63 protein-coding genes and 2 pseudogenes (1 of these 65 only partly in view) are annotated in these 54,277 nt (G+C 60.5%); 27 read left to right on the top strand and 38 right to left on the bottom strand.

Translation table 11 applies throughout. The annotated features are described in order from the left end of the window. Positions 1-105: 105 nt before the first annotated feature. On the bottom strand, positions 106-603 hold the full coding sequence (locus tag NKI64_RS24565) for a metallophosphoesterase (protein WP_352670576.1): 498 nt from the start codon (positions 601-603) through the stop codon (positions 106-108). A gap of 39 nt (positions 604-642) precedes the next feature. After that, a complete protein-coding gene (locus tag NKI64_RS24570; protein WP_023688540.1) occupies positions 643-813 on the bottom strand; it encodes a hypothetical protein in 171 nt (56 codons plus the stop codon). 914 nt (positions 814-1,727) lie between these two features. Between NKI64_RS24570 and NKI64_RS24575 the strand changes: the two genes are divergently transcribed. Next, on the top strand, positions 1,728-2,552 hold the full coding sequence (locus NKI64_RS24575) for an SIR2 family NAD-dependent protein deacylase (protein WP_023745098.1): 825 nt from the start codon (positions 1,728-1,730) through the stop codon (positions 2,550-2,552). Between the two features lie 129 nt (positions 2,553-2,681). Here the strand turns inward: NKI64_RS24575 and NKI64_RS24580 are convergent, their stop codons facing one another. The 3 genes from NKI64_RS24580 to NKI64_RS24590 form a co-directional block, all read right to left on the bottom strand. Further along, positions 2,682-3,749, bottom strand: coding sequence for a M42 family metallopeptidase (locus tag NKI64_RS24580; RefSeq protein ID WP_023672671.1), 1,068 nt, complete (start codon positions 3,747-3,749; stop codon positions 2,682-2,684). 47 nt (positions 3,750-3,796) lie between these two features. After that, positions 3,797-4,225 carry a GFA family protein gene (locus NKI64_RS24585; RefSeq protein WP_050588073.1) on the bottom strand — a complete coding sequence of 143 codons (429 nt, stop codon included), beginning with the start codon at positions 4,223-4,225 and terminating at the stop codon, positions 3,797-3,799. A gap of 69 nt (positions 4,226-4,294) precedes the next feature. Beyond that, a complete protein-coding gene (locus tag NKI64_RS24590) occupies positions 4,295-4,906 on the bottom strand; it encodes an ATP-dependent Clp protease proteolytic subunit (protein ID WP_023672669.1) in 612 nt (203 codons plus the stop codon). A gap of 445 nt (positions 4,907-5,351) precedes the next feature. Between NKI64_RS24590 and NKI64_RS24595 the strand changes: the two genes are divergently transcribed. After that, positions 5,352-6,752, top strand: coding sequence for a Do family serine endopeptidase (locus tag NKI64_RS24595; protein WP_352670579.1), 1,401 nt, complete (start codon positions 5,352-5,354; stop codon positions 6,750-6,752). A 182-nt stretch (positions 6,753-6,934) separates the two neighbouring features. Here NKI64_RS24595 and NKI64_RS24600 read toward each other — a convergent pair whose 3' ends face one another. The 7 genes and pseudogenes from NKI64_RS24600 to NKI64_RS24630 form a co-directional block, all read right to left on the bottom strand. Beyond that, positions 6,935-7,900: an ABC transporter permease gene (locus NKI64_RS24600; protein ID WP_023672667.1), complete on the bottom strand. Its 966-nt coding sequence runs from the start codon at positions 7,898-7,900 to the stop codon at positions 6,935-6,937. Positions 7,901-7,903: 3 nt separating this feature from the next. Then, positions 7,904-8,908 carry an ABC transporter permease gene (locus NKI64_RS24605; RefSeq protein WP_023693472.1) on the bottom strand — a complete coding sequence of 335 codons (1,005 nt, stop codon included), beginning with the start codon at positions 8,906-8,908 and terminating at the stop codon, positions 7,904-7,906. Continuing rightward, positions 8,905-10,449, bottom strand: coding sequence for a sugar ABC transporter ATP-binding protein (locus NKI64_RS24610; protein ID WP_023707501.1), 1,545 nt, complete (start codon positions 10,447-10,449; stop codon positions 8,905-8,907). Before NKI64_RS24610 ends, NKI64_RS24605 begins: the two co-directional genes overlap by 4 nt. A 60-nt stretch (positions 10,450-10,509) precedes the next feature. Next, the gene (locus NKI64_RS24615) at positions 10,510-11,022 is read right to left on the bottom strand and encodes a substrate-binding domain-containing protein (protein ID WP_352670583.1); all 513 of its coding nucleotides are present in this window, start codon (positions 11,020-11,022) and stop codon (positions 10,510-10,512) included. Continuing rightward, positions 10,953-11,489 (bottom strand): annotated as a pseudogene (locus NKI64_RS24620) (substrate-binding domain-containing protein); the annotation flags it as partial. The gene NKI64_RS24615 and the pseudogene NKI64_RS24620, both read right to left, overlap by 70 nt. Positions 11,490-11,592: 103 nt before the next feature. Then, positions 11,593-13,212 carry a GMC family oxidoreductase gene (locus NKI64_RS24625; protein ID WP_023815751.1) on the bottom strand — a complete coding sequence of 540 codons (1,620 nt, stop codon included), beginning with the start codon at positions 13,210-13,212 and terminating at the stop codon, positions 11,593-11,595. Next, complete coding sequence (locus tag NKI64_RS24630; protein WP_023682469.1) at positions 13,209-13,958, bottom strand: FCD domain-containing protein; 750 nt, start codon at positions 13,956-13,958, stop codon at positions 13,209-13,211. Before NKI64_RS24630 ends, NKI64_RS24625 begins: the two co-directional genes overlap by 4 nt. 185 nt (positions 13,959-14,143) lie before the next feature. Between NKI64_RS24630 and NKI64_RS24635 the strand changes: the two genes are divergently transcribed. Continuing rightward, complete coding sequence (locus NKI64_RS24635) at positions 14,144-15,238, top strand: mandelate racemase/muconate lactonizing enzyme family protein (protein ID WP_352670586.1); 1,095 nt, start codon at positions 14,144-14,146, stop codon at positions 15,236-15,238. 1,323 nt (positions 15,239-16,561) lie between these two features. Here the strand turns inward: NKI64_RS24635 and NKI64_RS24640 are convergent. The 8 genes from NKI64_RS24640 to NKI64_RS24675 all read right to left on the bottom strand — a co-directional run bounded on the left by NKI64_RS24640 (position 16,562) and on the right by NKI64_RS24675 (position 22,157). Then, entirely contained in the window at positions 16,562-17,299 is a 738-nt protein-coding gene (locus NKI64_RS24640) for an SDR family oxidoreductase (RefSeq protein ID WP_352520023.1), read from the bottom strand. 70 nt (positions 17,300-17,369) lie between these two features. Continuing rightward, positions 17,370-17,867, bottom strand: coding sequence for a 2,4'-dihydroxyacetophenone dioxygenase family protein (locus NKI64_RS24645; RefSeq protein WP_023710477.1), 498 nt, complete (start codon positions 17,865-17,867; stop codon positions 17,370-17,372). A gap of 203 nt (positions 17,868-18,070) precedes the next feature. After that, the gene (locus NKI64_RS24650; RefSeq protein ID WP_352520024.1) at positions 18,071-18,838 is read right to left on the bottom strand and encodes an NADH dehydrogenase ubiquinone Fe-S protein 4; all 768 of its coding nucleotides are present in this window, start codon (positions 18,836-18,838) and stop codon (positions 18,071-18,073) included. A 70-nt stretch (positions 18,839-18,908) separates the two neighbouring features. Continuing rightward, positions 18,909-19,418 (bottom strand): Hsp20/alpha crystallin family protein, encoded by a 510-nt coding sequence (locus NKI64_RS24655; protein WP_023696160.1) that lies wholly within the window; start codon positions 19,416-19,418, stop codon positions 18,909-18,911. Between the two features lie 73 nt (positions 19,419-19,491). Then, positions 19,492-19,965 (bottom strand): Hsp20 family protein, encoded by a 474-nt coding sequence (locus tag NKI64_RS24660; protein ID WP_031243428.1) that lies wholly within the window; start codon positions 19,963-19,965, stop codon positions 19,492-19,494. Between the two features lie 241 nt (positions 19,966-20,206). Next, positions 20,207-20,491 (bottom strand): hypothetical protein, encoded by a 285-nt coding sequence (locus NKI64_RS24665; protein WP_348626206.1) that lies wholly within the window; start codon positions 20,489-20,491, stop codon positions 20,207-20,209. Positions 20,492-21,552: 1,061 nt separating this feature from the next. After that, positions 21,553-21,756 carry a hypothetical protein gene (locus NKI64_RS24670; protein WP_023706890.1) on the bottom strand — a complete coding sequence of 68 codons (204 nt, stop codon included), beginning with the start codon at positions 21,754-21,756 and terminating at the stop codon, positions 21,553-21,555. Between the two features lie 59 nt (positions 21,757-21,815). Continuing rightward, positions 21,816-22,157, bottom strand: a complete 342-nt coding sequence (locus tag NKI64_RS24675; RefSeq protein WP_023734669.1) for a hypothetical protein — start codon at positions 22,155-22,157, stop codon at positions 21,816-21,818. A gap of 86 nt (positions 22,158-22,243) precedes the next feature. On the opposite strand from NKI64_RS24675, the gene NKI64_RS24680 reads away from it, so the two are divergent. Beyond that, on the top strand, positions 22,244-22,441 hold the full coding sequence (locus NKI64_RS24680) for a hypothetical protein (protein ID WP_023707506.1): 198 nt from the start codon (positions 22,244-22,246) through the stop codon (positions 22,439-22,441). 189 nt (positions 22,442-22,630) lie between these two features. Here NKI64_RS24680 and NKI64_RS24685 read toward each other — a convergent pair whose 3' ends face one another. Beyond that, positions 22,631-23,035: a hypothetical protein gene (locus NKI64_RS24685; protein WP_352670593.1), complete on the bottom strand. Its 405-nt coding sequence runs from the start codon at positions 23,033-23,035 to the stop codon at positions 22,631-22,633. A 106-nt stretch (positions 23,036-23,141) separates the two neighbouring features. Between NKI64_RS24685 and NKI64_RS24690 the strand changes: the two genes are divergently transcribed. Together NKI64_RS24690 and NKI64_RS24695 are read left to right on the top strand one after the other, a co-directional pair. Then, a complete protein-coding gene (locus NKI64_RS24690; protein ID WP_352670596.1) occupies positions 23,142-23,375 on the top strand; it encodes a hypothetical protein in 234 nt (77 codons plus the stop codon). 490 nt (positions 23,376-23,865) lie between these two features. Continuing rightward, the gene (locus tag NKI64_RS24695; RefSeq protein WP_352670599.1) at positions 23,866-24,609 is read left to right on the top strand and encodes a hypothetical protein; all 744 of its coding nucleotides are present in this window, start codon (positions 23,866-23,868) and stop codon (positions 24,607-24,609) included. A gap of 271 nt (positions 24,610-24,880) precedes the next feature. Here NKI64_RS24695 and NKI64_RS24700 read toward each other — a convergent pair whose 3' ends face one another. Both NKI64_RS24700 and NKI64_RS24705 read right to left on the bottom strand, forming a co-directional pair. Further along, entirely contained in the window at positions 24,881-25,261 is a 381-nt protein-coding gene (locus NKI64_RS24700; RefSeq protein ID WP_352670601.1) for a hypothetical protein, read from the bottom strand. Positions 25,262-26,716: 1,455 nt separating this feature from the next. Further along, positions 26,717-26,902 (bottom strand): hypothetical protein, encoded by a 186-nt coding sequence (locus tag NKI64_RS24705; RefSeq protein ID WP_023833470.1) that lies wholly within the window; start codon positions 26,900-26,902, stop codon positions 26,717-26,719. A gap of 210 nt (positions 26,903-27,112) precedes the next feature. Here NKI64_RS24705 and NKI64_RS24710 point away from each other — a divergent pair, with 210 nt between their 5' ends. Beyond that, on the top strand, positions 27,113-27,436 hold the full coding sequence (locus tag NKI64_RS24710) for an exopolysaccharide production repressor protein (protein ID WP_352497379.1): 324 nt from the start codon (positions 27,113-27,115) through the stop codon (positions 27,434-27,436). Positions 27,437-27,529: 93 nt separating this feature from the next. Next, complete coding sequence (locus NKI64_RS24715; protein WP_352497380.1) at positions 27,530-27,835, top strand: hypothetical protein; 306 nt, start codon at positions 27,530-27,532, stop codon at positions 27,833-27,835. Positions 27,836-27,885: 50 nt separating this feature from the next. Here the strand turns inward: NKI64_RS24715 and NKI64_RS24720 are convergent, their stop codons facing one another. Then, a complete protein-coding gene (locus NKI64_RS24720) occupies positions 27,886-28,101 on the bottom strand; it encodes a hypothetical protein (protein ID WP_023741144.1) in 216 nt (71 codons plus the stop codon). An 853-nt stretch (positions 28,102-28,954) separates the two neighbouring features. Here NKI64_RS24720 and NKI64_RS24725 point away from each other — a divergent pair. After that, a pseudogene (locus NKI64_RS24725) lies at positions 28,955-29,173 on the top strand (winged helix-turn-helix domain-containing protein); the annotation flags it as partial. A gap of 18 nt (positions 29,174-29,191) precedes the next feature. Here the strand turns inward: NKI64_RS24725 and NKI64_RS24730 are convergent. From NKI64_RS24730 to NKI64_RS24750, 5 genes are read right to left on the bottom strand one after another with little or no spacing between them, the layout of a single operon-like run. After that, positions 29,192-29,722, bottom strand: coding sequence for a prepilin peptidase (locus NKI64_RS24730; protein WP_352670605.1), 531 nt, complete (start codon positions 29,720-29,722; stop codon positions 29,192-29,194). Positions 29,723-29,731: 9 nt separating this feature from the next. Continuing rightward, positions 29,732-30,280: a tetratricopeptide repeat protein gene (locus NKI64_RS24735; RefSeq protein ID WP_352670607.1), complete on the bottom strand. Its 549-nt coding sequence runs from the start codon at positions 30,278-30,280 to the stop codon at positions 29,732-29,734. 52 nt (positions 30,281-30,332) lie between these two features. Next, positions 30,333-31,274: a type II secretion system F family protein gene (locus NKI64_RS24740; RefSeq protein WP_023753010.1), complete on the bottom strand. Its 942-nt coding sequence runs from the start codon at positions 31,272-31,274 to the stop codon at positions 30,333-30,335. A 30-nt stretch (positions 31,275-31,304) separates the two neighbouring features. Beyond that, positions 31,305-32,276: a type II secretion system F family protein gene (locus NKI64_RS24745; protein WP_352670612.1), complete on the bottom strand. Its 972-nt coding sequence runs from the start codon at positions 32,274-32,276 to the stop codon at positions 31,305-31,307. Continuing rightward, on the bottom strand, positions 32,276-33,664 hold the full coding sequence (locus tag NKI64_RS24750; RefSeq protein WP_023726615.1) for a TadA family conjugal transfer-associated ATPase: 1,389 nt from the start codon (positions 33,662-33,664) through the stop codon (positions 32,276-32,278). The genes NKI64_RS24745 and NKI64_RS24750 overlap by 1 nt, the downstream gene beginning before the upstream one ends. Positions 33,665-34,191: 527 nt before the next feature. Here NKI64_RS24750 and NKI64_RS24755 point away from each other — a divergent pair. From NKI64_RS24755 to NKI64_RS24805, 11 genes are all read left to right on the top strand, one after another. Next, positions 34,192-34,410 carry a Flp family type IVb pilin gene (locus tag NKI64_RS24755; protein ID WP_352497385.1) on the top strand — a complete coding sequence of 73 codons (219 nt, stop codon included), beginning with the start codon at positions 34,192-34,194 and terminating at the stop codon, positions 34,408-34,410. A 29-nt stretch (positions 34,411-34,439) separates the two neighbouring features. Continuing rightward, positions 34,440-34,658 (top strand): Flp family type IVb pilin, encoded by a 219-nt coding sequence (locus NKI64_RS24760; protein WP_023726613.1) that lies wholly within the window; start codon positions 34,440-34,442, stop codon positions 34,656-34,658. A gap of 92 nt (positions 34,659-34,750) precedes the next feature. After that, positions 34,751-35,791: a Flp pilus assembly protein CpaB gene (gene cpaB / locus NKI64_RS24765; protein ID WP_352497386.1), complete on the top strand. Its 1,041-nt coding sequence runs from the start codon at positions 34,751-34,753 to the stop codon at positions 35,789-35,791. Between the two features lie 51 nt (positions 35,792-35,842). Next, positions 35,843-37,288, top strand: a complete 1,446-nt coding sequence (locus tag NKI64_RS24770; RefSeq protein WP_352670617.1) for a type II and III secretion system protein family protein — start codon at positions 35,843-35,845, stop codon at positions 37,286-37,288. A 4-nt stretch (positions 37,289-37,292) separates the two neighbouring features. Further along, entirely contained in the window at positions 37,293-37,574 is a 282-nt protein-coding gene (locus NKI64_RS24775; protein ID WP_023753016.1) for a hypothetical protein, read from the top strand. 69 nt (positions 37,575-37,643) lie between these two features. After that, positions 37,644-39,095, top strand: a complete 1,452-nt coding sequence (locus NKI64_RS24780) for a TadE/TadG family type IV pilus assembly protein (RefSeq protein ID WP_352670620.1) — start codon at positions 37,644-37,646, stop codon at positions 39,093-39,095. A gap of 5 nt (positions 39,096-39,100) precedes the next feature. Further along, positions 39,101-39,595, top strand: coding sequence for a TadE/TadG family type IV pilus assembly protein (locus NKI64_RS24785; RefSeq protein WP_023753018.1), 495 nt, complete (start codon positions 39,101-39,103; stop codon positions 39,593-39,595). After that, positions 39,589-40,224 carry a TadE/TadG family type IV pilus assembly protein gene (locus tag NKI64_RS24790; protein WP_023726607.1) on the top strand — a complete coding sequence of 212 codons (636 nt, stop codon included), beginning with the start codon at positions 39,589-39,591 and terminating at the stop codon, positions 40,222-40,224. Before NKI64_RS24785 ends, NKI64_RS24790 begins: the two co-directional genes overlap by 7 nt. Then, positions 40,221-41,384 carry a CpaE/TadZ family protein gene (locus NKI64_RS24795; RefSeq protein ID WP_023726606.1) on the top strand — a complete coding sequence of 388 codons (1,164 nt, stop codon included), beginning with the start codon at positions 40,221-40,223 and terminating at the stop codon, positions 41,382-41,384. Before NKI64_RS24790 ends, NKI64_RS24795 begins: the two co-directional genes overlap by 4 nt. Beyond that, positions 41,368-41,967, top strand: coding sequence for a L,D-transpeptidase (locus NKI64_RS24800; protein WP_352670625.1), 600 nt, complete (start codon positions 41,368-41,370; stop codon positions 41,965-41,967). Before NKI64_RS24795 ends, NKI64_RS24800 begins: the two co-directional genes overlap by 17 nt. After that, positions 41,964-42,557: a hypothetical protein gene (locus tag NKI64_RS24805; protein WP_352670628.1), complete on the top strand. Its 594-nt coding sequence runs from the start codon at positions 41,964-41,966 to the stop codon at positions 42,555-42,557. Before NKI64_RS24800 ends, NKI64_RS24805 begins: the two co-directional genes overlap by 4 nt. Before the next feature lie 23 nt (positions 42,558-42,580). Here NKI64_RS24805 and NKI64_RS24810 read toward each other — a convergent pair whose 3' ends face one another. The 3 genes from NKI64_RS24810 to NKI64_RS24820 all read right to left on the bottom strand — a co-directional run bounded on the left by NKI64_RS24810 (position 42,581) and on the right by NKI64_RS24820 (position 44,151). Beyond that, on the bottom strand, positions 42,581-43,120 hold the full coding sequence (locus NKI64_RS24810; protein ID WP_023714719.1) for a hypothetical protein: 540 nt from the start codon (positions 43,118-43,120) through the stop codon (positions 42,581-42,583). Positions 43,121-43,249: 129 nt separating this feature from the next. Continuing rightward, positions 43,250-43,438 carry a hypothetical protein gene (locus NKI64_RS24815; protein WP_156931615.1) on the bottom strand — a complete coding sequence of 63 codons (189 nt, stop codon included), beginning with the start codon at positions 43,436-43,438 and terminating at the stop codon, positions 43,250-43,252. A gap of 365 nt (positions 43,439-43,803) precedes the next feature. Continuing rightward, positions 43,804-44,151, bottom strand: coding sequence for a DUF1294 domain-containing protein (locus tag NKI64_RS24820; protein ID WP_352670632.1), 348 nt, complete (start codon positions 44,149-44,151; stop codon positions 43,804-43,806). Positions 44,152-44,399: 248 nt separating this feature from the next. On the opposite strand from NKI64_RS24820, the gene NKI64_RS24825 reads away from it, so the two are divergent. Both NKI64_RS24825 and dusA read left to right on the top strand, forming a co-directional pair. Further along, positions 44,400-44,696 carry a hypothetical protein gene (locus NKI64_RS24825; RefSeq protein WP_023726601.1) on the top strand — a complete coding sequence of 99 codons (297 nt, stop codon included), beginning with the start codon at positions 44,400-44,402 and terminating at the stop codon, positions 44,694-44,696. 228 nt (positions 44,697-44,924) lie between these two features. Next, positions 44,925-45,920: a tRNA dihydrouridine(20/20a) synthase DusA gene (gene dusA, locus NKI64_RS24830; protein WP_023726600.1), complete on the top strand. Its 996-nt coding sequence runs from the start codon at positions 44,925-44,927 to the stop codon at positions 45,918-45,920. Positions 45,921-45,925: 5 nt separating this feature from the next. On the opposite strand, the gene NKI64_RS24835 is transcribed toward dusA, so the two are convergent. Next, on the bottom strand, positions 45,926-46,630 hold the full coding sequence (locus NKI64_RS24835) for a TIGR02281 family clan AA aspartic protease (protein ID WP_023726599.1): 705 nt from the start codon (positions 46,628-46,630) through the stop codon (positions 45,926-45,928). A 13-nt stretch (positions 46,631-46,643) separates the two neighbouring features. Next, positions 46,644-46,877: a DUF1289 domain-containing protein gene (locus NKI64_RS24840; protein WP_023824914.1), complete on the bottom strand. Its 234-nt coding sequence runs from the start codon at positions 46,875-46,877 to the stop codon at positions 46,644-46,646. 187 nt (positions 46,878-47,064) lie between these two features. Here NKI64_RS24840 and NKI64_RS24845 point away from each other — a divergent pair, with 187 nt between their 5' ends. Next, entirely contained in the window at positions 47,065-48,063 is a 999-nt protein-coding gene (locus NKI64_RS24845; RefSeq protein ID WP_352670754.1) for a nicotinate-nucleotide--dimethylbenzimidazole phosphoribosyltransferase, read from the top strand. A 9-nt stretch (positions 48,064-48,072) separates the two neighbouring features. On the opposite strand, the gene NKI64_RS24850 is transcribed toward NKI64_RS24845, so the two are convergent. Next, positions 48,073-49,596 carry a sensor histidine kinase gene (locus tag NKI64_RS24850; RefSeq protein ID WP_023669017.1) on the bottom strand — a complete coding sequence of 508 codons (1,524 nt, stop codon included), beginning with the start codon at positions 49,594-49,596 and terminating at the stop codon, positions 48,073-48,075. 75 nt (positions 49,597-49,671) lie between these two features. Here NKI64_RS24850 and NKI64_RS24855 point away from each other — a divergent pair, with 75 nt between their 5' ends. The 4 genes from NKI64_RS24855 (at position 49,672) to NKI64_RS24870 (ending at position 52,198) form a co-directional block, all read left to right on the top strand. Further along, positions 49,672-50,295: a thermonuclease family protein gene (locus tag NKI64_RS24855; protein ID WP_023669016.1), complete on the top strand. Its 624-nt coding sequence runs from the start codon at positions 49,672-49,674 to the stop codon at positions 50,293-50,295. Between the two features lie 39 nt (positions 50,296-50,334). Beyond that, entirely contained in the window at positions 50,335-50,946 is a 612-nt protein-coding gene (locus NKI64_RS24860; RefSeq protein ID WP_023688515.1) for a glutathione S-transferase, read from the top strand. Beyond that, positions 50,946-51,563, top strand: a complete 618-nt coding sequence (locus NKI64_RS24865; RefSeq protein ID WP_023688514.1) for a uracil-DNA glycosylase family protein — start codon at positions 50,946-50,948, stop codon at positions 51,561-51,563. The genes NKI64_RS24860 and NKI64_RS24865 overlap by 1 nt, the downstream gene beginning before the upstream one ends. 143 nt (positions 51,564-51,706) lie before the next feature. Beyond that, positions 51,707-52,198 carry an Lrp/AsnC family transcriptional regulator gene (locus NKI64_RS24870; RefSeq protein ID WP_023669013.1) on the top strand — a complete coding sequence of 164 codons (492 nt, stop codon included), beginning with the start codon at positions 51,707-51,709 and terminating at the stop codon, positions 52,196-52,198. A gap of 48 nt (positions 52,199-52,246) precedes the next feature. Here the strand turns inward: NKI64_RS24870 and NKI64_RS24875 are convergent, their stop codons facing one another. From NKI64_RS24875 to NKI64_RS24885, 3 genes are all read right to left on the bottom strand, one after another. Next, complete coding sequence (locus tag NKI64_RS24875; protein WP_352670637.1) at positions 52,247-52,816, bottom strand: DUF3299 domain-containing protein; 570 nt, start codon at positions 52,814-52,816, stop codon at positions 52,247-52,249. Between the two features lie 102 nt (positions 52,817-52,918). Next, positions 52,919-53,623, bottom strand: coding sequence for a DNA alkylation repair protein (locus NKI64_RS24880; RefSeq protein ID WP_352670640.1), 705 nt, complete (start codon positions 53,621-53,623; stop codon positions 52,919-52,921). Between the two features lie 9 nt (positions 53,624-53,632). Beyond that, a protein-coding gene (locus tag NKI64_RS24885; protein WP_023669009.1) for an NAD(P)-dependent oxidoreductase crosses the window boundary here: on the bottom strand, positions 53,633-54,277 show its 3' portion. It continues 225 nt past the right edge of the window; only the last 645 of its 870 coding nucleotides appear in the window; its start codon lies off the right edge, out of view — the gene reads right to left on this strand; its stop codon occupies positions 53,633-53,635.

Raw genomic sequence — 54,277 nt, forward strand, 5'->3', positions numbered from 1 at the left:
ACCAGGATTGTCGCGTTGTTGCAGGCCCGGCAGGATTACAGACGGCCTCTCGTCGGCTCGAATCCCGCAAAGCTGAGACCTTCGCTCGCCCGGCGTTCTGCCGGGCTAACCCCGCCGGCGACTGGCCTGAATGGCAGCAAAGGTTACCGGACGATACCCCCATGCGTCGACGCCGACATCATGCTGGCGCGTCATCGGCTTCAGACGACCGTGCGAATGACCGTGCAGGTTTACCGCTCTCTTGCCGATCTGGTTCCAGGTGCGAAAAGGATAGTGACACAGAACCAGCAAGCTGCCCTCGACAAGAAGCTCCATATAGTGGTGCACGCTCGCCCAGGCCGGGTCGCCAATGGTGGCAGCGCCATCATTGTTGCCAATTATCAGGTGCTTGGACCCGTTAAGAGACGACAGCAGTGAAGACACGGTCTCGGCTGGACCCTTGGCGAAATCGCCGAGGTGCCAGACCTCGTCGTTCGGGCCAACCGTTTCGTTCCAAAACGCAACGAGCGCCTGGTCATGCTCGACCAACGAGGCGAAGGGACGCCGGTCGAGGCGCAGAATGCGCGGATCGTTGAAATGCGTATCGGAAGTGAAGAAGATCATGCGCCGCGGCCGGCTGCGACGCGCGACCGGCGATCGCGTCTAAATGCCGGAGCGCTCTTCGGCTTCATCATCGATCCCGATCGGGGCTTCCCTGAGCATCTTGAGTGCCTCTTCCTTCGTAAGGCCGCACTTGCGCGCGAAGTAGAGCGCCTCGATCGCCTTTTCGCGATCCGCCGTGGATTTTGCGTGCTGTTTGGGCTTTTTGCCCATCGTTCTCTGCCACCTTCCGAGGCCACCAAACCATCACAGTGCCGCGTTGTTCCCGTGCATCGGCTGACCTGCCGGACTGCGCGAATGCCGATGTCGCCGGCATCCCGCGAGCCCCGGACAGCGCGTATATCAGCCGGCTCGCGACAACGGCGGAGCGACTCCAACCCCGACAGCGTGAATTCAAACGAAAGCCCGCGCCGTGGGAGGGGCCGGCGCGGGCGATCGGGCTACCGATCTTGCAGCGCGGGGGTCGACCGCTGCATGGCTCGAACTGTGCAAGCGAGCATTTGTTCCGGGCCGCATGCAAAGCATCGGCGTTTCATTGCAATTCTGGGGGACACAACCAGCATTTCGCTTCAGTCCGCCGCCGATGTGGGAGGATGAATACCGCCTTGCGCTAATTCGTCCGCCCTGGACACGAAACCAACCGCGCATTGAGCGCGTAGCTTCGGCGATTTAAAAACACCTGCACTGGAATATTTCCGGGCGCATGGAACATCTCCGGCCGCTGATGTTTAGGCCGGAATGACGATGATCTCTGTTCTTACAATGATTTACTCTCTCGCCATCTTTATCGGCGCGAAGCGGCGCAACCTCTTGGTGAATGCGAAACTCGACAGAGTTTTGCGCAATATGGCTGGCGCAGAACTGAATCAACGTGGCCAGTAAACCGCAACACCGCCGGTTCCAGTTCACAGCCAGTGTCCTCGCGGCCGCTACCTCGGTTCGGGTGGCAAGCGGCTCGGCAGGACTGCAAGGGCCGCCCCCTCTGGGCTGGCTGGTGCGTGGTCGACCCGATTTCGTCGATGAGGGCGGAGCACGCTGGCTCGAATTGGGGAGCCGCGTCCACGATCCCCGCACCGGGGCACGCACCTTAGGTCCGGCCCACGCGAGTGGCTTCGGAGGACCTATCCATGAACGATGATGATCCTATAGATTCGCTCGCCAATGCAATTCGTCATCGCAGCGCAATTTTGTTTGTGGGGGCGGGGGTATCGATCAGCGTCGGACTTCCGTCTTGGGAGAAACTCATCGAGCGAATGGCAAAGGAGCTCGGCGTCGACGATGAATTTTCCACGCGACGCGATCGTTTTCAGACCTTGGCCGAATACTATCGGATCAAGCATGGCAGTATCGGACCACTTCGCAGTTGGATGGACAGAAACTGGTCTGTCGCCAAGGAACGGATTGAGAAATCGGAATTGCACCGACTCATCGTGACGCTCGATTTTCCCGTCATCTATACGACGAACTATGACCGGAACCTGGAACTCGCTTTTGAAATCCACGGTCTAGAGTACGTGAAAGTGGCCAACGCACGGCACGTTGCGCAGGCCCGTCGAGGCGTAACGCACATCGTGAAATTTCACGGCGACTTTGACGAGGACTCTTCCCTTGTCCTCACCGAAACCGACTATCTTGACCGCCTGTCCTTCAATTCTCCCCTTGATGTCCGCTTTCGCTCCGATGCTCTCGGCAGCACGATCCTGTTCATTGGCTATAGCCTCTCCGATCCAAACATCCGGCTGCTGTTGCACCGGCTTTGGCAGACCTGGCACCGGTCTGGATATGAGAAAGATCGTCCCCCTTCGTTCATCTTCATGCCCAGCCGCAACCCTGTGGAGGAGGCCGTGCTTGGGCGCTGGGGTATTTCGGTGCTCGTTGGCGCAGGTGATGATCCTGAAGCCGGTCTGACGGACTTCCTCAGGCGTTTGGTGGAAGCGGTGGGGGTGACCTGAGGCGCGCTCCCCAGTGGACTGCAGTTGGGTTTTCTCAGGTGCGCGGTGACCGACGCACCAGGCGGTGGCCGACAGGCACCAGATCAGCGACTGTTGGAGCTAGGACTTCCACAATCAATCCCGCCGCGATCATCTTGGCGTGAAGTCGATCTCCGGCGTCAATTGCCGGCAATATGCACAAACAAGGTCAATCGTCGTTTGCACATCATCCAGGCAAACAACTTCGGACGGGGTATGCATGTAACGCAAAGGCACGGAGAGCACTCCACTTGCGACGCCGCCTCGGTTCTGCTGCATGACACGCGCGTCGGTAGGGCTTGAGCTGCCCACCGCCTGAAGCTGATAAGGTAGGCCCTCTTTCTCGGCCACCGACTTCAGCAGATTGAACACCACCGGGTTGGTGTTCGCGCCTTGAGTGATTGCCGGCCCTTTCCCAAGGTCCAGTTTGCCCTGATCCTCGGCGCGAGCGCGCGGATAGTCCATCGCCACGCCCATATCGATTGCGAGGCCGGTTCGAGGTGCGATGTTGAACGCTGAGGTCATCGCGCCTCGGGACCCAATTTCCTCTTGAACCGTACCCAGGATATAGAGGCCCACGCCGGGGTGAACGCCTCCCTCCTCGGAGAGGCAGCGCAGGACCTCGGCGCCGATGAGGAGGCCAACCTTGTTGTCGAACGCTCGTCCGACAGCAAGGTTGCCCTGTAGCGCCGCAAACTCGCCGTGGATAGTGACCGCGCTGCCGACCTCTACGACCTTCAACGCTTCCTCTCGCGAACTCGCGCCGATATCGATCCATAGTTCCATCAGCGAGGGAGTTTGAGACGTGTCAGAGGCTTTGAAGGTCTGGATTGCTTTGCGACCTACGACGCCCAGGATCGGCTCCTTGCCGTGCACCCAGACACGCTGGCCGATTTCAGTGGCAACGTCCGTTCCACCTATGGTGCTGAAGAAAAGAAAGCCGTCATCGTCGATGTAATGGACGATGAAGCCGACCTCATCCATGTGCCCGGCATACATGAAGCGCATAGACGCCTCAGGATTGATGATCGCCGTGACATTGCCCATGACGTCCGTCGTCAACCTGTGGGCATACGGACGAACATACTCGCGGAAAAGCTCCGCTACGGGTTGCTCAAAGCCGCTCGGCGACGGGGTCGCCACAATTTCCTTCAAGAACTTGAGTGATTCATCGCGCATCAAGCTGACTTTCACGGTTCAAGGGGTGGAGGGCCATTCGAGCATGGTCATACTCGTCGGGCTTCGCGCCAATTTTGGCCTTCTTCGGTGCGATCGCCCGCGAATTGGTCAGCCCAAGGCAGGTTGTGGAGCCAGGCTTCGCGCCGGGGGGTCCAAAGCTCGTATGTCGGGAGAAGGTCGTTTGGCGCATCGTCGAGAGTGCCGATCATGATCTCGGCTTCGTCGTCGCGGAGATTCACCACGCGCGACCCGCATGCCGGACAAAAACCTCTGCCGTTGAACGCCGCAAGCTCGCCCTTGCACTGGTAAGCCGACCGTGGCCACACGGCAAAGGCACTGTAGGTGCTGCCGCTGGTTCGCTTGCAATCCTGGCAATGACACAAGCCAACGCGCAACGGCGCGCCGGCAACAACATACCTCACAGACCCGCAAAGACAGCCGCCGGTCCGCTCTATCTTGTCAACCTCGTCGTTCATGGTCGCCGCCGACATGAGTGAGGGGAAACGTGTTGGACTCCGCTCTGCCGTTTCCATCGAGGCATCAAGTTAATGGGCAATGTCTTCAACAAGGCCTAGCTCCAAAGCTCTTGCTGCCATCAGGTAGCAGCTGTTCAGGGCATGGTCGCGCAGCTCTTCCAGCGATGTTCGAGAACCTTGGACGAGATCGGCGAACCCTTCATTCTCGAGTCGCTCTGCCGTTTCCAACAGCGCAAGTTGTTCGCGAACGATCTGAAGACAGCTTCGAATTGGTCCATTCAGAACCAAGTCTTTCTCAAGCCTTCTTTCATGAATCAGCAGGACTGCTTGCGGGCAAAGGAACCTGCAGGCTTTCGGGAAAGCGGCAAGGACCGTTACCCCGGCAGAGTAAACCGTATTCTTGCCAATGATGTAGCCGTTGCGGCCCGAGTGTTTCAGAAAAAGTTTGAACTCTAGAGCTAGACGTCGCGCGCCGTCGGCGTCGCCTCCGGGCGTGTCGATTTCAACGTAGAGATCGTCTTCCCCGGAACGCACGGCTTTCAAATCGTCCAAGGCTTTGGTGACGACAGTGTCATCAATCAAGCCGTGTATACGCAAGTTTGGATCGAACAAAAGCCGGTGAAGGTCTGGAGCGGGCGGCGGGGAGACGGTGTGTTCGGCTGACTGGGGCAACAGGTCCATATAGGCATCCTCATTATGGGGCCGAACTTAGTTGGTACCCTTTTGTTCCCTTGAGGGAGTTCGAGCGGTGGTGATCACAGCCGCGTCTCTCAGCGGCTGTGGAGCTACCTCTTTCATTGCAGATCCTTTTCGCACCAGGCCCGGTAGAGGCACCTCAGCCGCTAGGTTGGCTCCATGGGCATATCGGGCATTTGCCGGAGCTGACGCAGTCGCTTTGCTGATTTCTGCTACGTCCGGGACCAGTCCTGTGGACGGTTGAACTCGACGGCCTCAATGGTTCCCGGCTGCTGCCTTCCGGACCCCCCGCGGTCGGGCTATTTTTCCTGGCCGTGCCATTTTTCCGGGGGGCTGAAACAAACAGCTTTGTTGGCAGTTCTAGCGTCCGGAGCACCGGCTCCGCGCGGCGCGGCCGAGCGGCCGGGGCTGTCCGGCAGGAGGTCCAGCAATGTCTCACGATATGCAAAGACGATTTGCAACGCGCTTGATCGCGGTTGCGCTGATGCTCTCGGCCAGTGGCGTGGCGCCTGTCCTGGCCCAGGATACCCCGACCGACTTCACAGCGATCATCCAGCAGAAATTGCCGGCCGTGGTCGCGATCACGACCCGGGAGGTTGTCCAGGACCAGACGACGGCGGGCGACTTTACAAGTCCGTTCGACGGCCAGGGCCTCGGACCCGTTCAGCCGCAGGTGAGGGAGGCGCTTGGCTCCGGATTTGTGATCAGTGCCGACGGCTACATCGTCACCAACAACCATGTCGTTGCCGATGCGACAGAGATCCATGTCGTATTTTCCGACAAGGAAACGGCGCCGGCGCAATTGGTCGGCCGTGACCCCGCCACCGATATAGCGGTGCTGAAGGTCGACCCGCGGCCCAACATGACCACGACCAAATGGGGTGACTCGGATGCAATGCAGCCGGGCGCATGGACAATCGCGATCGGCAGTCCCTTCGGGCTCGGAGGGACTGTCACTGTCGGCGTTCTTTCGGCCCGCTCGCGAGACATTCAAGCCGGGCCGTACGACGATTTTCTCCAGACGGACGCGTCGATCAACCGAGGCAACTCGGGCGGTCCGCTGTTCAACGCACGTGGCGAGGTGATCGGCGTCAACACCGCCATCGTCTCGCCGTCCGGCGGCAGCATCGGGATCGGGTTTGCGGTGCCATCGCGCACCGCCCAAAGCATCGCCGACCAGTTGATCAGAACCGGCCGGATCGAGCGTGGCTTCATCGGGGTCCGCCTGCAGGACATCACGCCGTCGCTGGCTGAGGCCCTCGAGATGAAGGATGACAAGGGCGCGCTGGTTGCTTCGGTCGAGCCCGGCAGCCCGGCGGAGAAAGCCGGCTTGAAGCCGGGTGACGTGATCACCCGGTTCAACGGCAAGGGCATTGAGGGTGTCCATGACCTCACGCTTGCGACGGCTAGCCAGAAGCCTGGCAGCAAGGCCACTCTGACACGGAGTAACGGCGGCAAGGACCAGGAGATCGCGCTTGTCATCGGTGAGCGCAAGGATGCGGAGGTGAAGACCGGCGCTGTTCCCGACAAGAAGTCGGCGGCCGAAGGCCTCGGCCTATCCCTCAGCCCGATTCCGGATCAGGCGCGTCAGCAGCTAGGCATCAAATCAGGAACAACCGGGGTCTTCGTCGTGGAAGTGGTTCCCGATGGCCTTGCCGCCCGGAGCGGATTGCAGCCCGGCGATGTCATCATATCGGCCAACAATCGCCGCGTGACGGAGCCTTCGGATATCGTCGAGGAGTGGGCGAACTCTCGCCGGCAGAGCAAGCCCATCCTGTTTCGGCTGGAAAGGCAGGGGCAGTCCGTGTTCGTGGCGGTCGCCGGGAGATGACCGTCTCCAGGACGGCCATGTGACTGCACCAGGATCCGCTTGCGGATCCCGCTCCAAGGGTGTCGGACCCCAGGTGCACCGGGGAAGCATCGCCGCAGAAAGTCTGCGGGATGCGCTCATCGGCCGGGTGCGCACGCGCACTGATTCTGCAGCGCCATCGTGCTCGAAGGCGCTCGCCATCCTCAGGCAGTTTCGCGCCTTGCCGTAAGCCGTGCCTGGAGAAGGACGACGACGAGCAAAAACAGCCCGCGGATCACCGACTGCCAGTAGGCTGACAGCGAAATCCAGCCCATGCCGTTTTCGAAGTTCAGGACGTTGAAAAGGATCCCGAGCAACAGCACGCCGGCCAGCGTGGTCAACACCGAGCCAGAGCCGCCGGTCAGCAGCGTCCCGCCCACGACGACCGCTGCGATGGCAAACAGTTCCCAGCCGACGCCCTCGATCGGCTGGCCTGCGCCGAACTGAGAAGCGAGGACGACGCCGGCGAGCCCGGCCAGGCACCCGCTTGCGACATAGACGAGAAATTTGACGCGGTCCGTGCGCAGCCCCATCAGCCGCGAGGCATCCTCGCCGCCGCCGATGGCCAGCACCGTCCGTCCCGTGCTGGTGTAGTTCAGGACCACTGAGCCGACGGCATAGGCAACCAGGGCGATGACTGCCGGAATCGGGAAAATCCAGAAATTCCCTTGGCCGATGGCGGTGAAACCCGAATCGTAAGACACCGAAACGGTCTGGTTGCCGGCCAGAAGCAGCGCCGAGCCGCTTGCGGCCAGCATGGTGGCAAGCGTGGCGATGAAAGGCATCAGGTTGCCGCGCGTAACCAGGAGCGCGTTGATCAGCCCGGCTGCTAGGCCGGCGCCAACGCCCGCTGCAAGGCCTGCCACGATGCCGTGCGGGCTCGCCAGGGCCGACGCGACGCTGCCCAAGGCGGCGACGGAGCCGACGGACAGGTCTATGCCGCCGGTCATGATCACGAAGCACATGCCGAGCGCGACGAGCGCGAACATCGAGTTGTAGCGCAGAACACTCATCACGTTGAAGAGGCCGAGGAAGCGGTCGTAGCGCAGGAATCCGAACAGGACGAGGGCTGCAAGCGCGATGACGACACCGTAAGTGCCGATGATGCGAACCAGTCTGGCGCTGTTCATGGATTACACCCGGTGTTGCTGCTGCAGCCAGACGGCGAATGCGATGATGCCGGCCTTGACGACGAGCGCAGCGGCGTCGGGTACGCCATTGGCGAGCAGCGTGTAGCGCACCAACTGGATGGTCAGTGCGCCCAGCAGGGTGCCGATGATTGTGGCCTTTCCGCCACTCAACAGCGTGCCGCCCACCGCGACCGCCGCGATGGCGTCGAGTTCCATGCCCAGCCCCACGAGATTGGCGTCGCTGGAGGAGTTGATCGCAATGACGACGAGACCGGCTAGCCCCGCGCACAGGCCGCTGATCGCATAGACAGCGAGCTTGATCCTCGATACGGCGATGCCGGCGAGTTCAGAGGCCTTTTCATTGCCGCCGACCGCCAGGATGCTTCGCCCGAACACCGTGCGGTGAAGGGCCCAAGCGGCCACCGCAACCAGCACGGCCATGATGATGACCTGCGCGGGAATGCCGAGCGGGCGGGCAAGTCCGATCCACTGGAATTGCGGCACGCGGAAGGTCTGCAGATTGCCGTTGGTCATGACCTGCGCGATCCCGCGCCCGGCGATGAACAGCACGAGCGTTGCAACAATAGGTTGGATGCGGAAACGCGAGACCAACCAGCCATTGAACAGCCCGAACAGGCCGGCGACGAGGATCGAGGCAATCATCGCGACGGCTACCGCCAGATAGATGTTTCCGACCGGGAAGATCGTGCCCATGAAGATCATCGGCGCCAATGCGCCGGAGATCGCCATCAGCGAACCAACCGACAGGTCGATGCCGCCGGTGGCGATCACCAGGGTCATCCCCACCGCGACGATCACAATCGTGCAGACCTGGGTTAGGTTGACGTTGAGTGTCTGCAGCGTCGCGAAATTGCGCGTATAGGCAAGGTTGAAGACCACCAGCAGCACAAGCGCGATCACCGTGCCGTAGCGCGCCAGGAAACCGAACACATCAAAGCGGCGGTTTCCAGCGTCGTTGGCTGCGGATGGTGTGGCCAGATCGCTCACGCTGCCTCTTTCGCCGCGCCGCCATGCGCCATCGCCGCGAGCACGTCCTCCTCGTCGGCTGCCTGGCCTTCCAGTTCGGCCACCCTCACTCCTTCGCGCAGCACGAATATGCGGTCGGCTCCTTCCATCACTTCCTCGAGTTCCGAGGAGATCATCAGCACGCCGAGCCCGTCATCGGCAAGCTTGCGGATGAGGCGCTGGATCTCGGCCTTGGCCCCGACATCGATGCCGCGCGTCGGCTCATCGAGAATGAGCAGCTTCGGGTTCATTGCCAGCCAGCGGGCAAGCAGCACCTTTTGCTGGTTGCCGCCCGACAACTCGCGGACCTTCTGGTTAGGCCCCGAGCATTTGATGTCGAGTTCACGAATGAAGCGCTCGACGATCTCCTTCTGCCGGGCCTCGTTCAGGATGCCATTGCGGCTGATTTTCGGCAGCAGTGCCAGTGTTATGTTCTCCGCGACGGTCATTTCCGGCACGATGCCCTCGGCCTTGCGGTCCTCAGTGCAGAAGCCCATCCCTGCGGCGATGGCATCAGCGGCACGTGCGGGATGGTAGGACGCGCCCTCCATCGTCATCTCGCCTGCGCTCCGGCGGTCGGCGCCGAATACGAGGCGGGCTGTTTCGGTGCGGCCGGCGCCGAGCAAGCCGGCAAAGCCGGCGATCTCGCCGCGGCGCAGGTCGAAGCTCACGTCACGCACCAACTGGCCGGCCGCCAGCCCTTGCGCGGTAAACAGCACATCACCGATCCTCGACCGATCGCGTTCACCGAACGCGGTCGCATGGCCTTCGACGGCTGCGACGTCGCGGCCGAGCATGGCCGCGACCAGCTCCAGCTTGCCGATGTCGCTCATCGCCGCGCTTCGTACCGTGCGGCCGTCACGCATGATCGTGACCCGGTCGCAGACCTCGTACAACTCGTCGAGCTTGTGGCTGACGAACAGAACGGAGACGCCGTCGGCCTTGAGCTGACGGATAACGCTGAACAAGACCGAGACTTCACGCTCGTCCAGCGAGGAGGTCGGCTCATCCATGATCACGAGGCGGGCGGAAAAGCCGATGGCGCGGGCGATCGCCACCATCTGCTGCGTGGCGGTGTTGAAATCGCTGAGCGGGCGGCGCACGTCGATGCCGATCGAGAAGCGGCTGAGCAGGCGCTCGGCTTCCGCATGCATCGCGCTCCAGTCGAGCAGGCCGCGGCGGCGCTTCTCGCGTCCAAGGCAGATGTTCTCGGTCACCGAGCGCAGCGGTACGAGATTGATCTCCTGGTAGATGGTGCTGATGCCGCTGACCTGCGCCTGATGCGGAGACCCAACTTCGAACGGCTTCCGTTCGAACAGCACCTGCCCCGCATCCCGGCGGTAATAGCCGGTGAGCACCTTGATAAGTGTCGATTTGCCCGCACCGTTCTGGCCGATGAGTGCGTGGATCTCGCCCGGAAGAACCTGGAGCGAGGCATCGGCCAGGGCAGGGATGCCGGCAAAACGCTTCTGGATGTCACGCATGTCCAGGAGCAGCGCGGCTTGGTCCGGCTGAGCGGTCATCGTCAAACTCCCAAACCCTACCCGCCGAAGCGGGTAGGGCAACTGGAAAGAAAGTGGATATCAGAACGCAATATCGAAGTCTTTCTTCGCGTTCGTGGCGTCGAAGAAGGCATCCTCGTTCTTGATGAACGGCGGGATCTTCTTGCCGGCCGCATAGTCGGCCATCGTAGCGAAGGCCTTCGGCCCGAACAGCGGACTACAAGCGCAGATAGCGCCGATCTTGCCGTCAATGATCGCCTGGACGCCTTCCTTCTCGCCGTCGATCGACAAGATCAGCACATCCTTGCCCGGGGTCTTGCCGGCTGCTTCCAAAGCGGCGATGGCGCCCAGCGCCATCTCATCATTGTGCGCGTAGATGATATCCGCATCAGGGTGCGCCTGAAGCAGCGTCTCGGCGACCTGCCGGCCCTTGTCACGAGCGAAGTCGCCGGACTGCGACGCCGGATGGTGAACTGCGAGTGCTTGGCGATGAAATCGTCGAAGCCTTTCTTGCGGTCGGTAGCGGCCGAGGCTCCGGTCGTGCCTTCCAGCTCGATGATTTTCGACTTGCCATTGGCGTTCTTGACCAGCCATTCGCCGACGCGGGTCGCCTCCTCGATGAAATCCGAACCGATGAAGCAGACATAATCCTCGCCCGGCTTGGCCATGGTGTGATCAACGTCGCGGTCGACCAGAAACACCGGTATGCCGGCATCGCGCGCGGCAAGAATGACCGGCACCAGGGGCTTGTCTTCGCGGGGCGGCAGGAAGATTGCGTCGACGCCCTGCGCGATCATCGAGTTCACGTCGGAGGCCTGCTTGGCCGACGAACCGGCGGCATCCGTGTAGACCAGCTGATGGCCGAGCTTGGCGGCTTCGTCCTGCATGCTCTTGGTCTCGGCAAGGCGCCACGGATTGTTGCTTTCCGTCTGGGCGAAACCGACCTTGTACTTGTCCTTCTTGGCGAGTGGCGGGAGCGCCGCGAAGGCGCGTGAGCCGAGTGTCAGCGCGACCGCGCCGGCGGCGGAGCCAACCAGTAGTTTTCGACGGGTAATGATCATGCTCTTTCCTCCTTTATTGTCGCTTTCAGCGACTGTGTAATTTCCTCACGATATCGGCCCAGACGGCTTCGGCGATGACGCCGTCGGCAAGCTGGATCCGGCGCTATGCCGCCTCCAAAATAAAGTCGGCGCAGCGGTCGCCCAGCATCATGGCGGGCGCCGCCGTATTGCCGGCATTGATGTTGGGGCAGGCCGACATGTCGGCAACCCGCAGATTGTCTATTCCGCGCACGCGCAGCGCCGCGTCCAGCACCGCCATCCGGTCGCTGTCCGAGCCCATCCGGCATGTCCCGGCCGGATGGTAGTTGGTCTTCACAAAGCGCTTGCAATGCTTTGTCATGGCTTCGTCGCTGAGATCATCCTGGCTTGGCACGGCAATGGCCTTGACCCGATCGGCGAGCGGCTTGGTCTGAAAAGCCTGCAGGAAATAACGCTGGCCGGAGATCATTTCCCTCATGTCGTCGGGATGTTTAAGCAGGTTCGGCGAAACGATCGGCATGTCCTTCGGATCCGCCGAACGCAGCCTTACGAAACCGCGCGACTTTGGCTTCACCACCACTGTCGTCACGGTAAGCCCATAGGTGTTCTCGACCAAGGTCAGGATATCGCGGTCCAGATAGACGTGCGGCACGCAGAAGGCCTGGATCGTCGGTTCGCCCTCCGGATCGGCCGGATTGACGAAGGCTCCGGCCTCCACCCCCGCTGACAGGATCGTGCCGGTGCCGAAGAGCTTGAAATGCAGGCCGTTCCTGATCATCCTCCAGCCTTGGCCCTGCCTGAAATAGCCGTATGGGCCGTTTGCGGTGGCGATGATCGGCACCTCCGGATGGTCGATCAGGTTTTCGCCGACCCCGGGCAGGTCGGCGACGCAGGAAATGCCGTGCCCGGCAAGCGCCTCGGCGGGGCCGATGCCGGACAGCATGAGCAGTTTCGGCGAGACGAGGGCACCGGACGAGACGATCACGTCGGCATCTGCATGGACGGTATGCTCGGCGCCCGACGCATCCGAATAGACGACGCCGGTGACCCGACCGTTCTCGATCAGCAGCCGGCTGACTGTGCAATTGAGTTTCAGCGTCAGCTTGGGATCATTCGTCAGCGGCTCGATGAAGGCATAGGCGGCGCTGCTTCGCTTTCCCCGCCGGTTCATGAACTGGTAGAAGCCGACCCCGCGCTGCGACGGTCCGTTGAAGTCATGGTTGTACGGCAATCCAAGGCCTTGGACGGCCTGGACGAACCAACGGGAAACATCATCGATGTGGCCTGGATCCGAGACCAGCAGCGGACCTTCGCTGCCATGCAGTTCGCCGCCGAGGCGGTTGTTTCCCTCCATGCCGGTGAAATGCGGCAGCACCGCCTGCCAGTTCCAGCGCACGCCGGCATTGTTGCCGCGCAGCAGTTCGTCCCACTCCTCATAATCGGCCGAGCGGCCTCGCATGTAGACCTGGGCGTTGACCGAGGTGCCGCCGCCCAGCACGTTGCCTTGCGAGATTTCATGGACGCGGCCGTCGAGATGGGCCTGCGGCTCGGTGCGGTGATAGCGCATGAATTTCGAGCCGTTGATCATCTTGAAGATGCCGGGCGGCATGTCGAGCAAGGGGTGATGATGGGAATGGCCGGCCTCCAGCAGCAGGGTTCGCCGTCCCGCTTTGACAAGCCTTGCCGCCGCGACGCAGCCGGCTGCTCCGCCGCCCACCACGATATGGTCGTAGGACTGCGTCATGCTTCCGGCGCCTCACGGCTTTCGAATGTTCCGCGGACATACTCCCAGGCCGCCGAGAGGTGGTTGAGCAGCGCCCGCTCGGCGCCGTCAGGATCTCGCTCAATGATGGCCGTGCAGATTTCACGATGGCTGAGGAAATTCACGCGGTTGCGCTCGGGCGACCGTGGCATGCGCATCCAATGCGGCGACAGCCAGGCGGTAAATGCCTTGTGCACGACAGGCAGCACCGGGTTGCGCGCGATGTCATAGAGCGCTGCGTGGAACGCCACGTCCGTCGCATAGAATTTCTCGGAATCCGGGATGGCCGCCTCGTTCATCGCCAGCGCCGCCCTCAGGGCTGTGACGTCATCCTTGCGGGCATGGATGGCGGCGTTGCGCGCCAGCGACGCCTCGAGGAAGACGCGCATGTCGTAGAGGTTCTTCACGCCCGCCTGGTCGCTCAGCAGATGTCCTACAATGCCGTCGAGGGCGCCGAGCGCGGCATCCAGGCCAGGCCGGCGCGCCACGGGCCGGAACCGCGGACGCGCTTCCACCAGGCCGCGGCTGGCCAGGCGCGCAATCGCCTCACGCACAACGCCCCGGCCCACACCATACTCGATCATCAGTTCGCGCTCGGCCGGCAGGTAGCTGCCGTCGCCAAGCCTTCCGGACGTGATGTCGGCCTCTATGCCGGCCACCATCGCGTCGGCCGCGCGGGCGGCGAGAATAGCCGCGGGCATCTCAGGACGCTCTTCCGTATCCAGCAAGCCTTTTCCTCCCAGATGGTCTGTACTAGAAGGTAAATCGGACCAAAGCACAAGCGGATTGATGCTTTTGTAGGACCAAAAATGACAGATTGGCTTCAGAACCGCTGAAAGATAAGCCACATTGTTGCCAGTCAGCGCTGTCGGTGCAATTATGGTCCGATGAAAAAACCTGAATGGAGCGCAGCATGAGCCGCACCGAAATCAAGGAAGTCGAGACCCGGCTGTTCCGGGTCCCACTGCGTGAGGTGATGACCGATGCCAAGCACGGCGCGCACACGCATTTCGAGCTGGTCACCGTCACGCTGAGGCTTGCCGACGGCACCGAGGGCACAGGCTACACCTACACCGGCGGCAGGGGCGGCTATGCGATCAAGGCAATGATCGATCACGACCTCGCGCCGTTCCTCAAGGCTCGCGACACGACGCAGATCGACACGATTTACGACGGCATGCTCTGGCACATCCACTATGTTGGGCGCGGCGGCATCGCTTCTTTCGCGATATCGGCGATCGACATCGCGTTGTGGGACCTCAAGGGCCGGCGTAGCGGCCTGCCGCTTTGGCAGATGGCGGGCGGGGCCGGGAAGAGCGCCAAGGCCTATCGCGGCGGCATCGACCTAAACTTTACCCTCGATCAGCTTTTGGCCAGCATCGGTTCCTATCTCAATGCCGGCTTCACCGGGGTGAAGATCAAGGTCGGCAAGGACGACCTGGCCGAGGATGTGGCCCGGGTGAAGGCAGTTCGCGAGCGCATAGGACCTCATGTCACCTTTATGGTTGACGCGAACTACGCGCTCGACGTCCCGCGAGCGATCGAGGCAGCGAGAGCATTCGCCGCCTACGATCTGCTGTGGTTCGAGGAGCCCATCATACCCGACGACTATGAGGGTTACGCCAGCATTGCCAAGGCGACCGGAATGCCCTTGGCAATGGGAGAAAACCTGCATGTCATCGAGGAGTTCGAGCATGCCTTCGCTTGGTCGAATCTCAGCTACATCCAACCCGACGCCTCCAACTGCGGCGGGGTCACGGGCTGGCTGCGCGTGGCAGCGCTCTCACGCAAGGCTGGCATTCCGGTCTGCAGTCACGGGATGCAGGAACTTCATGTCAGCCTCGTTGCAGGTCAGACAAATGCCGGCTGGGTGGAGGCGCATAGTTTTGATGTTGACCATTATACCACTGAGCCGCTTAGGCTTCAGGATGGTTTGGCGATAGCCCCCGACGAGCCTGGAGTGGGCGTTGTCTTCGACTGGCAGAAATTGGCGGATTTTCGCCAATAGCGCCCCCTGAACGGCGGCACGGCCGCATGCATTTTGTCCAGATCCTGCTTCCTCGTCCCGGCAACGCGGAGAGCGCTTCGCCGAGGAAGACTTCGACCGTCTGAAGAACGAACTCGCCGCCGCCGCAGCCAGCGGGCATACCACTTATCGGATGCCACACTTACATTTGTAATTGCAGCGACGCTTCACCGGCTTTAACTCACGCGATCATAGCAGCGACACGACAAATGCAGGCGGCCGCCCGAACACCGGCAGAAGCTGCAAGCATTGGGTGCGCCTGCAGGGAGGCGGCGATGGTTGCAACGCGTACGGACACTGCGCATGCGGTTAAGGAGGACTTCATTCTATCACGGCACCGCTCACCGGTCCGCGAAGTTGGATTTTACGAGGCTATGAGTCAAACCCGACAAGCGATCGCCGCATCGCGCGAGGTGCTGAGGCGCTTTCGCGAACGTCAGGGCGACGATACTCCTCGAGCAAAGAATACAGACCGTGGTCCTGTCGCCGTGTCAGCCTTCGATGCCGACATCATACGCGCTGCATGCCGAGATCTGATCGCGGAGATGAACGTGCCCGAGTGTCAATGGCGCGAGCTGGCGCGAAGTCTGGTGCGCGAATTCGTGGCCTGCGAGGAGACCGAAGCCGGTTTGGTGGATTGGATCGTCCGCCGGCCAGCGATGACGAAGACGGACGAAGCCGGCCGACCGGAGCCAGCCGGCGAGGCGGCGAATGAGCCAGGAGTCAGTCGACCGCAATCAACGCGAGCAAACAGGTCTCCCGGCGACTTGTTGCGCGGAACTGCGGTGGTCCGAGGATCGGAAACTTTGGCGAGCGGCTTGGACACATCTGATCCTCCTCGTTTTTAGGCGTCCGGCCCCGTGTCCGCATTCGGAGACGAATGCGTCCAGCCGACTGTCTAAGGCAGACGGCGACGGCCATGTCGCGTTGCTCCCGGCCTTCGCTCACAAAGGAGCCCAAGCCGGATGCCAACCAGGCTGCATTAGGCCAATGGGAACAATTTGCGCGGGCCGAGCTTGGGCTAGCGTCGTACAGAGGTGCAAGTATGCAAGATAATTTTGACCGAGCTTCATCCGTCGCGGAGGTTGCGGAATCATTCGTGAGATCCCGGAGGCCGTTCTCTGTCGTATCGACCCGGGATGCGGTCACGATTGTCAGGAAACAGGCAGCTTTTTGCGAGCATACGGATGGCGAACTTGCGGAGTTGGTGGCGGCAATTGCGGTCAGGCATGGTCGATTGGTCGCGTTCGATCTTGATCTCGACGACACAGGCTTGGAGATCGGTCGCGCAGCATAGCCAACGCCTCACGCAATGAGATAGCCACCGTCAACCGGCAAAATTGCCCCAGTGATGAACCCCGCGAGCGGCGAACACAAGAACAAGGCGGGGCCAGTCAGGTCGCCCGGCGTACCCCAGCGACCCATCGGAGTGCGTTTCATCAATTCCGCGTTGCGAGCTGGATCGGCCCGTGGCGCGGCGGTCATGGCGGTCTCGATCCAGCCAGGCGCCAATGCGTTTACGCGAATGCCATCCCCGGCATAGGCGATGGCGAGCGACTTGGTAAGTTGCACGATGGCGCCCTTGGACGCGGCGTAAGCCGGCGCATGAGCCGCGCCGAAAAACGCGAACATCGAGGCGATGTTGACGATGGCGCCCCCGTTCGAGAGTGCCCCCCGGAACGCGCTCGCACTCCGCATGGAGCCGGTGAGATTGATATCGACCACCGTTTCGAAACCCTGGACAGTGAATTCGGCGGCGCGCAGGTTTACCCCTGCGCAATTTACGAGCGCTGCAACGGATGTGAACTGACCGGAATATCCTTCGACCGCAGTCATGTCCCGGACGTCGAGTACTGAATAGGAGACGGGGGTGCCGTATGCACGAGCGGCCGCCACCTCGGCGGCCGTGGCCCCCGTCGCGTGGACGATTGCCCCGGCCCCGGCGAACGCCATGGCGATGCCGTTTCCGATGCCTGTCGTGCCTCCGGTAATGACGACGGTCTTGCCCGCGAAGAAGGGCATGGCCCATATGGAATCGGTCACCAAGATCTCCTCGTTTCGCCTCTGTGGCGGACCGCGAACTCACCGCAGCGGAAGGCAAACGGGCGGATGTCTACCGTACGAATTGATCGACGAAATCGTCACCGAGACCCACGCTCGCATAGTGATTTCTGCACATGTCGATCTTGGTGAAAACGTCCTCGAAACCAATCTGCTTGTTATCCTTGTCCAGGTAAACCATGCAGCCGGAAATGTTGAAGAAGGTGATCATCTCGGGCACGTCGCTTGGAACCGTGAGCGTGTGGATTTCACCGGGCGGCTCGAAAACGTAAGATCCCGTCTCTGCCACCCAGTCGTGTTCAAGATAGTGCCAACGCCCCTTGATCACATAGCCATGCACGGGGGCCGGATGCAGATGACGGCTTAATATCCCGGCCCGGCGTACGCGGAGCAGATTGCACCACTGCCCTTGCATTGTGTTGAGCATAAGTGGTCGGAACCACACGCCCTCCGCCTGTGGGACCCAGACACGCTCGTCTTCGGGGACGGCAGCGATCGCGATCTCTTTCGGTGCCAGGGGATGGGCGGAGCCGTTGAAGGATTGATACATAGGAACCTCTGTCGCCAATTCATTGGAGTCCATATCAGCGCGATCCTAACAACTGGGCCGAGTTCTGCCGAGGCGCAATCGGGCGCCCACGCATTGGGAAAGTTGTCGGCGCGCGCCCGCCCGCTGCCGCGACCGCAAGCGGGAAGGGTTTCGGGATGGTCCGTTGGGCGTCGAAGACGATCAGTGGGTTCCTTCTTGCCTTATCATGCGGCTATCCGGGAGTGCACCGGGCTGGTCCTGGTCTGGAAGCCCCGGTTTCGGACTTCCAAGGCCAGCAAGGCGAGTTCGACCTCGTCCAATCGCGACGGGCGTGCATTTTCCGGCATGCCTTCGGCGGTGGCCAGGTCGATCAGGTACTCGTTCCAGGCCCAGTTCTTGAGCACAGCGCGTTTCTCGTCGGGTGCGAGCACCGGGTCATCCACAACCTCCATCGGAGAGGCGTAGAATGTCTCCGGCTCGGAAAGCGCCGTCTGTATGTGCGCTGCCTGTGCGCCGGCGCCATAGCCGTGGCTTGCCTGGAGCCAAGCCAACTGCAGCCGCTGCCAAACCAGGTCGGAAAAGGCCTGTTTCTCCTCCGATGCATGCTGGCGCGTGACCTTGGCCTGGGAAGCAGGAGGTGCAGCCTGCACGACATAGTTGAGGCCTTGACGCTCGGCATAACGGATCGCCGCTTCCAGCGTCGGAAAGTTCAGTTCAACCTGGGTCAGGGTGTCCCGGCCACCGGTATAGCCCATCAGCGGCTCGATGAACGGGGCTGTGCGGCGTTCGAAGACCAATCGCCAGGCCTTGCGGGGCTTTGCCGAGGTCATGGCCGGGCGGCATGGCTGGTAGATCCGCGCCGTTGCGCCGTCCGGAAACACTGACCGTCCCATTGACAAAGCCGGCCCGTCTAGACGAGGCCGATTGTCATTGTCCGGCCGGACGGACGTCTTGGTTAGGTTTCTGTTGTCGCTGCTTTGAACTGTCTCCATTGCCTGTCCTTCCCGTTATGAAGGGTCGCACGGGCAGCGGCCGTAAGGGCCGCCACCCATACTGCATCCGTCAGTTCTTCCCGTTGATTGCGATCCGCTTAGCCTTCGCCTGCGCCCGCTCGGTCTTGGGCAACGTCACGGTCAGCACCCCGTTCTTGAAGGCGGCGTTGACCTTGTCTTCTTCAACCTCGTAGCCGAGCGGAATGAGGCGCTCGAAGCGACCGTAGAAGCGCTCGGAGAACTGCCGGTCCTTGTCCTCGGTCTCGGAACGCTTCTCGCCTTTAAGCTTGAGCGCCCCATTTTCCAGCAGGACTTCTATGTCGCTCTCGTCCAGGCCAGGTATTTCCGCCGTGACGCGGACTTCCTTGTCCGTGTCGGAGATTTCGACACTCGGCCAACTGGCGGCGAAAGAGGGACCAAAGGCCGGCAGTCTGGCGCCAAAGCTGCGGAAGGCGTCATCGAACAGCCGGTTTACCTCCCGGTGGAGGGAGACGAAGGGGTCTCGATCTCCATCAGGGAAGAGACTGGGCGCCGAGTTTCCGTTGCCCCGGCCCCATGGGATCAAGTCACGTACGCTCATTGTCTTTCTCCTTTCGTAGGTCTCTGAGCCGGGCGGGCCGCCCGGCTCAAGCGAAAGCCTCATGGTGGATTGCTCAGGCGGCCAGCTTGTCGGTCTCGACCTTGGGCGCCTCGATCTTCGGCATGGGAGCCCCGCTGGAGATTTCGATCTTGCGCGGTTTCATCTCCTCGGGAACCTCGCGCTTGAGATCGATGCTCAGCAGCCCGTTCTCTAGGCTGGCGCCCCCGACTTTGACATGATCGGCCAGTTCGAACCGACGCTCGAAAGCGCGCCCGTTGATGCCGCGGTAGAGATACTGGCCGTTCTCATCGCCGGATTGCGACCCGCTCACAACCAGCATGTTGGGCTGGTAGGTGACGGTCAACTGGTCCTGCGGGAAACCGGCGACCGCCATCGTGATGCGATACTGATCATCATCAACCTTGGCGACGTAGGGCGGCCAGTTGTCGAACGAGGCCACACGGCTCGCACTTTCAAGCATGTCGACCATGCGGTCGAAGCCGATGCTGGACCGGTATAGAGGGGTAAAATCGAGGTTTGTCTTCATAGCCACATCCTCCTTTGAGCAACATGGACAACAGAAGGCGCCCAAGAGCCTTGCCGCCTCCTGGTGTTGCCGGCCCCATTGGGCGGCCGGCGACCATCAATTTAGAATCGCGACTTGCACCTTCAAGAGCAAGAATAGGAAAATTTTCATCGGCAATCTGGGCGAACGCACCAATGCCACCCCTTCCGCCGGCGGGGTCACTCGCCGACGGGTCCATGGTGCAAGAACAACTACGTCGCCCTTAAATCCGATCGACGAATGGTACGAACGCGGCCACTGCCGCGCTGTCACTGCAGTCAGGACCGGCACGCTCATCCGATTGATCCAACTGTTGCAACGCATCCATGATCGTGTCGAAGCTGACCGGTTCACCCGCTCGCGGCAGCATGCGAAGCGCTGGCACGGATTCTACGGCGCAGGCATCCGATGCCCATGGCGAAAGAATGGCGCGCTTCTCCTGATCGTCCAGGGCAACATCGGCCAAAACGTCGTGGGGATGTTTGAAATGCCGCGCCGGATGCAGCAAGCGGTCCAGAAAACGTCAGGGCCCCACGGGTTCAATCGATGCAAAATAGCTCGAAATAGGTCCTTCCATGGACGGTCCTCCGCTTCAGACAATCTCATGCGTGTTTGGCGGCTCTCGCCAGCGGCTGTCGCGATCACGACCAGGCAGATCATCCAGGAACGACGCTCAACGACTTTCCCAGGTGATGTCGATACCGAGACTCATCGTCCGGCACCCTGGGCGGCTCGATCACGACCGATGCGAACGAGCCGTTCGCGATCGAGGGTGGCGATGCTGCACTTCCCCAGATGTTCGGAGCATAGCGAGGGCTGCGGCCTTGGAGCGGCGAGGGGACTTGCCTACATCGCACATGTCGTCGATATGGAGGTCGATGAGTTCGCCGAAGGCTTCAGGCGCGCTAACAGGGCTTTGTCGGCGTCTCACTGCGATCGACTTGGTGTCGGTGCCCCGGCGCCGCGCAACGTCGCGTTGCAGGAAGGTCTTGCTGACGCAGCGTGTGCGGCAGGTTCTAAGGTTCTGATGTTAAACAGATGCTGAAAATCAAATCAAATGTTATGAGGGTTCGTGTGCAAATACTGCACACGCAAGTTCCGCTTCTCTTCTTTTTTCGTTCCTACGAGGGAGCTGCCGAAAGGCCTTTTCGGACCCTCTTTTGCCGACGATACTATCCGCTCCAATGCGAATGCTCACCAGGATGTCCGTGAACCTGATTGTTGTCTGCGGCGTCCAGTTTGCGTCGTTTGCGTCGTCCAGTTTGTTGGGGGTCCTGGAAGCTTTTCGAACTTTCTGCGTCGCGGGTCAGCCCGAATTGCGCTTGCTTATGGACTCGTTAAGCCTGTGGTCGGGAGGCTCGGACCGCACCGGCCCACGATATCGCGTCGGCGGCGCCGCACCTATTAGATCGCTTATGGCTGGCTGCTGCTCAACAGGGCGAACGTCTACGACGCCCGCCTTCCGCATGAGCCAGGCAGGACACAGTTCCTTCAGTACCGATTTGAGATAGTCGACCATGCAAAGGCAACGCGCGTTGCCGCCTGCCGGTTCCGCCGCCGACTTGGCGCTCACATACCGAGCGTTTGAGTGCTTCCGACAGGTCGAGCCGCCTCAGCGAACAACTCAGCCGCTGCTTGCACCTTATCGGCAGCCTCTTCGACCCGATCGAAGCGCGTCAACACACGACATTGGAGCATCGACAACCGCGCCGCATGGTAAAGCTCGCTGCGCTTGTGACCGTCCAAGTCCAAGGATTGAAACAGCATCGTCATAGCGAAACCCCTCCCTCCGGTGCCCGGCTCTCGTCGAAGGCCGGGCCGTTAGACTGCGATCAATAGTCGGTGTCATAATCGTTGTTGTCGTCCTGCTGAATGACGACGTGACGGCGGTGATGCATCGGACGGTTGATCGATCCGGTGACCACAAAGTCGCTGGACCGGTGATGATGCCGGCGCCAGGCGCGCTCGCCATTGTCGTAAAACGCCTGCTCGCCATGATGGCGGCGATGGAGACGGTGTCCGTTCCGATAGATGACCACACGGTCGTTATTGTTGTCGTCCCAATAATGGCGGTGGTGATGTCGCTGGGTCTGGACGACGATGCCTTCTTCTGCGGACGCGACCGCAGGCGCAGCCAAGCAAAGCGCCAATGCGCCAAGGATGATGGTCTTCATTTCGAGTTCTCCAAAAACCTAAAACGCCCTTCGGTAAGGAAACTTTGCTCAACGACTTTGGTTCCGGCATCGATCGAGACGTGCCCATGAGCACCGTGCGCAAACTCGCAGCGATCAGACGCCAACTCGCGCAAATAGCGGCGCTCGTCGCTGAGATCGAAACGGAGTTCGAGGATCGGAGTTCTGGAGATTGGGTCGAGACGGCGGTTGCCGCCGAGGCTCTCGGCCAGAAGATCGGAAAGGTTTCGGCCGGCGCGTCGGCGGCAGATGGAAAGCCGAGGTAGCGGCTAGGCGGGAATATTTTCGGCAAACGTGACAAACGCGACGGGACGCATCGCGTTTGCGATGGACATAATGGCAATGAACATCGCTGCCAAGATATCTCGCTCTTCGAAAACGGCCAGCGCCGCTTACTTCAGATCAGCACTGAAGCTCCCGAGACCGACCTCGGAATTCGTCGCGGCGGAAAATGCCTACCGCAAAGAACCGACGCTCGGCGGAGTCTGAGCGGCAGGCTCGAAGCACTGAAGATCGAAGCCAACATCGACAACCCTTCCACGGCGAAGATTCCGACGCCCGGCACCGATTCCTTCAAGGACCAGACCGGCGGCGGCCGGCACTTCGAGAAGATTGGGGTCACCAGTGCGCAGCCGGCCGTTACAACTGCAGGTCCAATCAGCCGGACATGCGCCGATTTCAACGGCATCACCAGCCAACTGATAGGCGCGAGCATCTCCAATTTCGTGAGGCTGTCGTCCGGCTTTGTGATCTGTTCGGGCTACATCGATGCCATCAACACCAACAACACCAACAACACTGGCGCAGGCAACGCCGCTAACAATGACATCCTGTGGGGTGACGACGCTGGTTACTTGCAAATGGCACTTCTATCCCGGGGCCCATTGGCCAAGGATCGAATTTCGTGTCGTACCCTTGGCAGGTTCCCAGTACTGCCATTTCGACCGGCGTGCCTGTGGTGACGACATGGCGCCACGAAGGCGGGAGCCTCTATTCTCCGTCAATGGCGGCATCGAGGCGTCCGTTGCGTCGGGTAATACCATCAACGATTTGACGACGCGCAAGATGTGCCTCGGCAAATCGGTTGGCGGCTATCTCGACCGCAAGATTTTTGAGCTTGCAACGTTCTCGACGGTACCGAGCGCACCCGAGAGGGACACCGTCATTGCCGATCTCATGGCCCACATCGGTGCAGTCTGATGGTTGCGGCAACCTTCTGGCCATGATGTGCAACCAATCGCGATGCGCTAGTTTATGAGTTTGAAGCCTGCGACTAGACCCACGCTGCGTTCAATCTGGGCAGTGTACAGCCCTTTGTTCGCCACGTTGTCCCAGATGTAGAACACGGCGACAGCGGCAAGGATCAACAGAAATATTCGCATGATCTGCGCCTCGGTAACGTGGTTTGCCCACGGCGCCTTAGGCGAGTTGAAGGTTTCGGCCCGAGTCCGCGCGCATCCTCAACACCAGCAGGCGCGTCGCTGCGAATGGCGTCAAAACAATAAGCGCCATCGTGGTGTTGACTAAGAGCGACAGCAAACAGATCGAGCTTTGGGCGTAGCAAACGGATTCCATGACGTTCCCCTTTTCCATCGTTACTGGTGGCCTCCGTGCAGCAGAATGATCCTGGTTCACGAGAAATACAAGCAGTTGCTAATACGTTGATATTTCCCCTAGGGTTGGGGCAACGATGCGAAATCGACGCCGGTCAGTTGTTTGGATAGCGATTGCCCTTGTCCTGGCGGCGTTGGCGATCACGGCGGCGATCATTGGCTTTCAGAATTTACGGCGCTCGTCACCGATCATGGTCTCGGCTGTCTCGGCCTTTAATACTGGGGGGCTCGTCCCTGGCCCCACGGTTAAGGCGCCCTCGAAAAACCTTGGTGCTGTTGCTACCGGTAGGGATATCTGGCTCGAAGTCTCATGGAAGTTTTTCGGGGAGTTGCGGACGCTAGATACCGTAACTGTCGGCGACCTTCGGGCAAGGCGCCTGGTGCGCAGTCATGATGTGCCCTCAAGCGCCAATTCCGAGATCTGGTTCATATCAGCCGGCAGCGGCGACATATTGGAAAACACAACGTCGACCGACATCGGGTTCACTTTTGATGGCGGCAACCCGTCTGTCACGGCGCAGATTTACAGAGTGGTTGGAGCTTCTGAGATACCTGCCGCGATAGCTGCAGAAAGCGGCGACAGGATTACCATCACCATTCCAGCCGATGGCATCGCTTTTATCTCGCTCATCGCTTCCGGCACCACCTCCGGGTCCATGAGCAATGTCACCGAAGATTTTAGTGCCCTTTGTGGAAAGGATTTCCTTGGCATCCATGCATCAACAAGTTCGACCTCCGCTGAATCAGAGACTGCTACGTTTTCGGGAAACTCAACGGCAGATTTTGCTGCTGTCGCACTTCAGTCGGCCGCAGCGAGATAGCTAACCAGCCAGCGCCATTCCAAAGCAAACGCCTAGGCCGACAGCGAGGCCAAGGAACAGCTTGGCGGCAAGATCGAGGGCGAAGGCGCGGACTGGGCGCCACACGTCTGAGCGGGGCTCTCTGAGGGCGTTGGCGATATCATCGAACACCGTTTCCATGGAATGATTCTAGATCGGAACTCCGGGAATGTGAATCCCCTGTTTGTTCCACTTTCGCCCCATTGGGCAACCTGCACGGTTCGCCCGAAACCGTGCAGGCAGCAAAGGTGGCTTAACGCACCACTCTTAAGCCACTCGACTCCAGCCACGCTAGTGCCGTCTCTGCAAAGGTCGCGCAATTGTCCAAAGGATCATTGTTTTCATAGAGCGTGGCTTGATAGGCTGCTGCTATGCCTTCAAAAATGGCGGTTAGAACTTGGTCGCGGTCTCTGGCGGCGTCAGCGGCCGGTTCAACAGTCATCTTTGGTGTTTCTGGGTGTTTGCCTTCCATGAGGAAGTCGAGGAGCGCCGACACCAGCCACTCGGCGCTGTCCCTGTCCAGTTCGAGGAAGGTTGTGTGGTCGTCATCGGTCACCAGTTCCAGTGCGCCTCGCAACGCATTCCGCGATACCACCGTCACGTCACTATCCTGATATTCGACAATTTTGGTCATCACTTTGCTCCATGTTTTTTAGTGGCCGCAACGCCGCCATGGGCGCGGAAGCCGGATTGTTGTTGTTTGGAGTTGTGCTTGGGCAGCCGTGCTGCTCGTTGTCTACGACGTAAGGGCTCCCCCATCGTCGGTTATCACGCGGCTTGATTTCCAAAGGTGCCCGGGCCGCTTCTCTCAAGGCACGCAGTGAAGGTACCTAACCCGCTCGGGCAGTCAAGAGGGCGGAGGGGGCAAGCCATGCGGCTGGCACCAACCGCTAGCTAGGCTGCCTCGTTATTCTCACCCTTGGAACATTGTGGCCTCGAACACTTCGGGCGTTGCACTGCCCCATCAGTGCACGTTCCCTTGTTCTGTTGGAACTAGCCGGCTGCCGAAAGGAGGCCGGCTTTTTTGTATATAAGCGGAACCTGAAATTTGGGGGCTTTGTTGATAGAACGGCAGCGAGTGGGTGTTCGCTGCTGGTCGAGGTCCCGCAAGACTCGGCCGGGCTCGCGTCACCTCGCCGGGCGGTGCGAGCCCACAATCGCGGCCATCTGGTCCGCTGCTTGAGCTTGGGCTTCATCAGAATGAAGGGCGACATGGTTCATCCGAATGTAGAAATTTGCGTTGGGGGGAGGTGAGAATGAGGCGACCAGGAAATGTGTTGGCTGGGAGAACGCAGAGGTGCAGTGCGGTCCGCGAAAGCGATCAATGAGGTTGAATGCACAGAACGTGCCGCCAAGACAGCCAGGTTGAAATCGCTACGCTTGGCTCAGATCTTGCCAGAGGCCGACCCGCACTTTTCGTTCAACGAGGAGCTCGACTGCTCGGTACTTGTCGCGGTGCTGGCTCGGGAACCGCATAATTATCCAAAGCGGCCCGAATCCCATTCTTTCCGGCGGCTGCCCCTGCGACGAGGCCTTTGATCTCCTCAAGCAGCGCCGTTAGGCTTTGTCAACAATCGGCTTTTTTCGCCGTGGCGACCCCACATGGCTCTCAACAACGCGCACGTGCTCGGCGTCGACAGTCACCAGTGGCCAGAGGCTGACGGTTACCTTGTCGCCGTCGATGCGCGTGACCGGGCCGACTAATTCCATATGCTGGCCGATTACGGCCTTCGAAGTCGAATCGACAACCGAATGTGGGAAGTCATAGGAGGGAATTGTCACGCTTATGCGATCGGAAGGCCGGCATTCCTGCCGACCAGATCAACGGCGAGCTTGAAAGCGTCTTCTAATTGATTATCGAAGTGAATCGTCGTGTCGCCGAAAGGGTGGACTTAGCCTGAGGCTTCCCCGACGTGCCGGTCATGTCCTACATGCCGGACTGCCTGACAAGGGGCTCGCTTACCTAACCGGCCAGCGCCACGCCAATGCCATCTCAGAGCAAATGTAGATCGACACCGCGAATCCGTGAATCTCCGGTTTGTTCTGGTCATGGCTTCTGCGCCGGTCCGGTCACACAGCGCTGGTGCGTTCACCCCTCCGGCTGGGCAGGGTCCGGTTCTTGGTGCCGCTCTCGTTGATTTTCGAGGAACAGCTTGGCGAGTTCGCCCCACTCAGGATGATCCGTGGTTTTATGCTCTTCTACGAACTCGAGGAAAGCCTTGCGCAAAGCGTCAAGGTCGAAAACCCCAAGATGCTCGCCCATACCGTCGTCCATGCCCGCGACTCTCAACGGTATTAGCTTGTCCTCTCGTTTGAGCCTTCAAGAGGGATTCCCTGAGTTTTGGCTTGGGAGCGCCTACATGGTTAATGGCGTGATTGCTAATATGACTATATCTAGGCAGCGCGGGGGGCTCTATCTTCGCGCGCGGTGGCCGGTGCGGCCCCACACCCAAAGACTGCAGCGACCATTTCTGTGGATGGGTAAGTGCTAGCCGATGCGACATCATGCTGCAGCGATATTTTAGAATCGGCTAATTGCGCAATCGCTAAATTAATGAAACGCGGAGGAATGTATTTTCCACAGTTTTTGGTCGGCATGTCTGCCACTGCGATCATTGTGGCGATCTGGACCTACATCGAAGCCGGTTCAATTTGGACCGCGCTCGGCTGTGCGGTCCTTGCGCTGATCGTTCTGCAAGTCGGGTACGCCGGGCTGGTCGTTTGCTTGATATACTGGCGATCATCGGAAGCGGCTGACTCGACTAGTCGAATTTCGGTCGCGGCTCAACAGAACGTCGACGGCATCTGATAGCCCGCGATCGTCTCGGCACGGTCACGTGACCCTGGGGCAGCAGTTTTGCCTCGCAGTGCCGCCAGCAAGTGGGCCTACAACGTGTTTGCGGTGACAGACACCTACCCCGAGCTTCGGGCTGAAAGCCTTATCATTGATCCAGACGCGGAACTGGAGGACGGGTGCGTTGTGGTCGCCATGTTTGGAGGCGGTCATCCGCAAACCATGAGCTGGCGCAACAATCACGGGCGAGGCTATGGGGGCCGCTTTGCCGCCAAGGGAAGTCTGCACGAGACGTTCCTTCTCGATTCCCTGGTGTGCGGACGAGGGCCATCTTCTTGCATTCGCATCCTCGGCCGGGTGTTCGGCTACCGGCCGCGCTTCCCGCGCTACGGAACCTGGAACGATCCAGTTTAATTCTTGAATAATTTGGCTCGCTGCCTCACGGTGGCGGGCTTTTTTGTTGCTCAGCCCCAACGTCTCGACGCCGGGCTGCGGAACGCAAACGTCGTGATGTCGTCACGGGAAATCCCGATGTCGCTGAGCATGTCGTCTGGTGACTTGCTCAACTCGTCCGTCGCCTTCAACAGCGCCTTCTGCTCGGCTCGATGACGGACCCAATCGGCAAGGGGACCAACTGCGACAAGACGAAGATTCACAAGCATAGGAAGGTTCACAAGCATCGGGACCACTCCCTTTACCCCTGCAGGAAACTGCACGTAGCCTACGCCGATACGTCGATGCGTCCGTGACAAACCTCACAGATCGATCCGAACGGGCAAAAACTGCCCGGACGCCTGACGGTGGCGGGCCTTTTATATATTAGCAATGCATAAAATTCGAGAAGGTTCATGGCATGGTTGTTAGCAAACTCGCTGCTATCGTGCGACGCAGGGCTCGGTGGATGGTGTGCTGGAATGCGCGGGGCTGGATGGATCAGGGGTCTGATGGAAGCTGACGCTCGCGATCTGCGGAGCGAGATCAGTCGGCTACAAATAGACTTGATCGCTGCCGCCAACTCTCAGGGTAAATCCAGGCTGCATGACGTCGCGCACACACTGCGATGCCAGAAGGCGCGGCTGGAACGTCTGGAAGAGTGCCTCGCTTCAATGACGTCGAATGTCCGGCCAGAGGCATCCGCAACCCCGCCCCATGAAGGCCGGCCGTAAAAGGCAGCTCATCATTTCCGAAAGAGAACCCGCTGCCTCGCGGTGGCGGGCTTTTTATTGCTCAGCCCCTTGCCGGCAGCGGCTTGTCCGTGTTGCGGCGGAAGGTCATGCGAAGCCGGAAATTTTTTTGCCAGGAATGGTCGCCTCCGCGCCGATCGCCGGCTCCCGAGGCAGATCACCACCAGGCGACTCCTGCAAAAGCAGATAATTTGGGAGACTGTGTGCAGAGAGCGCACAGATTCTTCTTCTCTTCCTTTTTTCGATCTGGAACCTGCCATTGAAGCGATCTTCGATGATCGTGCCAATGTCGTTAGGAGCGCTGGGGAACGCATGGCACGCTGTCCAGGCGCGAACTGAGGCGGGGTGGCGGGCGCGCGGCCGCGAGCAGGAGACCCTGGCGGTCTTCGCCGCACGGGTCGGCGAAAACCATGCGGCGTTATGAACTCGCCGGTGACGATTCCGAAGTCGGCGAGCGCACCATCGACTCCAGATCAACCCCCTGCACCGCAAGATCGAGCGCGATCCGTCCAATCCGGTCTGGCTGCAGACGGTGCGCGGTATTGGGTATCGGCTCAGCGTGGAATAGGGGCTAGCCCGTTGCGCATCAGAGGAAATTCTCAATACCGCCATAGCCCGTTAGTCGGCTGACGATGTGGAATACGATCGAGCAGATCGCCGCGATTGAGATCGGCACGCCGAACGGAACAACACCCTTGCGATCGAGATGCTCGGCGTAAAGCCGAAAGGCACCGGCAGGCAGCATGAAGGGATTCTTCACGACCGCTGCCGTGATGAGCGCAAAGACCAGCAACAGCAAGGTAAACAACACGAGGTCGGTCCCGCCGGCCAGGAACGGCACCACCGCTATAAGCTTGACGTCTCCGGCCCCGACCTTGCGCAAGACCCAGAAGGGAAAGAGCACGACAAACAGGGCAAAGCCCACAATGAAGCTCAGACCCATGTCCCACCATGACCCGGCCTGAATCGACATAAATTGCATCGATCCGATTCCCAGGCACAACAGCAGCAGCACATCACGATTGGATATTTTCTGTGTCGTGAAGTCCAGCCATGCAACTCTCGCGAGAAGCGGAACGGCGAGCACCTTCAGCAGCAGCGACGCGGGAAGCAACATGCTGGGGCTCTACCGCTCTATGTTCTGCACGCTGGATGACAGCAGCTTCAGATTGTTGACCACGGTCGGATCGTTGGGCGCCAGTTCGTAGGCCTTGAGGAAATTCGCGCGTGCGTCCTGCAGCTTGCCGCGCAGCAGATAGGAATAGCCGACATTGTTGTAATATTCGGGCGTCGCGCCGACCAGCTTGAAGGCTCGGCCATAGGCCCGATCGGCGAGGTCGAAGCGGTGGATCCGGTCGCATGAGGCGGCCAGTCCCATCCAGGCGCCACCATCATTGGGGGCCAGTTGCGTCGCCTTGAAGAACAGGGCGCCGGCATTGCCGTAATTTTCTGCACGGAACTGATTTTTGGCCTCGGCGACGGCCTGGTCCGAGGCATAGTATTCGACGTCGCCGACCGTCTTCAGCCCGTCGAAAGCATCGCCAAAGGACGTTACGTCGCCTTTCGATGGCTCGTTGGTGCGAACGACACCCAAGCTGCTATCGGTCGACTGGCAACCGGCGAGCACGAAAAGCAACACGCTGGCTGCGGCGGTGAGACGTATTGGCCCTGTCATTTCGTTCCCCAGGGTTCCTTCGACTCGGTTTATTAGAACCAAAGCATATAGGTTAATGATTGAAAATGGCCTGCATCCGAATAACAACAGGCAGAAGGACGATCATTAGCACCACCGGGAAGATACAGATACCCAACGGGATCATCATCTTGACCGGCAGCGCATTCGCACGCTCTTCCGCTTGAAGGATTCTCTGTGACCGCATTTCATCGCTGTAGACGCGCAACGCATCCGTAAGGCTGGTGCCGAGTTCTTCCGATTGACGAAACAACACAGCCAAAGCTCGCGCCTCATCCAGGCCGATGCGGTCCGCCAGTTCACGCAAAGCCTCTCGCAACGGTTTACCCGCGCGCAGCTGCAACGTCATGATCGAAAGCTGTATCCCCAGCCATTTGTGGGTCGCGACCAGTTCCTGGCTCACCCGTTCGACAGCGGCCTCCAGGCTCATGCCGGCATCGGCACAGGTGATCATCATGTCCATGAAATCGGGGAAGCCGCGCCGGTAGATTCGCTTCTGCGAATTTTCGAAACGATCGAGCATGATGCTCGGAATAACGATGCAAGCAAGCCCGAACAAAGCGGACCCGGCAAGGGTCACAAACGCGGGCAAATCAGGGGGCAGCACTTGAGATAGAAGCGCATACATCAACGAGAAGCCGACACAAACCGCTCCAAATCGTGACAAGGTGTATATGAAAGGAGCGCTTGCTTGATAAAAGCCGGCGCGAAAAAGCTTCGCCTCAAGGGCATTGGGCTCGTCCCGCTCTTTCTCTACGGACCGGAAATACGCCTCGATGGGTCGCTGGGCCAAGACTTTAGCCTGTTGCTCAAGGCCGAGCATTGACCGGCGATCGACGATCCCCTCGGCTGTCAGGCTTTGTGCGACCAGCTTTCGTGTCTGCAACGCGGGCAAGAAAACAAGAGCGCCGAAAAGGAAAAGCGCCACCGCCGCCATAAAGACAGCAAGGGAGACAAGAAGGCCCACATCAGGCATATTTGTTAATATGTTTATTCTTACCTCCCGTCAGAAGTCGAAGTTGACCATTTTATACATGATGAAATCACCAAGAAGTGCCCATGTCCCAAAGATCACGAATACAGGCATAATTATTGGATTGCCCAAAACATCGCCATAGTACGCTGGCGCAAGAACCAGTAGAACGAAGAACATAACGACTGGAAATAGCGAGATGATCCATGCTGACACTCTACCTTCCGCTGAAAGCGCTCTGATTTTCATCCCAAGCTTATGCCTTTCACGCAGCACCGATGAGAGATTGTGCAAGATATTCGTCAGATTGCCGCCTGTTTTTGCCTGAATCGACAGTGACACTGACAGCAGATGAAGGCCTTCGAAGCCGACACGCTGAGACAGCTTCCGCACCGCTTGCTCCATGCTGAGACCAAAGGTGATTTCGTCGGACACGATGCCGAACTCGGTGCCGAGAGGATCGGGCATCTCCCGGGCCACGAGACCAACTGCCACCGTGGCGGGATGTCCAGCCCGCAGCGAGCGCACGATCATGTCCAGCGCATCCGGAAGTTGCCTGGCGAACTTCCGGATACGCTTGTTTCGGGCGCGTCGCAGAACAAGGATTGGCAGCAAAAGCCCAGTCACCAGGAAAATGATGAACGATATCAGGGTCGAGACACCCAGGAACAATGAGAGAACCATTGCCAGGGCAAGCCCAACGACAATGAATGTCGCCGCGAAAGTCACGGGATTCCCTGTGATGCCGGATTGCGTGTAGAGCCTATTCAGACCCACTAGACCAAAAAGGAAGTCACCGGAGCTTGTCAGCCCACGCTCGCGCAGCAGTCGTTGCAGGGTCTGCTCGGCCGGAACTTCGTCAGCAAGGCGCTTCAACCGGCGATTGACCGCTCCGGCGCGCGAGCGGCGACTGGCATAAGAAAGATACAGGGCCTCAGCGGCGAGAATGACTGACGCTGCCGCCACCGTATAGATGAAATAGAGCAAGGGCTGGCCGGACAGCATCAGAGCGGAACCTGCGGATTGAAGGCGTCCTTGCCAAAGTGATGTCCGAGCGTCGCCGCCTCCGATGAGAAACGCGGACGGACACCAGTTGCTCGAAAATCGCCGATAATCGCACCGTCCGCAGTGACGTCGCGTCTGACGAAGTGATAGATTTCCTGAAGCTGAACGACATTGCCTTCCATGCCGGTCAGTTCCGATATCGAAATGACCCGTCTGCCCCCATCCGAAAGACGCTGCGTCTGCACGATGATGTCGATGGCCGAGGCAATCTGAGCTCTGATGGATTCGTGTGTCATCGGCATGCCGGCCATGCCGACCATCTGCTCCAGGCGCGAGATGGCGTCTCGTGGTGTGTTGGCATGGATGGTGGTCATCGAGCCTTCATGGCCGGTATTCATGGCCTGCAGCATGTCGAAGGCTTCCTCGCCACGCACCTCACCAACGATGATGCGGTCGGGCCGCATGCGCAGTGCGTTCTTGACCAACTCACGCTGACGGACCTCGCCCTTGCCCTCGACATTCGGCGGCCGTGTTTCGAGCCGACCGACATGCGGCTGCTGCAATTGCAGTTCCGCCGCGTCCTCGATGGTGATCAGGCGTTCCCTGGAAGGAATGTAGCTCGACAGCGCGTTGAGCAAGGTCGTCTTGCCGCTGCCGGTGCCACCCGAAACCAGGATCGACTTGCGCGCCTGAACGGCAATCCGCAGCAGATCGATCATCGGCTGCTTGATTGAATTGAGCGTCATCAGTCGTTCGAGCGAATACGGATTCTTCGAGAATTTGCGGATTGAGACCAGCGGGCCGTCCACCGATATCGGCCGAACCGCGATGTTGACGCGGGAGCCGTCCTCCAGTCGAGCATCGACCATCGGGGACGATTCGTCGACGCGCCGGCCGATCGCCGAAACGATCTTGTTGATGACGCGCAGCAGGTGCGCCTCGTCACGAAACCGGATAGCCGTCTCTTCAACCAGACCACGCCGTTCAATGAAGACACGCTTGTGGGTGTTGATCAGGATATCGGTAATGGAGTCGTCCTTGAGCAGCGGCTCGATCGGCCCGAGGCCCAGCATCTCGTCGGCCGTGTCGATGGTCAGTTGGTCGAGCTCGCGGGCGTTCAGCGGCACACTTCGATTTCGAACGAACTCGCGAACGATCGGACGGATCTCATTCAGAATCTCGTCCTTGCTGGCATTTTCAAGAGCGGTCAGATTGAACCGATCGATAAGGTGCCGATGAAGTTCGACCTTGAGTGTCAGAAAATCATCGCCGCGCGGTTCAATATCAGCGGCCGGCGAAAGGGCCGGAGCGGCAGGCAGCACCGTCGGCTGCTCGGCCCTTATCGCAGCCTGCTGCTCGCTTGGTCCCTTGATAAACCGCCCCAGCATAATCCCTTACACCCCGCTAGCCCTTATTAGCGGAAACTAAACGTTAACCAAGCGAGGCACAAGCGCTGGAGGGTCTCGCGTGAGGCCAATGCTTTCAACATAGTTAAGGAGGAGGCCAGAAAAATATCGTTTTATTTCGATGCCGCGCGCTTGACCGTCTCCCCAACTTCCACCTCACGGGACCTTTCATACCGCAACAAATGAGATGCGGGTGAAAGATCCCCGTAAACCCTTAGATATAAAGGAATATGCAGATTTGCTAATACGACTGTCGTTTTGCGTTGGCTGCTGCCAAATTGTGAACGAATGGTTAAGGACGGTTGAAAATCCAGCCGAATCAAGCTCTTGTTACAATCCAAATGGCTTTTGATTTCGCAAGTTCAGGTATTGGAAGGTTAAGGAACCGTTAATCCGTTTGACTCTGCTTTTTCGTGCGACCTAGGATCGAGACGACGGGGGATGCTTGGGTATGGGGTTCATCCTTGGCTCTGTCTCGTCGGGTTCAACCTCCAAAGGGAGACATTGACATGAAGAAGCTCATGACGATGACCCGGCAGTTCCGCGACGATGAAAACGGCGCTGCTATGGTCGAATATTCCATCCTCGTCGGCATTATCGCCGGCGCGGCGATCCTGGCGATCCTCGCCATCGGCGGCTGGGTCAGCGGCCGCTTCAGCGGTCTCTGCGACACCCTGAATGGCAAGGCTGGCGGCACCTGCATTAAGGGCACCGGCGCCGGCACCTGATCGGGACAACTGACATCGGGACAACTGACATGGAAAAACTCACGACGATCACGCGGCAGTTTCGCGATGATGAGAGTGGTGCTGCCATGGTCGAATATTCGATTTTGGTTGGCATCATCGCTGGTGCAGCCATTCTCGCCATTCTGGCGATCGGTGGCTGGGTGACCGGGCGCTTTACTGGTCTCTGCGGCAAGCTCGACGGCAAAGCCGGCGGACTTTGCGATGCAGCCGCCGGGACGGGCAGCTGATCGACAAGAAATCAGGCCCGGATCCTAAAATCCGGGCCTGATCCTAAATCGAGGCGGGCGAGTTCCCGCAGTGGCCTGGGGGCTTGGGTCAAATGCGTGCCAATACATTTATCATGATCGTGCTCGCCGGCGTGTTTGGCGTGCTCGCGGTGGTGCTTGTCAACATTTGGCTGGCCAACCAGCGCAGCGCCATGGCCGAGGCAAACGGCGTCCAGCGCGACACGGTCGTGGTGGCGGCGGTGCCGTTGAAGTTCGGCGACACGCTGACATCAGAAAAGCTGCGCGAAATCGCCTGGCCGGCGGGCGCGGTTCCAGCAGGCGCATTCAAGACAACAAAGGACGCGCTCGCGGGCGAAGGCGCAAAGCAGGCGCTGCAGATGATCGGCGTCAACGAACCGCTGCTTGCCAACAAAATCACCGGCCCAGGCCAGCGCGCCACGCTTTCGGCAGTGCTCGGCGAAGGCATGAAAGCAGTGTCCATTCGCGTCAACGACGTGCTTGGCGTCGCCGGATTCGTCTTCCCGGGTGACCGGGTCGATGTCTTGCTGACGCGCACTGTGCGCGACAGTGACGGTACGGACAAGAGTTTTGTCGATGTGTTGTTACAGAGCATGAAGGTGCTTGCCGTCGACCAGGTCGCCGATGAAAGCAAGGACGCCCCGACCGTGGTCAAGGCCGTAACGCTGGAGGCCAGCACCAAGGATGCGCAGAAGCTGACCCTGGCGGCGGGCGCCGGCCAATTGTCGCTGGCGCTTCGCCAAGCAGCGGCCAGCAAGGGCGAGACGACCGAACGCGTCACGCTCTCGGATCTGACCGGCGAAACGCCTGACGATGTTGCTAAAAGGCAGGCCGAACTGGATAAGCAGGCAGCCGCCGAAGCGGAGGCCGCAGCTGAGCGCAAGCGCGCCGACGATAAGATTGCCGGATTGACCCAGGCGGTGGACAGAGTGGGCAGCCGCCTCGACGAGTTGGGCAAAGTGAAGCCGGCTCCGGCCGTGGCGTCCGCGCCGGAAGTCCGGGAAGTCGTTAAGGAAGTGATAAAATACGTACAGCCGGAACCGCCGAAGAATGTTACAGTGGGCGTGTTTCGCGGCGTAAAGCTCGAATCCTACGATGTGCCGCGACAACCATAGAAGACACGCGGTAATCGAGGGCTGCCGGCGGCAGTGATTGGGGAGATGGGGATGCAGGCGTTTTGGGCTAGGATGGGGGCGGCCGCGTTGTCCGGTATGGCTGCGCTGATGCTATCGGGCCTTGCAGCCGATGCGGCTGACCGTTTCATCGACGTGTCGAACCCCAGTGTCCATCGTGTTTTTCTGCCGATCTCGCAATCGGTCACGATTCAGGTGAGCGCCAATCTGGGCGATATCGTCGTCGGCGACGAGAAGATCGCCGATGCTCAGCCGATGACCGATCGCACGCTCTATGTCATCGGCAAGGGCGCCGGCACCACCACGGTCAATCTCTTCTCGCCTGAGAAGCGCTCACTCGGCGTCATCCAGATCGAAGTCGGCGTTGATGTCAGCGACATGGCGCAGGCGATCCGCCAGGTAGCGCCCAGGGCGCGCATCGAAATCGGTTCGATCAACGGCAAGGTCAGGCTCGGCGGTCACGTCAAGGATGGCGCCACGCTGGCGTCCATCATGGAAGTGGCGCAGCAATATGGTCCCGACGCCATCATCAATTCCGTCATTGTGGATGATAGCCAGCAGGTCAATCTCGAGGTCCGCGTGCTGGAAGCCAAGCGCAATGCTGGCCGCGACCTCGGTGTGTCGATCAAGAGCACAAATCGCAGCGGCACGACCCGTACAGGCACGGGCGTTGCTGCCGTCGACGAAGATGATGTGGTGCTGGGGCCCGGCAACCTGATCACCGGCCTGCTGTCGAACACCAATCCCTTCGCGGCGCTGATCACCCGCGTCATCGACAGCAACATCAAGGTCGATCTGATCATCGAAGCACTCGAGGCCAAGGGTGTGGTGCGCACGCTGGCTGAGCCCAACCTGACGACGCTTTCGGGCGAGCCGGCCAGCTTCAACGCTGGAGGCCAGGTCCCGATCCGCAGCGTCACGGCCGATGGGCTGATCCAGATCGAATACAAGCAGTTCGGCGTCAATCTCAATTTCACGCCGGTCGTACTCGACGACGGCAAGATCCATATGAAGCTTGCGCCGGAGGTGAGCGACCTCACCGGTTTCACCACCGCCGGAGACCCGATCTTCACCAACCGCAAGCTGGAAACCGTCGTCGAATTGCGCGACGGCCAGAGCTTCGCCGTCGGCGGACTGCTGTCCACCAAAACCACCAAGTTGCAGAACCAGGTTCCGTGGCTCGGCCAGGTTCCGGTCATCGGCTCGCTGTTCCGCAATTCGAGCAACCAGAAGGAAGAGACCGAACTGGTCGTCATCGTCACGCCGCACATCGTGCGGCCGGTGAAGCCCGGCGAGCAGCTGGCGACACCATTCGACAAGACACGTCCGGCCAACGACCCGGAGTTCTTCATCCTCGGTCAGCTCGAAGTGAACAAGGACATGATACGAAAATATGAAACGGGCGACGGCGTGACTGGCCCCTATGGCCACATGCTGGACTTCAAATCGAAGGACAAGATGCTCTATGTCAAGAAATAGCGCCTTGATCCTCATTCTGTGCGCCGGTGCACTATCGGGCTGCGCCGCCGACTATCTGAACCACTACGATTCAGTGACGCTCGCCGCCGGCGACACGCAGAAATACAATTCGCTGCTGCAGACGGTGGATCCGTTCAATCCGAACGCGAAGAACACACATATCGAAGGCGACGGCACGCGGGCTGCCGCTGTTGCCCAGAGCTATAAATTTCCACCGCCACCACCGCCGCCGCCAGCGATAACGGTCAATGTCGGCGGGTCGGGTGTGACCAACGGAGCGAATTAAACAGAAGGATGCGGTCGCGTTGCGCCGGGTGAGCGAGGGGCCCGGTGAAAGGAAGCAGAGAGTAAGGTCATGTTGGGGACCATTAGGGCGTTCTGGAACGATCAACGCGGCGTAGCGATGCTATTCGCCGCAATCATGGTGCCGGTGCTCGTTGGCTTCGCGCTTCTGGCGATCGACATGAGCCGGGCCAATAGTCTTCACAACGATATGCAGAAAGGCGCCGATGCATTTGCGCTGGCGGCAGCGGCCGAGCTGGATGGCAATACGGACGCTATTACCAGGGCCAACCGGGCTCGCGACAATCTTCTGAAGACAAATGCCACGAAATTTTCTACCGCTGACTATCACAAGCTGGTTCCCGCCGACCTGACCGTCACCTACCTGTCCGGCATTCCCGCCAGTGACAGCATCGGGCTCAACGCCGCCGGCGTGGACGAAAACGGCGTGAACTGGAGCACCACAGATCCGAAGGCGGCGAGATTCGCTGAGGTAACTGTGAACTCCACTGCGTTTGCTACAATCTTCCCGGCGAGTTTTGTCGGAAGCAATGACACCATGAACCTGCAGACGCAGGCGGTGGCAGGGTTTAACAACGCCCTGTGTCAGTTCACACCGATGTTCATTTGCAATCCCTATACGTCTATCGGCGCTCTCCAGACAGCCGTGTCGGGAACCACTAAGCCGATGATTTGGCTGAAGGAGCAGACCGGCGGCTCCAGCGCACAATATGGTCCCGGCAACTATGGGTTCTTGTCATCGCCGCAGGGCGACAAATCGACGGCCACGCTTACTGAAATGTTCGCGGTGACCAGCCCGCCTGCCTGCTATAGTCAGAACGGCGTAAAAACCCGCCCGGGCAACATTCCTCCAGTAAATGCCGGAATCAACACCCGTTTCGACATTTACGACAATGGCGGGCCATATAAGACCGATCCCACACTTAACCCGCCGGCGCCCAATGTCCGCAAAGGCATGGTTGTGAAGAATGCGGGCAAGTCAAACTGCAGCTATGATGCGCCCAACAGCGGGCAGGCGAACAATTATAAGGCGCTTCCCCGGGACAATTGCTTTACGTCGGGCAGTTGTTCGCAGGCAGGCGTGCTGGGAGATGGCAGCTGGGACTTCGCAGGTTACTGGACCGTCAACCATGGGAACGCCAGCACTGCCGGGGTGATTACCTCGTGCGGCGCAAATCCCAGCCGATACTGTGTCTACAAGTTTGAAACTGCCAATCCCACCCTGAAGAGCGGGCAGGAGGCGACTGCCCCTCAGTGCAACACGACGACGCAGGGTGCCGACAGAAGACTGCTTTACGTGGCGATCATCGACTGCGTGGCCAACACAGTCCAAGGTGGTGGGCAGACTTTGCCGGTGCAGGCTTTTGCCAGCGTGTTCGTAACCGAACCGGCGGGCGGTGCGCCCAACGCCGACATTTACGGCGAGATCGAGGACATCAGCACGGTCGTCGGTCAGAATACGCTGAAGAAGCTTCAGCGCAATGAAGCCCAGCTCTACCGGTAGAGCAGATGATCAGGCTCAGGCAAATCACCCGGCGTTTCAGAGGCGACGAGAACGGCGCTGCACTGGTCGAGGTGGCGCTCATCGTACCCTTAATGCTGCTTTTGTCGGCGGGTGTGTTCGAATTGTCCAACATCCTGAACACGCGCCTTCTGCTCGAGGCTGGTGTAGAGGACGGCGCACGTTACATGGCCCGCTGTAACGACACCAACTGGGCCAATTGCGTTACCCTGGGAACGAACCTGGCTGTAAATGGCACTGTGACCGGCAGCATCGCGAGGGTAAAAGGCTGGACCAATGGACAGGTCACGGTCACCAAGAGTTTCGCTGACGCGGTCGATGTCTCCACTGGCACCGAACTATACCTCAGCAGCACCAGCACAGTGGATGTCGTAGAGGTCAGCACTTCATTCCCATACAGCGATCTAGGGCTTTGGAGCTATCTGGGCTTCGGGGCTCTCACAATAACCGTGTCGCATCAGGAGCGAGTCTTCGGATGGTGACGGCTAAGACAAAATTCGGCGCGGATCAGTCCGGCGCTACAATGGTTGAAATGGCCGTTGCCATGCCGTTGCTGCTGACGCTGCTGCTCGGCTTTGTCGACTTTGGCTATCTCTTGTACCAATGGAACGCGGGCAACAAGGCCGTACAGATGGGCGCCAGACTGGCGCAGGTTTCGACGCCGGTCGCGAGTGGGCTTGCGCAGGAGGCAAAGACACCCTCCGACACCTTGCTGGTGGGAACCGCCGTTCCTGCGGGCACGTACGACTACATCTGCACCGCCAATACCGCCGGCACCGTTTCGTGCGTTTGCCGCACAGGCAGCACATGTCAGGACCTCACAGCGAGCCAGGTCTCATTCGATTTTGTTTTCAGCGGTGGCGGGGGGCGGGCGGGCATGGTCACTCTTCTGCCCACCCTCCAGAAATCCGAGATTCAGATAGAATACGCCGCCTCCGGCCTCGGCTACTGGACGCGTCCCAGCGGGCCGGTTCCGACGATAACGGTCAGCATAGTCAATCATCCTTTCCAGTTCTTCTTTCTCGGCGGACTGCTCGGGTTCGGCGACATCACCATGCCCTCGATGCTGAGCACGGTTACGGGCGAAGACATGAAGAGTAGCTACCCATGAACGCCATCAACACCAAGGTTACACCGACCAAACGCAAGCAGGTCGCCCTGTTCTCGTCGGATGCGAATTTCAAGCGCGATGTGGCGACGCGGCTCGACGCGCTGGCGATCTATGATGTCCGGATTTCCGAGACCGGTGACTTCCTTAAAGGGCCGCCCGCGGACACGCGCCCCGGCATCGTCATCCTCGACCTCGGCAATGGCGAGTTGCTCGGCAGGCCGGGCATCGTCGAAGTGCGCGCCCTTTGGGCAACCGTGCCGCTTATCGCGGTCTCGGACGAACTGTCGTCGGAGCAGACGCGTGTGCTGGTGCGCATGAACGCTTCGGACTGGCTGCACAAGCCGCTCGACGGCAAGGAACTGCTCAATGCGGTGACCTTCCACGACACCGGCAACCAGGGAACCAAAAGCCGCATCATCACCTTCATCAGTGCGAGCGGCGGCGCCGGCGCGACGACGCTCGCTTTGTCGGCGGCCGAGTTCCTGTCATCGAAGTCGAAAGAGCGGGCGGCTTCCACTTGTCTGGTCGACCTCGATTTCCAGAGCGCCAATTGCGGCGCCTATCTCAACCAGTTCAACCAGTTCGACCTCGGCGGCATCATCGGCCAGCCGGAGAGGCTCGACGTCGAGCTGATGGATGTCATCAAGCTCTCGCGCCCGTCCGGGCTGACGCTCTATTCCTTCGAGAGGCCGCAATTGCCTTTCGAACCGCAGGGCAGTGATTTTGTCTTCCGGCTGCTGGACCTCGTCGCCTACCGGTTCGACGACATCGTCATCGACCTGCCGAACATCGAGACGCCTTGGCACAATTCCGTGCTGTCGACGAGCGATGAGATATTCATCGTCTTCGAACTCAACGTCGCCTCGCTGCGGCAAGGCAAACGGCTCTACAAGAAGATCCGTGAGTTGCGTGGCAATGCTGTAAGCATCACGCTGGTCGCCAACAAGCACAAGCGCAAATGGTTCGGCAACCATTTTTCGCGCAGCGAACTCGAAAAGATCTTTAAGGCGCCGCACATCAAGTCGGTCGCGCTGGACAATGCGCTTCTCACCGATGCGTTGAACCGTGCTATCCTGCCTGCCGAGGTGGATGGGCGTGCGCGCTTCAACAAGGACCTCAAGCGGATGTTCAAAGAGCGGCTCGATGACGCTGCCAAATAGGGGGCGGCCAAGTAGGTATCGGATTGGCCCGGGATTGGCCTGCGTCATGAGCATTGCGCTGATGATGCTGGTCCAGGATTTCGCCAGCGCACGATCGGCACTTTCGGATCGGCCGCCGCTGCCGGCAATGGGCCCCAGCCTGCGCAAGACAGTTGCCTTCGAGACGACAGAACAGCCCGGAACAATCGTTATCCGCAAGGACGAGAAAGCGCTTTACCTGGTGACCCGACAAGGCCAGGCGCTTCGCTATCAGATCAGCGTCGGACGTGACGGATTTGGCTGGACCGGAGTGGTCGAGGTGGGGGCGAAGACCGAATGGCCGGAATGGCGCCCACCCCGCGAGATGCGCGCCCGCCAGCCGGACCTGCCGCAAATGGTGCCTGCCGGTCCTTACAATCCACTTGGCGCCAGGGCGCTCTATCTGCTTCGGAACGGGCGTGACACGCTCTATCGGATACACGGAACCAACGATCCCAAGGGTGTTGGCTTCGATGGAACATCGGGGTGTTTTCGCCTTACCAACACCGATGTGATCGATCTCTTCAGGCGCGTCGCGATCGGCGCAAAGGTGGTGGTTCAATGACGATGATCAGCGAACCGGACATGCCGGCAATCGAGATTGGGACAGCAACCCACATTGGAGAGCAAGCTGCCGTTGTGAAACCGAGCGACAGAAGCATTGTCGGCGCCGTCATCATCGGCACGTCCCTGCTCACCTTGGTGAACATAATAGCCGCAGTCTATCTCTACCGCGGCATCAGCGATATGCGCTTTCTGGAAGGGCGCCTGGAACAACTCGGGACGTTTGAACAACGAATCGGCAGCCAGTTGGATACGGTCAACAACGGTTTTCAGAGCCGATTTGAAAAACTGGACAGTCAGCTGCAGAGCAGCTTTGGCGAAATCAACCGGAGCATGGCCCGGCTGGCACAGAACCAGCCTCTTGCACGTGACGAAGTCATGTCGAGCCCAACGGAACCTTCCGTCGACACGACCGGCAGCATGGCGGAGGCGCCTGCTGTTCTCGATGGTGAAGACGCGAACGAGCCCAGCGTCGTCGATACACCGCGTCCGCCCAAAAGGAGGATTGCAGCTGCAGCGCCTGCCCCAAGCCCCGACTACCAGCGCATAGAGCAGGCCGACGGCAAGGTTTACTACCGGAAGATCAACTAACGCCGGAAAAAGGTGGGGCTATCCTAGAGATCTCGCTGCAGAGCAACGAGCCTAGCGGCCAGCGCTTCGGACCGCTGTCGGGTTTCGCTAAGGAAGATGACATGGCAGTAGGCGCATGCCGTCACGCCCAGAAACAGCACAAGACTGTTGTTCAAGGTGAAATCGACCGTAAGTTGGAACGGAAGGCCGCCGGGTACCGTGAAAGAGGCGATCGTGCTGGCTGTTTCGGAATGGCTGGTGACAGCGATCATCAACCCGGCGAAAAGCAGGGCGACGTGGTTGGCAAGGAAGAAGAACGCGGCCGACCTTCTTGTGCGGCACGCCATCCAGCAAACCATCGACGCGGCGGCCAGCATCAAGGCATCAAGGACCATCGACGACCCGAGATAAAGATCGACCTGTTGCCAGAACATCGTCGACAGCGGCCTTAGTTCAAGCCAGATCCGCCACATTGCGGGACTGGCCGGATATGCTCCCAGCAAGAAAGTCGCCATGCGCTCCCCTGCCAAGATCAGCAGGATCAGAGCTGGGAAGGCAAAGAGCATTATCGACTTGCGCTTCATGTCACCCTCGACAAACTGGCAACAAGATAGCTTGCAGAGATTGAGCGAGGCTTAACGGAGCGTTGGTGGTGCCGCGGCAGCGCAGCCAGCGGCGCATGGCAGCTGCATATCAGAAAGCGCCATGCGCCATTAGTTGTTTTGGGTGAGCACGAGCGTCACCACCTTCGGCTCGACTCGTTGCAGACATCGTTCCGGAATATTGGGCCACATCGCCTTGGCGCATCCCTCTTCGCCTGGCGCCGGCGCCAGCGAGAGTTCTGAGCTACGGGCTTCCTCGGCGGTCGACAGGAATACCTGTGTAGCCAGCGCGGTCGCCATGGATACCTGGACGAGGATAAGAGCGTAAGCGAAACTTCTGATCATCCGCTCGCAACGCCGAATTCGCGAACTGGTTCCAATGGCCTGGCTACCGGGTAACCACGATCGCGATTCTTGGCTCCTCGCAGTGAATTTTGCCATTCAATACCGGTGGATGTTGAACGAAGTACGCGTCTTGTCCTTGGCCGCCTTTCCAGAATACGACGCGTACTCGCGAAAGGTGCCGATGCTCGTCCCTTTTTCGCGAAGGTTGACGCTAGCCGCGCATTGATGGCCAGCAGTCGGGGTCGGTTCCGGTAGGGCGCGCGCCGGCATTCATCGCTGATCCGGTGCCGCTTGAACGTCCGCTCTTGACACCCTTGAAACTAGAGGCCCCCGAATTCGCCTCCGAATGTCAGTAATTGCGAGAGCGCTTCGGGCAATCCCGGAAAGAGCAATCCCACTTCAATCGCGATTACCGCGAGGACTTGGAGCAGGACGATGCGAGCGAGGCTGGAGCGGAACGGCTCCTTGCGCGTCTTGTGCCGGATCGTCTTTTGCGCGATCACAGTCCCGATGCTACCGCCAATGATGGCGAGTGTAAGAAGCGTCGACTCTGGAATGCGTTGGGCACCGTTTTTGGCCATAGCCTTGTCGAACGACATGGTGGTGTAAGCCAGCAAGTTTACCGCGACAGCGTAGCCGATGACCCCGATTGCAAACTGCCCCGGCATGCGCTCCTCCACCTTCGGGCCAGTATAACCTAAGCCCGCTAAATCATCGGATGGCAACGGGCCCATCTAAATGGGCTATCTGAAACGTCGTCATGGTGACACGAAGTGACCGATGAGCCTGTCGAGTTCATCCTGCGTCGGGCGCCTGTCGCGCTGATGGCCTTTCCAACCACGCGAAGCCTCTTCAGGGCAATACGCGCGAGATCAACCGGTTCGACCTTGACGGGCAGACCGTGCACCGCAGCGGCATGAGCCAGAATGAGTTTTACAAAGCCAATGTCGATGCCGAGCGTCATCGGTCCGGCACCTTGGGCGGCCCGGTCGCGACCAAAACGAATGAGCCGTTCGCGATCAAGGGCAGCTATGTTGCACTTCCCCAGATGTCTTTGGAGCATATCGAGGGCTGCGGCCTTGGAGCGGCGAGGGGACTTGCCTACATCGCACATGTCGTCGATATGAAGGTCGATGGGTTCGCCGAAAGTTTTCAGGCGCGCTATACGGACTTGGTCGGCGTCTCACCGCGATCGACTTGGCGCTCGGTTTAGGTTGCCCAGCGCCTGGCGTCGTCTCGGCGCAGAAAGGTCTCGCTAACGTAGCGACCCTTGCGACGGACTTGGACACGCCATGAACCGGACGAGAGTTTTGTGTAGGTGGCCATTTTCTCGTGTGCGCTCCGTGTGCACTGAGAGATCGAAACGTGGCGAAAAGGGTCGTATTCTGGCGTAAATTCGCGTGCACTCGGGCTGCTCTAACGATTTGATGTTAAAGAAAAAATGCTGAAAAATCAAGATCATAGACTGGCTATTGCACCCATGATGGACTGGACCGACCGGCATTGCCGGTTCTTCCACCGCCAGTTGACGCAGCGTGCGCTGCTCTACACCGAAATGGTGGTGGCGGACGCTGTCATCCATGGTGCGCGCGAGCGGCTGCTTGGTTTTGACGAGACCGAACATCCGGTGGCACTGCAGCTCGGCGGCTCCGATCCGCAAAAGCTGGCCGAGGCGGCGCGCATCGGCGAGGGCTTCGGCTACGACGAGATCAATCTCAATGTCGGCTGTCCGTCCGACCGCGTCCAGTCCGGCACGTTCGGCGCCTGCCTGATGAAAGTGCCTGACCTCGTCGCCGATTGTGTGGCGGCGATGAAGGCGGCGGTGAAAATCCCGGTGACGGTCAAATGCCGCATCGGCGTCGACGAGCAGGATCCGGAGCCCGCGCTCGACGCGCTGGCCGACGGCGTTTTCGCGGCCGGCGCCGACGCGCTGTGGGTGCATGCGCGCAAGGCTTGGCTGGAGGGTCTGAGCCCGAAGGAAAATCGCGACATCCCGCCGCTCGACTATGACAGGGTTTATCGCCTCAAAGCGGGAAAATCGAACAAATTCATCGGCATCAACGGCGGCGTTCAATCGCTCGAAGAGGCGGCTCGCCACCTCGATCATGTCGATGGCGCCATGCTTGGCCGCGCCGCCTACCACACGCCAGGCATCCTGGCCGGCGTCGACGCGGCATTCTACGGCGACAAGGCCGGCGCCTACGATTTTGCCGCGCTGATCGACACGATGGCCGACTACGCCGCGCGGCATATCGAGCAGGGCGGGCGGCTCGGCCACGTCACCCGCCACATGGTCGGGCTGTTCCACGGCCTGCCGGGCGCGCGCCGCTTCCGGCAGATACTGTCCACCGACGCGACGAAACCCGGCGCCGGACCGGATGTGCTGAAGGCAGCGTTCGCTGCCGTCGATTTCGACCGTGTTGAAAAGGCCGCTTAGGCAGTTCAGTCGCGCAGAATCATCCGGTCGCCGCGCACGTCGAAACCCGACAGGGAACCGATGAAGTTCATGCCGAGCAGGCTCTGGCTGAGCGCGCCGGGCGCGGCGACCATCACCTGCATGTTCTTGCGCACGATGCCGCCGATCGCCAGTTCGTCGGTGCGCACCGAAGCGGCGCGTGCCATGCCATTGGCGGTCGAGACCGGGACGGTGAAGCTCAGCGCGGCCGGATTGAAGCCGGCCGCCTGCGCGTCTTCGGCGGTGAGCACTGTACTGGTGGCGCCGGTATCGACGACGGTGCGGATCGGCGCGCCGTTGATCGTGATGCGGGCCTCGAAATGGCCGCTGTCGGCCTTGTCCAGGGTCACGGTGGCATGGCCGTCCTCGACGCCGAGCGCCAGCGGGCTGCCGGGAACGAGGCCCGCCGTCACCCGGCTGGCGAAATCCTGCAACTCGTAGCGGTACTGGTAGCCGGCGACGAGCGCCAGCACGATCAGGGCCCACGTGCCGAGATTGCGGGCCATGACGCCGAGCGGCCTGCCGGACCGGACAAGGCCGGCGCTGACCAGCAAGCCGATCGCCCCCAGCCAGACCAGACGGCTGAAATCGTAATTCTCGATGCCGAACGTGCTGCCGGCGTCGTTGTTGATCATCAGCAGCACCAGCCCGAGGCCGATTGCCGCCATCACGATCCAGAACAGCCGGTTCATTGGACCTGCCGTTTCAAGAGAGGACGTCGCGCTCGCGCGCCATGCGGCTGCGGCGTGTTTCCCGGCGCGGCCGGCGCTCGACCGTTTCCAATCGGGCCGGCAACTCGGCCATGACGCTGCGGCGTACCTCCGGCGTCATCCCCATCCAGGCGCCGATTTCATCGCGCGTGCGGCCACAGCCGAAGCAGAAGCCGGTTTTCATGTCGATCGAACAGACCAGGATGCACGGGGATTCGATGGCCGTCATGACTTTCTCTTGAAGGTTCCGTCCGGAATCCCTCGTTCCATCTCCACATGGTGCAACGGCAAAGCCAATGCAAGCCCTTCGGAATGCGGCGCGGGCAACCGCTTTCGCGCCAATGTCGAGGGGAGTTGTGCCGGCCGGGCAAGGCGGTTATGCCGCTGATCAACCACAGGGAATGATCAGCACCCACATCACCCGCGCGCTGCCCTTCGACTACTTTCGCAATCTGCTGGCGCGCCTGCCGCCTGCCTATACAGGCGCGCAAAACAGGGGGCCCACCCTGTTTTCCAAGGCCGACAAGCCGAAAGCCTCGCTTGGACGTATCGAGGACATCGCCGCCTGGCTTGCTGTCTGGAGCGGGCGCGCCCCGCCGGCGGTGAACCGGCCCCTAGTGGCGATCTTCGCCGGTAACCATGGCGTGACCCGCCACGGCATCTCGCCGCGCCCTGTCGCTGCGACCGCAAACGCCGTTGAGCTGTGCGCCGCCGGCGGTGCGGCAATCAACCAGATTTGCGTCGCCAACAATCTTGGCCTCAAGGTGTTCGATCTGGCGCTGCACATTGCGACCGCCGACATCACCGAGGACGCCGCCCTCGACGAACGCGGCTGCGCCGCCACCATGGCCTTCGGCATGGAAGCCATTGCCGGTGGCTCCGATCTGATTTGCCTCGGCGATCTCGGCGTCGGCAACTCCACCGTTGCGGCGGCTTTGTGCGCCGCCCTGTTCGGTGGCAGCGGCGCCGACTGGGTCGGCCCCGCCTCGGGCGCCGACGCGGCCATGCAGGCGCGCAAGGCTGATGTAGTCGATAAAGCCGTCGCCTTGCATGGTGCGGCTCTGAAGGACCCCCTGGAAGCACTGCGCCGGGTCGGCGGCCGCGAATTCGCGGCCATTGCCGGCGCTATCCTCGCCGCCCGGATGCAAAAAATCCCGGTGCTGCTCGACGGCTTCGCCGCGACCGCTGCCGCTGCCGTGCTGCATGCCGCCAACCCGGGTGCGCTCGACCATTGCCTGCTGGCCAGCCAGTCGCCCGAACCCGGCCAAAGGCTTGCCGCCGAGCGGCTCGGCCTCAGGCCGCTGTTCGATCTCGGCATCAGCCACGGCGAAGGGGTAGGGGCCGCCCTTGCCGCCGGTCTGGTCAAGGCGGCGGCGCTTACCAGTTCGGGCATGGCGGCGGCGGTCAAAGCCTAGAACAAGCTGTCAGCGTCGGCGAGCCGCCGCGACCGCCTTTGTCGGCAGCGCCGGCAGTTCCTCCATCACTCGGGCGAGCGGGAAGATGGCGATTGCCTCGGTGCCTTCGCGCAATTTCGACTGAAGTTCGAATTCGCCGCCATGCATGGCGAGCAGGCCCTGAACGATCGGCAGCCCGAGCCCGGTGCCCTGTTCGGCGCTCTTGATGGCGATCGAGCCCTGGCCGAAGGCGGACAGCACGATCGGGATTTCGTCCTCCGGTATGCCCGGCCCATTGTCCTTGACCGAAATGTACTGGCCACCGCCCGCCGTCCAGCCGACGCGCACGCGAACTTCGCCGCCGGTGGCGGTGAATTTGATGGCGTTGGACAGGAGGTTGAGCGTGATCTGCCGCACCGCGCGCTCGTCGGCGAACAGCCGCGGCAGGGCACTTTCGAAATCCTGGACGATGCGGATGTCCTTGTTGCGCGCCTTCAATTCCATCATGTGGCAGCAATCTTCGGCGATGTTGAGCAGCATCACCGGCTCTTCGTTGAGCTGATAGCGGCCGGCCTCGATGCGCGACAGATCGAGGATTTCGTTGATCAGGTCGAGCAGATGCTGGCCGGAATCGTGCACGTCGCGGGCGTAGTCGCGATAGGTCGGGTTGCTCATCGGCCCGAGCACCTCATTGGCCATCACCTCGGAAAAACCGAGAATGGCGTTGAGGGGCGTCCTGAGCTCATGGCTCATAGAAGCAAGGAAGCGCGACTTCGCCAGATTGGCGTCTTCGGCCCGCCGACGAGCTTCGTCCGACATTGATTTCGCTGTCTCCACCTCGGCGAGCAGCGCGTCCTTTTCGGAGCGGAAGGACAGAAGTATCAGCGACGAGCGGTTGAGATGGCGCGCGATATAGGCAAAGAACGGCAATGCCGCGACCAGCAGGGCGACCATGATCGTCCCGACCGGCACCCAAAATTTCGTTTCAGCATAGGCATAGACCGCCACCGGAACGACGAAGGTGGCAAGCAGAGAGCCGCGCAAGGACGACGCCATGATAGCGGTCGCCGCCATGGCCAGCAGCAGCACCACCGCCTTGGCGGCCTGGAACTGGTCGATCTGGCAGGTGGCGCAGCCGAGCCATGCGAACCACGCCCAGCCGAGGCCGCACAGCGAATGTCCGATCAGGAAATCCCTGCGGGTGTGAACAGGATTGAGCTCGGCGGCTTCGGTGCGCTCGACGCGGCGCGCCATGAAGGCGACGATCGAATAGCAGATCAGGGTGAACAGCGCCCAGACGCTGATCTGTTTGTCCACACCGGCCAGCAGCCCGGCCGCCGCGACCGCCAACACCAGCAGTGGGATGACGGCTGCGCCGCGCACCATGGTCCCGGCATGCAGCTTCAGCAGTTCACGGTCGAAGTCGAGATTGCCAACCTGCTGCGAAAGACGGTCGCGCGTCTTGCGCACCGCGCGCGCCACATCGCTGTTGCGGTGCGGTTTCCGGCGGTCCACAATGAATTTATCCGCTGTGTTCGAGCGTAGCAGAGGCATGGAAACTTCGATTTATGCGCGCAGCGATCTCAATTCGTTAAGCTACGTTCGAATGATTAAGAGACTGTTTGCCATATGAGCCGTTCGTGGTCGCCAAGGCCGCGCCGGCGATACTATCCGCCGCCGCCGCGAAGCCTGTGGCGCAAGCTGCTGGATTACGCGCTGACGGTCATTCTGCTCGGCCTGCTGATCCTGCTCGCCGCACGCCTCGACCGTTTCGAGACGCGCAAGGCGCAAGGGGTGGCGATCGTCAACGATGGCGATTCACTCACTCTTGGCACCGAACGTATCCGCATGCGCGGCATCGACGCTCCGGAATACCAGCAGATCTGCCGTAGGGATGGCGCAGACTACGCCTGCGGCAGGCTGGCGCGCCAGGCGCTGGTGCGGCTGATATCAGGAAATCCGGTGACCTGCAGCGGCTGGCAGCGCGACCGCTACGGCCGCCTGCTCGGCGATTGCAAGGCCGGCGGCAAGGATCTCAACCGGGCCCAGGTTGAGGCCGGCTGGGCCATTGCCTATGGCGATTTCGACACCGAGCAGGCCATTGCCCGCGCCGGCAAGGTTGGCATCTGGGCCGGCACGTTCGATGAGCCGCAAGACTGGCGCGAAAGCCACCACGGCGGCCCGCTCGAAAGAAAGCACGGCACCCTGGCTTCGGTCGGTGACGCCTTGCGAGAGATGTTTCGCTTCTGGTGACGAGCACTATAGTTGAAGGACCAGATCGGGAGGATAAGCATGAAACTGTTCGACGGCGGCCGCGCCCCCAATCCGCGGCGCGTGCGGGTTTTCCTCGCCGAAAAGGGCATCGCAGTGCCGCTGGTGCCGGTCGACATGGGTGCGATGGGGCACAAGCAGGAGCCGGTCAGGTCGCGCAACCCGCTGCAGCGGCTGCCGGTGCTCGAGCTCGACGGCGGTACCATCCTCACCGAATCCGTCGCCATCTGCCGCTATTTCGAGGAACTGCATCCCGAACCGGCGCTGTTCGGGCAAGGCGCGCTCGGCAAGGCCAAGGTCGAGATGTGGCAAAGGCGCATGGAGTTCAATCTGCTCAGCTGCGTCGCCCAGGCTTTTCGCCACATCCATCCGGCGATGAAGGAATGGGAAATTCCGCAGATCCCCGAATGGGGCGAGGCCAACAAGGCGAAAGCGGTCGAATTCCTGAAACTGCTCGACCCCGAACTGGCAAACCGCGAATTCGCCGCCGGTGACGCCTATTCGATCGCCGATATCACCGGCATGATCGCCATGGATTTCATGAAACCGGCGCGCATCAAAGTGCCGGACGAGTGCACAAACGTGCTGCGCTGGTACAGCGCCGTCTCCAGCCGTCCGAGCGCTTCCGCCTGATGGAGGCGGAACTCGAACGCTTGACGGCAAAGGTCCGCGCCTGCCGCATCTGCGTCGACACTCCGGTCGGCAGGCCACTGCCGCACGAGCCGCGCCCGGTGCTGCTGCCATCATCCAGCGCCCGCATCCTGCTCGCCGGCCAGGCGCCAGGCACAAAGGTGCATTCGTCCGGCATGCCGTTCACCGACCCGTCCGGCGACCGGCTGCGAAGCTGGCTGGGCGTAACCAGCGAGGAATTCTACGACACGGATAAATTCGCCATCGTGCCGATGGGGTTCTGCTTCCCCGGCCAGGACGCAAAGGGCGGCGACCTGCCGCCGCGCCGAGAATGCGCGCTGGCCTGGCGCGCGCCGCTGATGGCGCTGATGCCGCAGATCGACCTCGTTTTGACAATCGGCTCCTACGCGCAATCCTGGCATATGGGCGCCACGCGCCGGCCGTCGCTGACCGAAACCGTGAAGGACTGGCGCACCATCTGGGATGCGCCGGCCAGCCTGAAAGTGCTGCCGCTGCCACACCCGTCCTGGCGCAACTCAGGATGGCTGAAGCAGAATCCATGGTTTGAAATGGATTTGCTGCCGTTTCTGAGATCGGAAATCCGCTATCGCATAGATTAGACTTTAAGCAAGATATCACTCGCTTTTGTGCCATCCGGCAGAATTTCTTTCTTGTGAAAGGTCGAAATAAGAGGGAGTATAGCCAATCTATTCCCAAAGCGCGTCGCGCCCGAGGGAACGCGGCCTGCACCAGGAGCACCTTAATGGATCGCCTCGACAGAAAAATTCTCCGCCTCCTGCAGGAGGACGCGACGCTCGCGGTTGCCGATGTCGCCAAGAAAGTCGGCCTGTCGACGACGCCGTGCTGGCGCCGCATCCAGAAGCTGGAGGAAGAGGGCGTCATCAAGCGGCGCGTCGCCATCCTCGACCACGAAAAGGTCAATGTGCGCGTCACCGTCTTCGTGTCGATCCGCACCAATTCGCACAGCCATGAATGGCTGCGGCGTTTCTCGGAAGTCATCCAGGAATTTCCCGAAGTGGTCGAATTCTACCGCATGAGCGGCGACGTCGACTATCTCCTGCGCGTCGTGGTGCCCGACATCGCCGCCTATGACGCCTTCTACAAGCGGCTGATCGCCAAGATCGAGATCCGCGACGTGTCGTCGTCCTTCGCCATGGAGCAGATCAAGTACACCACCGAAATGCCGCTCGACTACATGCTGCTGGACAAGGAATCCGGCGCCAACGCGGCCTGAGCGCGGTTGTCCATGACTGGGCGTTGACGCTGCACAAGCAGGCGGCGCTTAGTTTTTATTTTTGTTGAGGAAACTCCAGGGCGAGTTGACCGGCAGCGTGATCGTGTCCGGCACCGTGTCGACTGCCACCACATCGGCTTTGCGTAGGGTGTAGCCGGACTGGATGATGCTGACGCCGTCGAGAATGAACAACTGGCTCTTCTCCAAGCCGGGCCGCAAGGCGCCGGTCACGGCAACCGACTCATAGGCCTGCGACATCTTGTAGGGACGGGCCGGCGTCACCAGCACGATCTGGTTGGGCGGCGGCGTCGGCATGTGGCTGCAAGCGCCTGTCCACGGCACCAGCAGGAACTGGTAGACGAGGTCGCCATCGCGGTCGACCGGCAATGCATAGCCGGCTAATTGTACCATCTTGTCCTGCAGGTTGAGCGACAATGTCTCGCCATGATCGGGCAGTTTTGCCGCAATCATCGGCAGACCGGCGTCTTCAGCCACCGCCTGCGTCGCCGGGCGGAGATCCTTCCAAAAGATATGCGCGGTTTGCGCTGAGGCGTCGAAGGTACCGGCTGTCAACAACGCGGCTGCAAGCGCGAGGGTCGATTGGAGATGTTTGGTCATAGGCCGAGTAAAGACGTCCTGGCCAATTGCGTCAACGCTTGAGCCGCATCATATGTCTGCGAGAGCCGGCGGCCAGGTTGCGTCGGCGAACGGGTTGCCAGGTCAGCCTTTTCTGGCGGCGATCCGCTCGATGATCTTGGCGTTGGTGAGCTCCCTGACAGCGTCCTTGCCAATCCAGCGCGCCGTCTTGTCGGTCGACTGGGCCAGTCGTTCGGCCACGGCAAGGGCAGCGCCGTGCATCTCCATCGAGCGCTTGCCAATCGAACGAAGCGCCCAGTTCACCGCCTTCTTCACGAAATTGCGGCCGTCGGTGGCATGCGCCTCGATGATCGGCAGGAAACCGAGGAAGGTCGCTACCGGCTCCTGCTTCCGGTGCACGACGGACCAGGCCATCATGGCAAAGGCCGTGCGCCGAACGAACTCTCGCTCGTCCGCCGCGAACTCCTCGATCAGCTCCTTCCAGGCGTCCGTGTCGACGAAGAGATCGGAGACGCCGTCGACGATATCCCAGGAATCGAAGGACGACGCCCATTGTCGTGCATCCGCGGCTGAGAAGCGCTTCGGGTCGGCCGTGACGGAAGCGATGAACTGCGCCTCCATGATGCCGGTCTGCCAAAGCTCGAAGGCTCGTTCGTGGTTGCGCTTGATCTTTTTGGCGATCTGCCGCTGCATGCCATGCGAGATGCCGAGCGCGCGTTCGATCTTGATGCCGTAGCGCAGCATGCCGCGGCGATTGTCTTCCGAGCCGATCGAGCGCAAATGGGCGACGATCTCATCGGCGCTCGATTGGGGCGAAAGCTCGGCCATTGCGAACGCCTACTTCTCCAGTCGCGCAAGCAGGGACGACGTATCCCAGCGCTTGCCGCCCATCGCTTGCACATCCTTGTAGAACTGGTCGACAAGGGCGGTCACCGGCAGTCGCGCGCCATTGCGGTCGGCTTCATCGAGGCAGATGCCGAGATCCTTGCGCATCCAGTCGACGGCAAAGCCGAAATCGTATTTGCCGGCATTCATCGTCTTGTGTCGGTTCTCCATCTGCCAGGACCCGGCAGCGCCCTTGGAAATCACCTCGATGACCTTCTCGATGTCGAGCCCGGCCTTCTTGCCGAAGTGGATGCCTTCGGCCAGTCCCTGAACCAGCCCGGCAATGGTGATCTGATTGATCATCTTCGTGAGCTGGCCGGCGCCCGACGGACCCATCAGCCCGACCATGCGGGCAAAGGCGTCGATGACCGGCCTGGCCTTGTCGAAGGCAGCCTGCTCGCCGCCGACCATCACCGTCAGCACGCCGTTTTCAGCGCCCGCCTGGCCGCCGGAGACCGGGGCATCGAGAAAGGAAAAGCCGGCCTTTTCAGCGGCGTCGGCCAGTTCTCGCGCGACTTCGGCCGAAGCGGTGGTGTTGTCGATGAAGACGGCGCCTTTTTTCATCGCGGCGAAGGCGCCATGGGCCCCGGTCGTCAC

It is taken from the genome of Mesorhizobium sp. M0478 (assembly GCF_040321305.1).
In the GTDB taxonomy this organism is placed as follows: Bacteria; Pseudomonadota; Alphaproteobacteria; order Rhizobiales; family Rhizobiaceae; genus Mesorhizobium.

Coding starts and splice junctions, on each gene's coding strand:
- NKI64_RS24565 (WP_352670576.1), bottom strand. CDS start 603: ATGATCTTCTTCACTTCCGATACGCATTTCAACGATCCGCGCATTCTG.
- NKI64_RS24570 (WP_023688540.1), bottom strand. CDS start 813: ATGGGCAAAAAGCCCAAACAGCACGCAAAATCCACGGCGGATCGCGAA.
- NKI64_RS24575 (WP_023745098.1), top strand. CDS start 1,728: ATGAACGATGATGATCCTATAGATTCGCTCGCCAATGCAATTCGTCAT.
- NKI64_RS24580 (WP_023672671.1), bottom strand. CDS start 3,749: ATGCGCGATGAATCACTCAAGTTCTTGAAGGAAATTGTGGCGACCCCG.
- NKI64_RS24585 (WP_050588073.1), bottom strand. CDS start 4,225: ATGAACGACGAGGTTGACAAGATAGAGCGGACCGGCGGCTGTCTTTGC.
- NKI64_RS24590 (WP_023672669.1), bottom strand. CDS start 4,906: ATGGACCTGTTGCCCCAGTCAGCCGAACACACCGTCTCCCCGCCGCCC.
- NKI64_RS24595 (WP_352670579.1), top strand. CDS start 5,352: ATGTCTCACGATATGCAAAGACGATTTGCAACGCGCTTGATCGCGGTT.
- NKI64_RS24600 (WP_023672667.1), bottom strand. CDS start 7,900: ATGAACAGCGCCAGACTGGTTCGCATCATCGGCACTTACGGTGTCGTC.
- NKI64_RS24610 (WP_023707501.1), bottom strand. CDS start 10,449: ATGACCGCTCAGCCGGACCAAGCCGCGCTGCTCCTGGACATGCGTGAC.
- NKI64_RS24615 (WP_352670583.1), bottom strand. CDS start 11,022: ATGGCTGGTCAAGAACGCCAATGGCAAGTCGAAAATCATCGAGCTGGA.
- NKI64_RS24625 (WP_023815751.1), bottom strand. CDS start 13,212: ATGACGCAGTCCTACGACCATATCGTGGTGGGCGGCGGAGCAGCCGGC.
- NKI64_RS24635 (WP_352670586.1), top strand. CDS start 14,144: ATGAGCCGCACCGAAATCAAGGAAGTCGAGACCCGGCTGTTCCGGGTC.
- NKI64_RS24645 (WP_023710477.1), bottom strand. CDS start 17,867: ATGTATCAATCCTTCAACGGCTCCGCCCATCCCCTGGCACCGAAAGAG.
- NKI64_RS24650 (WP_352520024.1), bottom strand. CDS start 18,838: ATGGAGACAGTTCAAAGCAGCGACAACAGAAACCTAACCAAGACGTCC.
- NKI64_RS24655 (WP_023696160.1), bottom strand. CDS start 19,418: ATGAGCGTACGTGACTTGATCCCATGGGGCCGGGGCAACGGAAACTCG.
- NKI64_RS24660 (WP_031243428.1), bottom strand. CDS start 19,965: ATGAAGACAAACCTCGATTTTACCCCTCTATACCGGTCCAGCATCGGC.
- NKI64_RS24670 (WP_023706890.1), bottom strand. CDS start 21,756: ATGACGATGCTGTTTCAATCCTTGGACTTGGACGGTCACAAGCGCAGC.
- NKI64_RS24675 (WP_023734669.1), bottom strand. CDS start 22,157: ATGAAGACCATCATCCTTGGCGCATTGGCGCTTTGCTTGGCTGCGCCT.
- NKI64_RS24680 (WP_023707506.1), top strand. CDS start 22,244: ATGAGCACCGTGCGCAAACTCGCAGCGATCAGACGCCAACTCGCGCAA.
- NKI64_RS24690 (WP_352670596.1), top strand. CDS start 23,142: ATGGCGCCACGAAGGCGGGAGCCTCTATTCTCCGTCAATGGCGGCATC.
- NKI64_RS24695 (WP_352670599.1), top strand. CDS start 23,866: ATGCGAAATCGACGCCGGTCAGTTGTTTGGATAGCGATTGCCCTTGTC.
- NKI64_RS24700 (WP_352670601.1), bottom strand. CDS start 25,261: ATGACCAAAATTGTCGAATATCAGGATAGTGACGTGACGGTGGTATCG.
- NKI64_RS24705 (WP_023833470.1), bottom strand. CDS start 26,902: ATGGACGACGGTATGGGCGAGCATCTTGGGGTTTTCGACCTTGACGCT.
- NKI64_RS24720 (WP_023741144.1), bottom strand. CDS start 28,101: ATGCTTGTGAACCTTCCTATGCTTGTGAATCTTCGTCTTGTCGCAGTT.
- NKI64_RS24730 (WP_352670605.1), bottom strand. CDS start 29,722: ATGTTGCTTCCCGCGTCGCTGCTGCTGAAGGTGCTCGCCGTTCCGCTT.
- NKI64_RS24735 (WP_352670607.1), bottom strand. CDS start 30,280: ATGACAGGGCCAATACGTCTCACCGCCGCAGCCAGCGTGTTGCTTTTC.
- NKI64_RS24740 (WP_023753010.1), bottom strand. CDS start 31,274: ATGCCTGATGTGGGCCTTCTTGTCTCCCTTGCTGTCTTTATGGCGGCG.
- NKI64_RS24745 (WP_352670612.1), bottom strand. CDS start 32,276: ATGCTGTCCGGCCAGCCCTTGCTCTATTTCATCTATACGGTGGCGGCA.
- NKI64_RS24750 (WP_023726615.1), bottom strand. CDS start 33,664: ATGCTGGGGCGGTTTATCAAGGGACCAAGCGAGCAGCAGGCTGCGATA.
- NKI64_RS24755 (WP_352497385.1), top strand. CDS start 34,192: ATGAAGAAGCTCATGACGATGACCCGGCAGTTCCGCGACGATGAAAAC.
- NKI64_RS24760 (WP_023726613.1), top strand. CDS start 34,440: ATGGAAAAACTCACGACGATCACGCGGCAGTTTCGCGATGATGAGAGT.
- cpaB (WP_352497386.1), top strand. CDS start 34,751: ATGCGTGCCAATACATTTATCATGATCGTGCTCGCCGGCGTGTTTGGC.
- NKI64_RS24770 (WP_352670617.1), top strand. CDS start 35,843: ATGCAGGCGTTTTGGGCTAGGATGGGGGCGGCCGCGTTGTCCGGTATG.
- NKI64_RS24780 (WP_352670620.1), top strand. CDS start 37,644: ATGTTGGGGACCATTAGGGCGTTCTGGAACGATCAACGCGGCGTAGCG.
- NKI64_RS24785 (WP_023753018.1), top strand. CDS start 39,101: ATGATCAGGCTCAGGCAAATCACCCGGCGTTTCAGAGGCGACGAGAAC.
- NKI64_RS24790 (WP_023726607.1), top strand. CDS start 39,589: ATGGTGACGGCTAAGACAAAATTCGGCGCGGATCAGTCCGGCGCTACA.
- NKI64_RS24795 (WP_023726606.1), top strand. CDS start 40,221: ATGAACGCCATCAACACCAAGGTTACACCGACCAAACGCAAGCAGGTC.
- NKI64_RS24800 (WP_352670625.1), top strand. CDS start 41,368: ATGACGCTGCCAAATAGGGGGCGGCCAAGTAGGTATCGGATTGGCCCG.
- NKI64_RS24805 (WP_352670628.1), top strand. CDS start 41,964: ATGACGATGATCAGCGAACCGGACATGCCGGCAATCGAGATTGGGACA.
- NKI64_RS24810 (WP_023714719.1), bottom strand. CDS start 43,120: ATGAAGCGCAAGTCGATAATGCTCTTTGCCTTCCCAGCTCTGATCCTG.
- NKI64_RS24815 (WP_156931615.1), bottom strand. CDS start 43,438: ATGGCGACCGCGCTGGCTACACAGGTATTCCTGTCGACCGCCGAGGAA.
- NKI64_RS24820 (WP_352670632.1), bottom strand. CDS start 44,151: ATGCCGGGGCAGTTTGCAATCGGGGTCATCGGCTACGCTGTCGCGGTA.
- NKI64_RS24825 (WP_023726601.1), top strand. CDS start 44,400: ATGAGCCAGAATGAGTTTTACAAAGCCAATGTCGATGCCGAGCGTCAT.
- dusA (WP_023726600.1), top strand. CDS start 44,925: ATGCTGAAAAATCAAGATCATAGACTGGCTATTGCACCCATGATGGAC.
- NKI64_RS24835 (WP_023726599.1), bottom strand. CDS start 46,630: ATGAACCGGCTGTTCTGGATCGTGATGGCGGCAATCGGCCTCGGGCTG.
- NKI64_RS24840 (WP_023824914.1), bottom strand. CDS start 46,877: ATGACGGCCATCGAATCCCCGTGCATCCTGGTCTGTTCGATCGACATG.
- NKI64_RS24850 (WP_023669017.1), bottom strand. CDS start 49,596: ATGCCTCTGCTACGCTCGAACACAGCGGATAAATTCATTGTGGACCGC.
- NKI64_RS24855 (WP_023669016.1), top strand. CDS start 49,672: ATGAGCCGTTCGTGGTCGCCAAGGCCGCGCCGGCGATACTATCCGCCG.
- NKI64_RS24860 (WP_023688515.1), top strand. CDS start 50,335: ATGAAACTGTTCGACGGCGGCCGCGCCCCCAATCCGCGGCGCGTGCGG.
- NKI64_RS24865 (WP_023688514.1), top strand. CDS start 50,946: ATGGAGGCGGAACTCGAACGCTTGACGGCAAAGGTCCGCGCCTGCCGC.
- NKI64_RS24870 (WP_023669013.1), top strand. CDS start 51,707: ATGGATCGCCTCGACAGAAAAATTCTCCGCCTCCTGCAGGAGGACGCG.
- NKI64_RS24875 (WP_352670637.1), bottom strand. CDS start 52,816: ATGACCAAACATCTCCAATCGACCCTCGCGCTTGCAGCCGCGTTGTTG.
- NKI64_RS24880 (WP_352670640.1), bottom strand. CDS start 53,623: ATGGCCGAGCTTTCGCCCCAATCGAGCGCCGATGAGATCGTCGCCCAT.